The sequence below is a fragment of the Streptomyces sp. NPDC091682 genome, assembly GCF_044756625.1.
Lineage (GTDB): Bacteria > Actinomycetota > Actinomycetes > Streptomycetales > Streptomycetaceae > Streptomyces.
The window spans coordinates 694,649-750,814 of the sequence record NZ_JBIVTH010000001.1 but is presented as its reverse complement, the minus strand read 5'-3'; the positions used below and the strand labels follow the sequence as shown (position 1 = coordinate 750,814).

The following is a 56,166-nucleotide window of genomic DNA, read 5'->3' as shown; positions in this document are numbered from 1 at the left end:
CTCACGCGCGGCTCCGAGGCCCTGGACCGCTACCGGCGGGCCGTGGACGAGCTCGCCTCGGGACGGATCGACGCTGACGCCTTCCGCCGCTCGCTGCGCGGGCTGCGGGCCGGCGTGGTCATCGACGGGGAGTCGGTGTGGCTCTACGACGAGAAGTCGGGCCGGTGGCTGTACGACGACGGGGACCGCATGTCGACCTACGCGGTCGTCGCCGGCCCGGGCGGCCCGTCCGCGCCCGAACCCGGGCCACGGCAACCGCCCGCGGAAACGACTCCGGCCGGCGGGGCACCCGTACGGCGGGAACCGCCCCCCACCGATGCGGTCGGAATCCCACGAGAAGAGCCCGGGGACCGGTCCGAACCGGCGGTGGCCCATGACCCGACCCGGATCGTGGAGACCCGCGACCCCGGGGGCGGCTGACGGTGGACGAGGAACGGGCGAAGCCCGCCGGCGGGTCCCCCACGGACCTGCGCGGGAAGCAGATCGCCGGCTACCTGGTGGAGAGCGAGATCGGGCGCGGCGGCATGGCCGTCGTCTACGAGGCGCGGGACCTGCGCCTCGACCGGCGGGTGGCGTTGAAACTGTTGGCCCCCGAGCTGGCCCGGAACGACACCTTCAGACAGCGGTTCGCCCACGAGTCGAAGGTGGCCGCGGCCATCGAGCACCCGCACATCGTGCCCGTGTTCGAGGCGGGGGAGGCGGACGGACTGCTCTACATCGCCATGCGCCTCGTCGAGGGACCGGACCTGCGGGTGATGCTGGACCGGACGGGCCCGCTGCCGGTGGAGACGGCCGCGCGGATCGCCGGCCAGGTGGCCTCCGCGCTGGACGCCGCACACGCCCACGACCTGGTCCACCGGGACGTGAAGCCGGGCAACATCCTGATCGCCCCGGGCACGGACCGGGACCATCCGGAACACGCCTACCTCACGGACTTCGGGCTGACGAAGAAATCGCTGTCGCTGACCGGGTTCACGACCGACGGGCAGTTCGTCGGCACCCTGACCTACGTGGCGCCGGAACAGATCTCGGGGAAGCCGGTGGACGGCCGCTGCGACGTCTACAGCCTGGGGTGCGTCGTCTACGAGGCCCTCGCCGGGGAACCGCCCTTCCAGCGCGACGACGACATCGCCCTGCTGTGGGCCCACCAGTACGACGCCCCGCCCGCGCTGAGCTCGCGGCGGCCGGGACTGCCGGAGGAGGCGGACGCGGTCCTGGCGAAGGCGCTGGCCAAGTCGCCGGACGACCGGTGGAACAGCTGCCTGGAGTTCACCGGGGCCCTGCGGCGGGCGGGGGAGGGCGGCCGACCACCGGGGGAGGCGGGCGAGGCGGAGGACGGGGCGGGGCGGGCCGCGCACCCGGACCTGCCCGCCCCGCCTCCGGTGCCGCGGTGGGCGCTGCCGGTGTTCAACCGGCCGGCGCCCGGGGGAACGGCCTGAGCCGCTCCCGGCCCGCTCGAGCTGTTCGGCCTGTTCGGCCTGCTCGGCCTACCCGGGTGCCGCGCGGGTCGTGGCGGCCGGTTCGTCGACCCGGCCGCCGCGGTGCAGTGGACGGGCCAGCAGGGCGCCCAGGAACCCCGCCACCGCGCCCCACAGCAGCCCGAGACCGACGTTGCGCCACAGCACGGGCTGCAAGTTGACCTGGCCGCCGAGGCCGTCCACGTCGCCGATGCCCAGCAGGGAGAGGCCGAACTGGGCCTGGATCCGGCCCAGCAGGCAGACCGTCAGGGTCGCCAGGGCGAGGGCCACGCCCAAGTGGAGGGCGTGCTGCCAGGGGCGGACGTGGGCGGGGGAGCGTACGGCCGCCAGTACGCCCGTGCCGAGCAGCAGGACGGCGGCCACCGCCACCAGCCACCACGCCCGGGAGTCCTGCTCCGCGAGCGCGGACACGTCGATCCGGGACGGGTCGGAGCCGCGCAGGACCTGGTCCAGCAGCTGCGGCATCGGTAGTCCGAAGGGCCCCTCGACGTTGCCCTCCCAGGCGCCGCCGAAGCCCAGGGTGAGCGCGAGCCAGACGAGGTTCGGCAGCCCGAGCAGGATCACGGCCAGGGTCCGGTCGGCATGGCCCTGGGTGGCGGCCACGACCACGCCGACCCCGATGCCGAGGACGACGTAGGCGAGGAGCAGCAGCATCGTGGCGAAGGCGGCGGGGCGCAGCGCCGTGTGGAAGCGGACCAGTCGGGCCGGGAGCGGGGCGCGCCGCGAGACCAGTAGGGCGATCACCAACAGGCCGAGGATCCACAGCAGTCCGTACAGGAGCGTGGCCGGCAGGTCGGCCTCGAAGCCCACCGTGGGCGCGGAGTCCAGGAGTTCGGTGATGGTCCCGATGGGGGAGTCGCCGGTGGAGATGCCGAAGGTCTCGCGGGCGAGGAAGGCGGCGCCGGTCAGGGCGAGCAGCCACAGCACGACCAACGGGACTGCACGGCCGATGAGTTCGCGGGGCCGGGCCACGGCCCGGTTGTGCAGGGGGCGCAGGAAGAGGTAACCGGTCACGAGGGCGCCCGCCAGACTCACCGAGAGCGGGACCACCGACAGGTTCACGTCCGCGCCCGCCAGCGAACCGGCACCGGCCGACACGTCCAGCGAACCGCCCGCCGCCATCACCACGACGGCGGCGACCACATGCGGGAACGCGCCGCCCGGGAGGCCGCCCGCGCCCGCGCACATCAGCCCGGCGGCGGCGACCGCGGTCATCACCACGAATCCCGCGACGACGGCTACGAGGGCGTCCCGCCATGCCCTCGCGGAGCCCCCCGACGATGACGATTCCGGCGTCCGACTCACCCTGCCACCGTGACATCCCCGGCTTGCGGGCACCACCCGGACGGCGCACACAATGGTCCCCGGGGAACTCACTCCTCCTGGGAAGAAGAGCCCGTGACCACACAACCGTCCGGCCGACCGCCGTCTTCAGGGCGCCCCACCGGGCCGCCCTCGGGCCCGCTCTCGGGCGGCCAGCAGGGGTCTCCGCCACCGCCGCCGCCGTCGGCGCCGCCGGGTGGCCCTGGTGGGCCGGCGGGGCCGGGCGGGCCCGGAGGCCCGGGGCAGGGTGGGGCCGGTGGGCCCTGGTGGCGCTCCGTGCCACGGCTCGTCACCGCGCTGGTCGCGGTGGCGGCGGTCGTGGCCCTGGCCGTGGTCCTGACCCGGCCCACCGGGAAGGCCGACAACGCCGGCGGCGAGGTGTTCCTCCAGCCGGTCGCCGCCTCCGGTCCCGATCCCTTCACGGAGTCCACGGTGGTGAAGGACGCGCCGCCCCCGCCGGAGAGCCCGCCGCCCTCTCCCCAGGGCACGGCCAGTCCGAGCGCAAGCCCGACCGGGCCGGTGGGTACCAGGAGCGTCAGCGGTTCGGCGCCGGGCGTGTACGGCGGCACCCGGAACGTCGCCAGCTGTGACGTCGAGAAGCTGATCGGATCGCTGGGAGCCGACCCCGCCAAGAACGCGGCCTTCGCCCAGGCGCAGGGCATCCAGCCGGCCGCGGTTCCCGGTTACCTCCGCTCCCTCACCTCGGTGCAGCTGCGGTTCGACACCCGGGTGACGAACCACAGCTACCGGGACGGCAAGCTCGTCCCCTACCAGGCCGTGCTGCAGGCCGGGACGGCCGTGCTGGTGGACGACCGGGGAGTGCCGCGCGTGCGCTGCGCGTGTGGCAACCCGCTCGGTCCGCCGGTGCCGCTCAAGGCCTCCCCGAAGCGTTTCGGGCAGACGTGGCCCTCGTACCAGCCGGCGAAGGTGGTGGCCATCGCACCGGCCCCGACCGTCGTCAACAAGATCGTGATCTACGACCACCGCGACAACCAGTGGTACGAGCGCCCCAAGGGCGGCGACCACCAGGGCAAGCCCAAGCCCGACAGGCCGATCCCGCCGCCGCCCGTCCCGACGCCGCCGCTCACGCCGCCCCCGTCGGCGACGACCCCGAACCCGACCCTGACCTCGCCGAGGCCGACCGTGTCCGGGACGTCCCCGACCCCGAGCACGTCCGTGACGACGCCGCCGTCGAAGTCGCCCACGAAGTCCCCGTCCGAGTCGCCTTCGAAGTCTCCGTCGAAGTCGCCCTCGGAGTCCCCGTCGAAGTCCCCTTCGGAGTCTCCGTCCGAGTCACCGAAGAAGTCTCCGTCAGAATCCCCGTCGGAGTCACCGAAGAAGTCCCCTTCCGAGTCACCGTCGAAGACCCCGGCCGAGTCACCTTCGACGGCGCCGTCGAAGTCGTCCGAGGAGTCGAAGTCACCCTCGAAGCCGGCTTCGGAGACGCCTTCGAAGCCGCCCTCCGAGCCGCCTGCGCAGTCACCGACGCCGAAGTCCGCACCTGCGACCCCCCCGTCCCCCACCGCTCTGACGTCTCCCACGTCGCCTGCGACGTCGAGGTCTTCCGCGCCGCGCCCGCCGACGTCGGCCGCTCCCGAGCGCCCGACCGCTCCGCCGCCGCCCTCCGCGCCGAAGACTTCTGAGCCGAAGCCGTCCGCGCCCCCGCCGCCGTCCGCTCCGCAGCAGGAACCGCCCCGGACGGCCCCCCAGAACGAGCCCGAGGGCCCGGCTCGGGAAAGCTGACCTCGACCGCTCACGTCCGTGACCGCGCCTCCTGCCCCGAGCGGTGAGGAGGCGCGGTCACGGAGCGCCGCCGCAGCGGACCGGTGATCAGGCGGAGCCGCGGCGCGCGAGTGCGTCGCCCGCGACGCCCACCGCGACGCCGAGGGCGATCATGACGACGTAGCTGTAGATCTCGTAGCCGTCGGGGGCGAGGAGCCGGAGGAAGCCCATGAAGCGGATCCAGCCGAGCCACTCGTGCAGCAGGCCGCTCGCGCCACCGACGGTGAGGATGAAGCACAGCGCACCCGTGACAGTGGCCAACGGGGACTTCGGCGAGGTGGAGGTCATGCTCCGACGCTAGGAGCCGGGCGCCGGGCCGGACATCGGCCTTTGGGCTCCTCAGCTCGTACTTAAGTATGCGATGCGGGGCGCGGGCGCCCGCTCCTGCGCCCGCCCGCGTAGATTTCCGGGGCATGCGCCGCATCCACCGCACTCGCCGGGACTGGGCCGCCGACCTGGCCCTCGTCCTCTTCGCCGCCTGTTTCGCCGCCGTCAGCTCGCAGTCCATTCCGGTCTCGGAGAGCCTCGGCCCGGGCTGGCGGGCCGCCGACCAGGTGGCCGGCGGGCTCGGGTGCGCGGCGGTCCTGCTGCGGCGGCGCGCGCCGGTCCAGTTGGCCGTGGCGCTGCTCCTGGCCGGCACCGTGGCGCACTACCTGACCGGACCGGCGATGGTGGCGGTGTTCACGGTGGCCGCGGCACGACCGTGGAAGGCCACGGCATGGGTGGCGGCCCTGGTCTTCGGACCGCTGCCCCTCTTCCTGTGGCAACTGCCGGACATGTCCGAGGAGCGGGCCGGTTCGGCCGTGACGTACTTCGCCCTGATCGCCGGAGCCATCGGCTGGGGGTTGTTCCGGCGGTCCCGGCAGCAGCTCATCGCCTCGCTGCGCGAGCGCGCCGAGTTGGCCGAGGCGGACGCGGAGTCGCGGGCCGAGCGCGCCCGGCTGGAGGCCAGGGAGGAGATCGCCCGCGAGATGCACGACGTGCTCGGCCACCGACTGTCCCTGCTCAGCGTGCACGCGGGCGCCCTGGAGTTCAATCCGGGCGCCCCGCGGGCGGAGATCGAGCGGGCCGCCGGGGTGATCCGCGAGAGCGCCCACCTGGCGCTGCACGACCTGCGCGAAGTGATCGGCGTCCTGCGGGCAGAGTCGGGAACGGGGCCCGCGGAGGGCGGCGAGCGCCCGCAGCCGGAACTGGCGGACCTCCCCCGACTGGTGGCGGAGGCGAGGGCGGCGGGCGGACGGATCGAGCTGGCCGGACCGCCCGAGGGGGCCGCGCCCCCGCCCCTGGTGGGGCGTACGGCGTACCGGATCGTGCAGGAGGCGTTGACCAACGTGCGCAAGCACGCGCCCGGCGCGGCCGCCGACGTGCGGGTCACCGGGAGCCCGGGCGACGGGCTGACGGTGGAGGTCCGCAACGCTCCGCCGCCCGGACCGGATCCCGCCCGGGCCGCGGTTCCCGCGCCGGCCGAAGGCGGCGGTCAGGGGTTGATCGGGCTGGCCGAACGCGCCCGGCTGGCCGGTGGGGAACTGACGGCCCTCCCCGCCGGCGACGGGTTCCGGGTGCGGGCCTGGCTACCCTGGCAGGGCTGACCGGGGGACGAGCACGAGACCGCGCAACACGAGACCGCGCAACACGAGACCACGAGACACGAAAGACGAGGCGCCGGTGATCCGCGTACTGCTGGTCGATGACGACGCGATCGTCCGGGCCGGGCTGCGCCTGATGCTGGGCGGCGCCCCGGACATCGAGCTGGTCGCGGAGGCCGCGGACGGGGCGGAGGTGCCCGATCTGGTCGCCGCGCACGGACCGCACCTGGTGCTGATGGACATCCGGATGCCCGGCGTCGACGGGCTGGCCGCCACCGAGCACCTCCGGGCGCGACCGGGAGCCCCGGAGGTGCTGGTCCTGACCACCTTCCACACCGACGCGCACGTCCTGCGCGCACTGCGGGCCGGAGCGGCCGGGTTCCTCCTCAAGGACACGCCGCCGCAGGAGATCGTGACGGCCATCCGGACGGTGGCCGCCGGGGACCCGGTGCTCTCCCCGGCCGTCACCCGCCGGCTCATCGACCAGGTGGCGGGCGACGTCGGCCAGGACACCCGGGCGACCGCCGCCCGTGCCCGGCTGGAGCTGCTGGCCGAACGCGAGCGGGAGGTGGCCCTGGCGGTCGGGCGGGGCCTGTCCAATGCGGAGATCGGACGGGAACTCCACCTGGCGCTGCCCACGGTGAAGACCCACGTGTCCCGGATCCTGACCCGGTTGGACCTCAACAACCGGGTCCAGATCGCCCTGTTGGTCCATGACGCGACCCTGTCCGACGGCGGACGGCGCTGAATCCCGCGGCCGTCGGCTCCTTGGCTGCCGCGGCGGTTCCTCCGCCGACCGCAGCGCCGGCGGTGCTCCCGCGGGAGTGTCGGGCCGGGCACGGAGGGTGGCCGGGCCTCCCGCAGGGACACCGGCGGGCGGGAGTGAGACCCTGGCTGCATGGCCCGTAGGGCAGAGAACTCCGACGTCGGCTGGCCCGCGCGGCCGGACACGAGCCTCGCGCTCAATCGCATGGGCACCTTCGACTGGGACCTCGACAGCGGTCGGATGCATCTCGATCCCACCGCCCTCGAGGTACTGGACCTGCGCCCGGACGAATACGACGGGACCCCCGGCGGGCTCCGGATCCGCCTCGCCCCCGGTGAAGAGGCCCGGCTCGACACCCGGGTCGCGCAGGCGATCAAGGACGGCCGGAGCCACTACGGCGCCTACGTCCGCAGCCGCCGGCGCGACGGCTCGCCTGCCTGGACCCACATCCAGGGGCACATCCTGCGGGACCCGTCCGGTCGCTCGTACCGCGTCATCGGGATCCTCCGCGACGCCGCCCACGACCCCGGCGAACCCGGTGCCGCCGGTGAGGAGATCGAGGGACGGCGCCGGATGACCGGCGTGGTGGAGCGGACCACCGCCATCCTCGCGCACGCCCGCACCGTCAACGACGTGACCGACGTCCTCAAGGACCCGCAGGCCCTCGGCCACCTCGGCGCCGTCAGCGTGATGCTGGGCGTCGTCGACGGCGGCCGCATCCACCTGGTCGCGGAGGGGCAGCTCGGCTCGTACGTGCCCGAGATCGAGTACACGCGGATCGACGCGCAGCTCCCGATGAGCGAGGCCGTACGCACCATGCAGTCGCTCTTCCTCGTCTCCCGGGAGGAGTTCCAGCAGGGCTACCCGGACCTGTGGCCGTACATCGAGCCGCTGTCCGTCCGCAGCGGCGTCTACCTCCCGCTGATCGCCCAGGGGCGGCCCATCGGGGCGCTCGGTCTGCTGTACGCGCGGGACGGCGATTTCACCGCCGAGGAGCGGAACCTGCTGATGGCGCTCGGCAGCGGCGTCGCGCAGAGCCTCCAGCGGGCCATCCTCTTCGAACAGGAGCACGACCTGGCCGAGGGGCTCCAGCGAGCCATGCTGCCGCGCCGGATCCCGGAGGTGCCGGGCGCGCGGATCGCCGTACGGTACCGGTCCGCGCGGATGGGCCGGGACATCGGCGGCGACTGGTACGACGTGGTCCCGCTCGGCGAGGGCCGGGTCGGGGTGATGATCGGCGACGTCGAGGGACACGACACGGACGCGGCCGCCGTCATGGGGCAGCTGCGCATCGTGATGCGCGCCTACATCGTCGAGGGGCACACGCCGGGCGCGGCGATGGCCCGGGCCTCGGCCTTCCTGCGCGAACTGGAGACGGAACGGTTCGCCACCTGTACGTACGCCGAGGTGGACCTGACCACCGGGATGGCCCGGATGGTCCGTGCCGGGCACATCGACCCCGTCGTGCGGCGCGGCGACGGCAGCGTCCACCGGGTTCAGGTGGCCGGCGGGTTGCCGCTCGGCCTGCCGCCCCGCGAGCAACCGGGGACCGGCTCGGGCTACCCCGTCACCAGCCTCGAACTGCACCCCGGGGACACCCTGCTGCTGTGCACCGACGGCCTGATCGAACGCCCCGGCGCCGAGCAGGACACCGGCATGAGGGAGTTCATGGCGGCGGTCCACAGCGGCCCGATCGACGTGGAGGAACTCGCCGACGTGCTGTGCGACCTGGTCGGCGACTCGGGCGGCGGGGACGACATGGCCATGCTCGTGCTGCGCCGCCGCGGCACCCCCACCGCGCGCGGCGGGGGTCCGCTGCAGCAGCGCCTGGAACCGGGCGATACGAAGGCCCCGGCGCTGGCCCGGCACCTGATCCGGGCGGCGGTGGCCGCCTGGGGAGCACGGCACCGGGCCGACGAGATCGAACTGGCCGCGGACGAGCTGATGACCAATGCCCTGGTCCACACGGACGGTGGCGGCCACGTCAGCATGCGGCTCACGGCCCAGGGACGGATCCGGATCGAGGTCGAGGACGGCAGCAGTGCCCTGCCGAGGCGGCGCGAGGCGGGCGACTGGGCGGTTTCGGGGCGCGGGCTGATGCTGGTGGACAGGCTCGCCGACGAGTGGGGCGTGGAGCCCCGGGGCGGTGGGAAGTGCGTCTGGTGCGAGTTCGCCCTGGCCGCCCCGGAGGACGCCGGCTGAAGACCGTCGGCCGCGGGCCGGGCGGCCCCGAGCCCGGTTCCGGTTCGCGCCGTCAGAGCCGTACCAGCGTGACCTCGGTGGCCTTCACGCTCGTCCACACCGCGGCGCCGTCCACGATGCCCAGTTCGGCCGCCGCGTCGGGGGTGATCTCGGCGACCAGGTCGGGCGCCTTCGCCGAGGCGATCAGCACGCGCAGCCGGCTGCCGACCGCGGTGATCTCCCGTACGGTGCCCGGCCAGACGTTGCGGGGACTGCCGCCCGGGCGGTCCCGGTGCACCGACACCGCCTCCGGAGCGATGATCGCCAGCGCCTTCGCCCCCTCGGGCAGCGTCTCCGCGACCACCAGCCGACCGCCCGCCACGAGGGCGAGCCCGTCGGCCGACGCAGTGCCCGGCCAGGCGTTGCGCCCCAACATGCGGGCGACCCACGGGGAGCGCGGATTGCGCGTGACCTCCGAGGGCGGTGCGTCCTGCAGGGCCCGGCCGTGGGCCAGTACGAGGACCCGGTCGGCCAGGGAGACGGCCTCGACGGGATCGTGGGTGACGATGAGGCAGACGCCGCCGAAGTCGGCCAGGTGGGTGCGCAGGGTGTGCCGGACCCGGGCCCGGGTGGTCTGGTCGAGCGCGGCCAGTGGTTCGTCCAGGAGCAGCAGGCGGGGGCGGGCGGCCAGCGCCCGCGCCAGTGCCACCCGTTGGGCCTGGCCGCCGGAGAGCTGGGCGGGCCTGCGGTCGGCGAGGTGCTGGACGCCCAGCCGGTTCAGCCAGGCCTGGGCCTCGCGGCGGGCCTGCGCGCGCGGCACCCCGCGGGCGCGCAGCCCGTACGCGGTGTTGGCCACGGCGGTCAGGTGCGGGAACAGCGCCCCGTCCTGCGGCACCCAGGCCACCTGGCGCTGGTGCGGGGGCAGGGTCGTCACGTCGTCGTCGCCGAGCCGCAGTTCGGCGTGGGCGCGCGGGGTGAGGCCGAGCAGGGCGCGCAGCAGGGTGGTCTTGCCGGCGCCGTTCTCGCCGACCACGGCGATGGTGGTGCCGGGTTCGGCGTCGAGGGTGAGCTCGTTGAAGCCCGTGACGGTGGCGTGCAGGGGCCAGCGACCGCCGTCGTGGGACGGCGCGGCGTCGCCGCCGTCGGTGACGGTGGTGCGGGCGTCGGAGGTGAGGGGCTCCTCGGGGACCGGCGTCGCAACGGCCTCGCGGGCCACCGGGGTGCCCGTCCAGCGTCCGCGCAGGGCGATCAGTACGGCCATGGCGATCGCGAGGAGCAGCAACGAGACGGAGGTGGCGGCCTCGGGCTTGTCCTGCAGCAGCAGGTACACCTGGAGCGGCAGGGTCTGGGTGGTGCCGGGCAGGTTGCCGGCGAAGGTGATGGTCGCCCCGAACTCGCCCAGCGCGCGGGCCCAGGTCAGCGCCGCACCGGCGATCAGGCCGGGGGCGACCATGGGCAGGGTCACCGTGAAGAACACCCGGACCGGCGAGGCGCCGAGCGAGGCGGCGGTCTCCTCGTAGCTCTGCTTGAGACCGCCGAGGGCGCCCTCGAGGCTGATCACCAGGAACGGCATGGCGACGAACGTGGCCGCGACCACGGCGCCCGACGTGTGGAAGGGCAGGGTGATCCCGAACGTGCCCTCCAGCCAGGGGCCGAGCAGTCCGCGCCGACCGAAGCCGAGGAGCAGGGCCACGCCGCCGACGGTCGGCGGCAGCACCATCGGCAGCAGGACGAGGGAGCGGACCAGGGCCTTGCCCTTGAACTCCACCCGGGCCAGCAGCCAGGCGAGCGGCACGCCGAGGAGCAGCGAGAGGGCCAGCGCCCACAAGGACACCAGGAGCGAGAGTTGCAGGGCCTCGACCACGCCGGGGCTGGTGAGGTGGGCGCCGAGTTCGCCCCACTGGGTGCGGACGAGGATGCCGATGAGCGGCAGCAGCAGGAACGCGACGGCGAGCAGCGCGGGGAGCGTCAGGGCCAGCGGGGGCCGGGTGCGACGGGCACGGGTACGGGCGCGTATGCCGCTGCGGGTGCCGGCTCGGCTGCGGAGTCTGCTCATCAGGGTTCCTGGCTGGGGTGTCGGCTGTGGGGGAAGCAGGGGCGGCCGGCGGGGGTTCGGGGCCCGTCCGCGAGAACGCCGAGAGGGGCTGCCTGTCCCCCCGGTTCAGGCAGCCCCTCAGGGGGTGTGGGTCCGTCCGGCGGTTACGCCTTCTGGAAGCCCGCGTCCTGGAGGATCTTCTGCGCCTCGGGGGTGCTCAGCCAGGCCACGAAGGCGGCCGCTTCCGTGGCGTTCTTGGACTGCTTCAGCGTGGCGGCCGGGTAGGAGGCCACGGCGTTCTGGTCGTCCGGGATCTCCACGGCGACGACCTTGTCGCCGGACTTGGCGGAGTCGGTCTTGTAGACGAGACCGGCGTCGGCCTCACCGAGCTCGACCTTGCTCAGGACGGCACGGACGTTGGGCTCCTGGGAGACCGGCTTCACCTCGATCTTCTGGGCGTCGAGGATCTGCTTGCTGTAGCGGCCGACGGGGACCTCGGGCGCGGCGAGCACGACCTTGATCTTGGTGTCGGCGAGGTCCTTGAGTTCGTCGATCTTGAACGGGTTGGCCTTGCCGGCCGCGATGACCAGGCGGTTCTTGGCGATGACGGTGGCGTCGCCGGTCTCGGCCTTCAGTCCGTCCATGGTCTTGGTGTCGGCGGTGACCAGAGCATCGGCCGGGGCGCCCTGCTTGACTTGGGCCGCGAGTTCCTGCGAACCGGCGAAGGAGAAGGTGATCTTCGTGCCGGGGCGGGTCTTCTGGTACTCCTCACCCGCGGTCTTGAAGACGTCGGTGAGGGAGGAGGCCGCCAGCACCGTGAGGTTCACGGCCTTCGGCTCGGGGATGGTCCCGGCGGCGGCCTTCTTGTCGTCGCTCTTGCCACAGGCGGCCAGCGGCACGAGCAGGGCGGCGGTCAGCACGGCGGCGGCGGTAGGGCGGCGGATCGTGGTCGGGGACATGAGCAGATGCTCCTCGGTCGGGTCGGCGGCCGGCCTTCTGCCGGAACCGCGCGGTGGTGACCCGCGCCGGTGACGGGCGGAGCGGGTGGGGACGTTCGGTGCTGTTGAGCGGGTGGTGCGGGGGGACCGCGGGTGGTCGGCGGGCGGCGCCGTCCGGATCAGGTGCGGTCGATGTGCACGCTGGTGGACTTCACGCGGGCGGTGGCCTGCATGCCGACCTCCAGCCCGAGCTCCTCGACGGCCTCACGGGTGAGTAGGGAGACCAGGCGGTGGGGACCTGCCTGGATCTCGACCTGGGCGGCCACGTCGCCGAGCTTGACGGCGGTGACGATGCCGGGAAAGGCATTGCGCGCCGAGGTGTACGGTTCCCCGTCCTCGAGGTGGGCGCCCTGGCCCACCTCGACGGAGAAGGCGGCCAGGTCGCGTCCGTCGATCAGGCGCCGGCCGCCTTCGTCGCGATGGGTTACGACCCGGCCGGCGTCGGCCCAGCGGCGGGCGGTGTCCGGGCTGACGCCCAGCAGACGCGCCGCCTGTCCGATGGTGTAGGACTGCATGGGCGACAACGTATGGGTACGTGTGGCGCATTTGCAATTCTCTTGGCCTGATCTCCATGGCAGATGCCATACTCCTTGGCGCATCTGCCAAAACTCGTTCCGTTCTGCCGGGCCCGGCTCGCTAGAGTCGGGGCATGGCTGATGAGGGAACGGGAACGGGCACGGTACGGGTCGACGCGTGGATCTGGTCCGTGCGCCTGACCAAGACCCGCTCGATCGCGGCGACCGCTTGCCGGGCGGGCCACGTGAAGGTCAACGGGGAGCGCGCCAAGCCGGCGCAGCCCGTGCGCGCGGGGGACGAGGTGCGCCTCTTCCACGCGGGGCGCGAGCGGATCGTCGTCGTCAAGCGGCCCGTGTCCAAGCGGGTCGGCGCCCCGATCGCCGCCGAATGCCTGATCGACAACAGCCCGCCGCCGCCCACGCCCGTGGAGGCCGCCGTGGTCGGCATCCGCGACCGGGGAGCCGGCCGTCCGACGAAGCGCGAGCGCCGCGAGATCGAAACCCTCCGCGGACGTCCGTAGGGCCGTCCCCGCAGGGGCCCGGTCGGCCTGCCCGCGGTGCCCGCCGGTTGGGCCCACCGGCCGGTCGGGCTCGTCCCACGGACGTGCCTTCGGTCGGTCGGGGCGTCGGCTCGGTCAGACCTTGCGGTACGTGTACGCGTCGGCGGCGGACGCCGCGACCGCCGCCAGCGGCGCTCCGGTGGACGCGGTCACCACCGCCGCCACTGCGCCCTCGACGAACGGTGCGTCCAACAGCAGGGAACCCGGCGGGAGTTCGTCCTCCATCAGGAGGGCCTTCACCGTCAGCACCGAGCTGCCCAGATCGGCCAGCAGGGCCACCCCGGCACCCCGGTCCACCTCGCGGGCGGCCGTGAGGATCCGCTCCGCGCTCGTGCCGAGCCCACCGACCGCCGTGCCGCCCGCCGCGGCCAACGGGGCCACGGGGCCGCCGGCCGCCAGCTCGCGGGCCAGCTCCGCCACCGCCTCCGCGACCCGCGCGCTGTGCGACACCAGCACGATGCCGACCAGGGCCGGGCCGGGTGCGGATCCGGGGCCGGAGCCGGAAGGGGAGTCGGGCGCCGCGTGCCCGCCCGTCACCGTGCGCCCGCCGGTTCCGCCACGTCCGCCAGCGTCCCCAGCAGCAGCGCCGATGAGGTCGCCCCGGGATCCTGGTGGCCGATGCTCCGCTCGCCCAGATAGCTGGCCCGCCCCTTGCGCGCCCGCATCGGAACCGTCGCCAGCGCCCCGTCCTGCGACGCGTTCCCGGCCGCCCGGTACGACGTGCCCAGTGCGGCCACTCCCGGCACCAGCGCGTCCAGCATCGTCTTGTCCCCGGGAGCCGCCCCGCCCAGCTGCGCCACCGCCGCGACCCCCTGCGACAGGGCCTCGCGCAGCTCCGCGTCGGACACCTCGGCCGACTCCCCGAGCGCCTTGCCCGTGCGCCGCAGCAAGGTTCCGTACAGCGGTCCCGACGCCCCGCCGACCGTCCCGATCAGCGTCCTCCCGGACAGTTGGAGCACCGCTCCCGGCGTCGCCGCCGTCGGTTCCGTCTCCAGGGCGGCGATCACGGCCGTGAACCCCCGCAGCAGATTGCTCCCGTGGTCGGCGTCGCCGATGGGGGAGTCGAGCTCGGTCAGCCGGTCCGCCTCCCGCTCCACCGCGGCCGCGGCGGCCACCATCCAGCGCCGGAAGAACTCTGCGTCACGCACCGGATCTCCTCGCCTCGCACCCGTCAGGCCGGTTCCACCGACACCATACGTTCACAGACCCCAGCGCAGCGCCGCGGTCCGGACGGGCGCGTCCCACAGCCGCAGCACCTCCTCGTCCGCCCGGCACAGGGTCACCGAACACCCCGCCATGTCCAGCGACGTGACGTAGTTTCCGACGAGCGCCCGCGCCACCGGCACCCCGCGCTCGGCCAGTACCCGCGCCACCTCCGCGTGGAACCCGTACAGCTCCAGCAGCGGTGTCGCTCCCATCCCGTTGACCAGTGCCAGCACCGGCCCGTCGGCCGGACCGATCTGGGCCAGCTCCTCCAGTACGGCGCCCACCGCGACCTCGGCGATCTCCCGCGCCGACATCATCGGGCGGCGCTCCCGGCCCGGTTCGCCGTGGATGCCGATGCCCAACTCCAGCTCCCCGTCCGGCAGGTCGAAGGTCGGGCTGCCCTTCGCGGGAGTGGTGCACGCGCTCAGCGCCACCCCGAAGCTCCGCGAGCACGCATCGACCTGCCGGGCGAGCGCGGCGACCCGCTCCAGCGGAGCGCCCTCCTCGGCGGCCGCTCCGGCGATCTTCTCGACGAACAGGGTGGCACCGGTGCCGCGGCGCCCGGCGGTGAACAGGCTGTCGGTCACCGCGACGTCGTCGTCGACCAGGACGCGCTCGATCCGCAGGCCGTCCTCCTCGGCGAGTTCGGCGGCCATCTCGAAGTTCAGCACGTCCCCGGTGTAGTTCTTGACGACGAACAGCACCCCCTGGCCGGAGTCCACCGCCGCGGCCGCCCGCACCATCTGTTCGGGCACCGGCGACGTGAACACCTCGCCCAAGCAAGCGGCCGACAGCATCCCGTACCCCACGAACCCGGCGTGCAGCGGTTCGTGCCCGGATCCGCCCCCGGACACCACCCCGACCCGCCCGCCCGACCGGGCGTCCCGCCGTGCGACCACCCGCCGCTCCACGTCGACGTCCAGCTCGGGATGGGCGGCCGCCATCCCGCGCAGGGCGTCGGTGACCACGGTCTGCGGGCTGTTGATCAGCATCGTCATGCCACTCCATCCGGTCCTTCGGCGGGTGTTCGGCTCGGGCCGGACCACCGGCGGACCCTCGCGGGCGGTCCGTCCGTCGCCACGATACGAGGCCGGGCGGCCGACCGGGAGGAAGCCGTGGCGCGAACCCGTGGCGCGAACCCGTGGTGCGAACCCGTGGTGCGAACCCGCGCCGGTCCCGCGCGCGGGGGCGAGGCCGGTGTCAACCGTCGACGCCCTCGAAGGGCCAGGCCTGGATGTCGCGGTAGTGGATGGGGCCGGGGCCGCGGCCGGTGTTGCTCCCGACGAGGTGCAGGCGCCGGGTCTCCCACGGGCGGCCGGTGAACGCGTCGAGTCCGGTGGCCGCCTCCACCGCGCTGGTGGTGTCGTGGCGGCGGGAGCGGGCCAGCGTCAGGTGGGGGCGCAGGGGCCGGCCGTGGAAGGGGATGCCGCAGTCGGTGACCGCGGCGCGCACCTCGGAGGCGAGGAGGTGCAGCCCTTCGAGGTCTCCGTCGATCCCGGTCCACAGGACCCGCTCGTCGAAGTGCCCGCCGCCGCGCAGCGCCAGCCGCAAGGGCCGCCGGGCCCGGGCCAGCTCCGCGAGCGGCGGCCGCAGGAGTTCGAGGGCGGTCACCGGGAGCTCGCCGAGGAAGGCCAGGGTGATGTGCCAGTCCTCGATGCGGTTCCAGCGCATGCGCGGGTACGCGGCGTAGGCCGGCCGCAGCCGTTGTTCCAGCTCTTCCTTCGCGTCGTCGGGCGGGGCCAGCGCTATGAACACGCGGACGGTCGCTGCCTGGGTCTTTTCGTTCACGAGGTCTTCGTATCCTGTCCGGGCACGTTCCGTCACCTTCTGCCGGGTGCGGGTGCGGGTGCGGGTCAGTGGGCGCCGGGGGATCCGATGGTCACCACGCGGGCCCAGGCGGGCGGGGCGTCCGGCACGTAGTCGGGGTCGTCCTCGCGCCAACGGCTCCCCCGGTTCCGGTGGAAGAGGCCCACCACCGTGCGGCACGGTGGTCGAGTGTCCGGCCAGGCGGTCTGTCCGTCCGTCAGGACCACGATCACGTCGGGCCGGGGTCCCGTGCCGAGCGCCTTGGCGAATCCGGTGCGTAGATCCGTCCCTCCGCCGCCCAGCAGCGGGATGCCCTCGCCGCTGCACAGCGGGTGCACGATCCGGGCCGCCGCGTCGCACGGCACCACGCTGACCATGTCGCTCCGGCCGCCCACGGCGCGGGCGATCGCGGCGACCTCCAGCAGCGCACTGCCCAGCTCGGCGTCGCTGACCGAACCGGAGGTGTCGATGACCACGCAGACGCGGGGCGGTCTGCGCCGCAGGCTCGGGAGCACGACGCCGGGCAGCGCGGTCGAGCGCCGGGAGGGCCGGGCGTAGCTGTAGTCCTCGCCCGCCCCCGCACCGGAGGCCGCCGACCGGACCGCAGCGCCCAGCAACTCCCGCCAGGGCTGCGGCGGGTGGAACGCCTCCTCGGCCCACCGCTGCCACCCCGCGGGTGCGCTCCCCGGACGGCCGTTGATCCCCTGCGCCACCCGGAACCGGACCGCGTCCTGCTCCTGCGCGCTGAGGCCGTGCGCGCCGTCCGGCCCCAGGTCCCACTCGCGTTCCAGACCGTCGGCGCCGCTGCCGCAGTCCAGCCAGACCAGCTCTTGCGTCAGCGGTCCGAGCCGGAACTGCCGCAGGTAGTCCTCCATGAGCTCGCCCGGGGACAGCCCCAGGTCCTCCGGCACCAGCGCACCTTCGGGGCGTACCAGCCCCTCGCCGTACGCGTCGTCGTTGATCTCGCAGTCCGCGGCGATGTTCATCCGCAGCCGTTCGCCCGGGCCGGTCAGCCCGCGTTCCCGGGCGACCCGGTCGCCGCGTCCGTGGTGGTCGCGCAGCAGGTGGGACACCTCGTGGACCCAGACCCCGGCGAGCTCCTCCACCGGCGTCCGGTCCACGAACCCCGGTGAGACGTAGCACCGCCAGTGGCGGTCGACGGCCATCGTCGGCACCTGCCGTGACTCCACGGCGTGCAGGGCGAACAGAGCCGTCGCCAGATAGGGCCGGACCCGGGCGGCGTGCAGCCGGGCCGCGAAGAGCTTGTCGAGGTCCAGCGCCCCCGTCGACTCCGCCCCCGTCGGCTGCGCCGTCGTCGTCGGTGCGTTCATCGGTCGGCCCCCACCGGGTCACCGGTCCGTGCCGCCGCGCGCTCCCGCGACAGGTCCGCCCGCCGGGACAGGGTCACCACTCCGGCGAGCCGCTCGATCGACTCCGGCACGTCCCAGTCCTCCTGGCGCAGCGTGGCGAGGGTGGTCGCGGGGACGACCACCAGGTCGGGGGCTCCGGTCTCCAGCGCCCGGACCAGCAGTGCCCACGCCGCGTCCCAGCGGGACTTGTCAGGGCGCCTGCGGACCGCGGCCACCACGCCGTCGAGCGTGGCCTGGCGCCGGTCTCCCCGCTCGGGCAGGTCAGCGCCGGCCGGGTCGGCGAGCAGCTCCTCGGGGTCCGGGAGGTCCATCCGGTCCAAGGAGGCCAGCAGCTCCAGCCCCGGACCGTCCCCCACCGTGCCCCTGACGAGAAGGGAGACCACTTCTCCGGAGGAGCCGGCCGCGTGGGCGAAGGCGAGCAGACGTATCGTCATGTCCCAGCTGCGGGGCGACGGCCAGGCGCCTCCCCGACGGGTCTCGGTGGTGGGCAGCCGGTGCACGAGCGCGGGGCGGGTGGTGAGGAGCCCGCAGACCGCACGGCGGGCGCGGTCCACGGCCGCGGGCAGCCTCTCGGCGTCCAAGCGCGGCAGGGTCGCCCGGGGCCAGGTTCCGCCGAGTCCGCGGAGCACGACGTCGTGGTCGTGGGTCCACTGGAGGTGGACGAACCGGTTGGCCAGGGGCGGACTGAGCTCCCAACCGTCGGCCGCCGAGCCCCGCGGGTTGGCGGCGGCCACGATCCTTACGCCGGGAGGCAGTTGGAGCGAGCCGATCCGGCGTTCGAGCACGAGTCGGAGCAGGGCGGCCTGGACGGCCGGCGGCGCCGTGGACAGTTCGTCGAGGAACAGCAGTCCGCGCCCGGCCCGTACGAGTCGCACGGCCCAGTCCGGCGGGGCCATCGGGACGCCCTGCTCGGCGGGATCGTCTCCGACGACGGGCAGGCCCGAGAAGTCGGACGGCTCGTGCACGCTGGCGATCACCGTGGTCAGGGGCAGTTCCAGGCTCTCGGCGAGCTGTGTCAGCGCCGCGGTCTTGCCGATGCCGGGCTCACCCCACAGGAGCACCGGCAGGTCGGCGGCCACGGCAAGGGTCAGGGCCTCCAGTTGGTCGTCGGGGCGCGGTTCGGTCGTGGTGTCGCTCAGCAGGGCCAGCAGTTGCTCGGCGACGTCCAGCGAGGCGGGGGCGGGGGCGGTGACGTCGGTGGCGGGGAACGGGACGTGCGAGGGCATGGGTGCTCACCTATGTGGGTTCGTGAGGAACGGGGGTGGTCCGGGAGGGAAGACGGAGAGGAGGAGAGGGGCGAGCGCCCCGGGGTCAGCGGGCGTGCGCCCGGCGCGGGTGGAGCCGGTGGTCCCGCGGGCGGCGTGCTGGCGGGGGGATCCGGCCGGGGCCGGGTCCGGTGAGGCCCGCCCGGAACAGCCCGTACGTGATCCGTCGTAGCGCGGCTGCCTCCAGCTCGTCCCGCAGGGCCCCGGCGCGCAGCAGGGCGTCGGGGCCGAGCAGGGCTTCCACCACGGCCAGCGCCCCGGCTACGTCGCCGTGGTCCAGGCGTTCGCGGACCCCGGTGAGGCAGTCCGGCCGACGGTGCGCCGCGTCGATGGCCCGCAGGCAGGGAAGCGGAGTGCCGGTCAGCGCGGCCAGCAGTTCCTCCCGGCGGATCTCGGCCGGGTCGTGGTCCAGCGCGGCCAGTACCCCGTCGACCAGGCCGATGCGGTGCCGGGCGCCCCGGCACTCGACGAGGCGGGGCTGCCCCGCGCGGTCCGCGGTCCCGGCCGGTCCGGTCGGCGCGAGGTCCGGTACGAGTGCCGAGGCGACCAGCGGGTGCAGCCGTTCGGCCTCGATGGATCCGGTACGGATCAGGTCCAGGTCGGGCAGGGTCCAGACCGCCGCGTCGGGCAGGTACGGCAGCGCGGAGGCGCTGCCGTCGGCGGGCGCCGCCCCGATCCGCACCGCGGGCGGTCCCGGGCCGTCCGCGGCCAGGTCCAGCACCAGCGGTTGCCGGGCCCCCAGCCGCACCGCGACGGCGCCGGTGGTCCGGCCCTCGGCGCGGAGCAGGATCGCGGCCTCGGCGGCCCACCGGTCGACGGCGCACCGGTGCCCTTGCGGGAGCGCCGCCAGGAGCTCGGGGTCCGGTGGGGGAAGGCCTTCGGCGGGTGGCCGGTCGGCCCCGGACCGGACCCGCAGCTCGTCGGCCCTGCGGGCGTCCCACAGGTGGCGGTGCAGGTCGAGCCGGAACCGGCGGTCGGGACGGGGCCCGTGGCGCGGGTCTCCCCGACGGCCTTCCTCGGAGCGGGATCCGTCCCACAGCGCGAGGCTGATCCGCTGACCGCCGTCCGCCCAAGCGGGCGCGGTCCTGGCCACGAGGTGCACGGTGCGTACGGGGTGCACGGCATCCGGGTCGTCGCCCGCGGCCGTGTCGTACCGGGCCAGCGTGACGGTGAGCCCGGGGCGCAGCAGCCCGTCGGGAGCGATGCGCGGCAGGTGCCAGCGCAACAGGTCGGGTGCCAGGTGGCGAAGGTCGGCCCGGATCCGGGCCGCGAGTTCGTGGCCGCGCGAGCGAGCCAGGAAACGGAGATCGAGATCGACGTCGACGCCTGCGGCGGCGCAGGCCCCGGCCCAGTCCCCGGCGGAGCGGCGGGCGGTCGCGGTCTCGATCATGGACGCCGGCACGGCGTACTCGCGTACGCGGAGCCAGAGGGAGAGGCGGGATTCCCCGTGCACGTTCTCGGTGGGCATCAGCGCTCACCTTGCGTGGACGGGACCCCCGATCTGTGAAGGGAGTGAGTGGTCATCGCGGTGATCGTAACGCCGGTCAGCCCGATCGGCCAGGTGTTTTTCCGGGCCAGCGGGGGTGGTGCCGGTCGATGACGTAGTGGTGCCCGTGCCGCCAACCGCCCGTGGCCGGGCGGGCGTCGGCGAGGTGCGGGTGCTCGGGCGGGAGGTCGGGGTGTACGTGCTCGAGCCGGTACGGATCCCGAGCCGGCCAGATCACCGCCGCGGCCGTGGTGGCGCTCAGGGCCACGGTGCCCAGGAGCAGGACGGTCAGCGGCAGCCCCGCCCCCGCGGCGAGCCACCCGGCCAGCGGATAGGTGAGCAGCCAGCAGCCGTGGGAGAGGGAGAAGCGGGCGGCGAACGCGGCGGGCAGGTCCGCGTCGGCGGTGGAGCGGCGGATCACCCGGCCGCCCGGGGTCTGGACGGCGGAGCAGGCGGCGCCGATCGCGGCCCAGACGGCCAGGAGCGCGGGCCAGGACCACGTGCGCGGGCCGGTCGCGGCGAGTGCGGCCCCGGCCGCCAGGGCCACGGGGAGGGCGAAGGCGGCACGGAGCATCACCGCGCGGTCGGTGGAGGACCGCAGGAGGCGGGGCAGGAGCAGCGCGGTCACCATGGAGCCGGCGCCGTACGCCCCGAGGGCGAGCGGGACGGCGCCGGCCGGGCGGTCGAGGTGGCCGCGCACCAGGGAGACGGTGTCGACGAGGACGACGGCCCCGGCGGCGGCGACCGCGAGGTCGAGCGCGAGCAGGGCCCGCAGCCGGGGCGTGGCCCGGAAGAGGCGGGTGCCGAGGGCGGCCCTGGTCCGCAAGCCGCCGGTGCGTTCGACCGGGGCGGGCCCGGGCAGCGCCGTGGCGACGACGAGGGCGGCGGAGGCGAGGAAGCCGACGGCCGTGCCGGCGAACAACCAGTCGTAGGTGACCAGGCTCAGCAGCGCCGCGGCCAGGACCGGACTGAAGAGGCTCTCCAGGTCGTAGGCGAGCCGGGTCATCGACAGGGCCCGGGTGTAGTCGCGTTTGGCGGGCAGGATCTCCGGGAGGACGGCCTGGAAGGTCGGGGTGAAGACCGCCGATGCCGCCTGGAGCAGGAAGACCAGGAGGTGGATCTGCCAGATCTCGGTGACGAACGGAAGGGCCAGCGCCGCACCGGCGCGGGTCAGGTCCATGGCCGTCATCAGGACGCGGCGGGGGATGCGGTCGGCGACCGCGCCGATCACCGGTGCGATGGTGACGTAGGCGGTCATCTTGATCGCGAGGGCGGTACCGAGAACCGCCGAGGCGCGCTCGCCCGCGAGCTCGTAGGCGAGCAGGCTCAGTGCGACGGTGGCCAGGCCGGTCCCGACCAGGGCGATGACCTGAGCGGTGAACAGGCGGCGGTAGGTGCCGTTGCGCAGTACGGACAGCACGGTCCCCGTCCCGGTCGGCAGATCGATGACAGCGCGGCGGATCCAGTCGGATCCAGCCTAGTCAACATGTGCGTACCTGTGCACCTGTTGTACGCCGTTCCGGGCGGGCGGGCGGGCGGGCGGGCGGGCGTCGCGGTCGACGGCGCGGCCGCCCGCTACGCGAGGACGTGGTCGTCGAGGGCGGTGAGGAAGGCGGCCGCCGCCGGAGTACGGCCGGTGCGGCTCCAGACGGCGAACTCCACGCGGGCCGGGGCGTCGGTCACCTCGACGGTCGCCACGCCGGCGAGCCGGGGCGCGTAGGCGGAGGGGAGCATGGCCACGGCGAGGCCCGGTTCCACGAGGCGGGCGATGTAGTCGGCGCTGGTGACCTCGTAGGCGACGTCACGGGTGAGACCGGCGGCCGAGAAGGCCAGGTCGGACTGGACCCGTCCGGCCGTCCCGGCCGGCAGGTCCACGAACACCTCGCGGCAGAGCCTGCGCAGGTCGACCGCCGGTTCGGCAGCGAGCGGATGGTCCGGAGCGACCACGGCGACGAGCCGGTCCCGGGCGAGTTCGCGGGCCGCGACGCCCCGGGGCCGGACGGTGGTGGGCAGCCCCAGGAAGGCCACGTCGAGGACCCCTTCCCGGACCCGCTCGACCAGGTCCTCGCTCGCGCCCACCCGCAGGCTGACGCGTACGTGCGGGTACTGCCGGCGGAAGTCGCGCAGCGCCCCCGGGACGTCGACCGCGGCGACGGTCGGGATCAACCCGACGGCGAGCCGCCCGCGTACCTCCCCGACGGCCGCCGCGACCTCGGCGGCCGCCCGTTCGGCGGCGTCCAGACACTGACGGGCGGCCGGGAGGAACGCCTCGCCGGCCGGGGTCAGCCGCACCCGGCGGCTGGTGCGCTCGAAGAGCCGCGCGCCCAGTTCCCGTTCCAGGCGTGCGATCTGGTGACTGAGCGCGGACTGGACGACCAGGCACCGCTCGGCGGCCCGGGTGAAGCTGTTCGTCTCGGCCACGGCGAGGACGTAGCGCATCTGCTGGAGCTCCATCGATCCATCGTGGATCACGATCGATGGGCTGACAAACATGTGTTGGACTCATCGATCGGGCCCCGTGAGACTCCGAAACATGACAAGTCCAGCCGCACGGACGGCCCGTGGGAACCTGCCCCGCACCCTCTTGACCGCGCTCGCCCCCCTGACGTGGGGGACGGTCTACATCGTCACGACCGAGTTGCTGCCGCCGGGACATCCCCTGTTCGCGGGCCTGCTCAGGGCGTTGCCCGCCGGCCTGATCGCCCTGGCGCTCACCCGTACGGCGCCGCGGGGAGCATGGTGGGGGCGCGTCGTGGTGCTCGGCACGCTGAACATCGGACTGCTGTTTCCGCTGCTGTTCGTCGCGGCCGAACGCCTGCCCGGAGGTGTGGCCGCCACACTGACGGCGGCCATGCCCCTCATGGTCGCCGTGCTGGCCGTGACCCTCCTCCACGAGAGCCCCTCCGTCCGGCGCCTGACGTGGGGTGTGATCGGCGTCGGGGGCATCGGTCTGGTGGTGATCGGCCCGGACGCGGCGTTCGACACCGTGGGCATCGCCGCGGGCCTGGCCGCCGCGGCCACGCTGGCCCTCGGGGTGACGCTCACCAAGCGCTGGGGGCGGCCCGCCGGCATGGGCCCCACCGCCTTCGCCGGCTGGCAGCTCACGGTCGGCGGCCTGTTCCTCGTTCCCGTCACCTTCCTCGCCGAAGGGGCGCCGCCCACCATCGGCCCGACGGCCGTCCTCGGCTACCTCTGGCTCTCCCTGGTCTGCGGCCTGGCCACCTTCGTCCTGTGGTTCCAGGGCATCGGTAGCCTCCCCGTCACCTCCGCCGCGGTGCTCGGCCTGCTCTCGCCGCTGGTCGCCGCACTGCTCGGGGCCGTGCTGCTCGGCCAGACACTGGGCGCGGTGCAACTCGTGGGCTTCGGGCTCGCGCTCGCCGCGATCGTGGCGGGACAGCTTCCGGCGCGCGGCGGTCATTCGTTCCGGGGCCGTTCGTTCCGCGGTCAGTCGTGCGGAGGGAGGGAACCGAGTTGGTGGTCGGCGACGTTCAGGGCCTCGTCGACCAGCCGCCGCAAATGCCCGTGACCGAGGGCGTAGACGACCCGGCGGCCGTCCTTGCGGGTGGTGACCAGCCCGGCCAGCCGGAGCTTGGCGAGGTGCTGGCTGACGGAGGGGCGGGCGGCTCCGCAGGCCTCGGTGAGGGTGGTGACATCGGCCTCGCCCCGGCCGAGGCGCGCCATCAGGGCCAGGCGGGTGCGGTCGGCGAGCAGGGCGAGCACGGACGCGGCGGCTTCCAGCCGGTCGCCCCGCTCCGGCGTGTCCGGGGTGTCCGGCGCGCCCGGCGCGATCTGCGCAACGTGTGCACCTGCCAGATGCCTGCCCGCACTCATGCGCACATCGTAGGGCGCTGCTGCGCGCACATGCCCGGGCCCCGCCACCCCAGAGGGGGTCGGCGGGGCCCGGGCACAGGCGTCGCGGCCGGTGTCAGCCGAGCGCGGGTGCCTCCTGCTGAGCCGGAGCCGTCTCGTGCGCGCCGTCGGCGCGCGCGGCCAGGAGCCGCTGGGCGAGGACGCCGAAGACGACGGCGAACACGGCCCACAGGACGAGCTGGACGGCCAGCGAGGCGACCCGGAACTCCCACAGCAGGGCCGCGGGGAAGCCGGGCTGGACGGCGTCGCTGTTGTCCGGCAGGAACACGAACGCCAGGGCGGCGGCGACGATGAAGCCGGCGCTCGCGGTCAGCGTCGCGTTCCAGTTGCCCAGGCGCGGTGCCAGCCGCCGCCCGAGGATGATCGCACCGACGCCGAGCAACACGCTCAGCAGGATCATCAGGAAGAACAGCGTGGTGCGCTGGCCGATCGTGTCCGGGTTGCCGACCGCCGGCGGGGTGGCCGGGTACTTCAGGAACGGCACCAGGTAGACCAGGGTGAACGCGCCCGCCCCGGTGAGCGCCGCCGTGGCCCGCGGGCTGAACCCGCCGACGCGGCCGAGGGCGAACGAGAACGCGAGCGAGGCTATGCCGCCCAGCGCGACCCCGTAGACCAGGACACCGGTGGCCAGGCCGACGGTCGACTGGACCGGCCGGCTGACCAGCTCTTCCTCCTCCTCGGCGGCCTCGCCCGACGCGGCGTCACCGCCGTGCCCGGCGTGCGCGCTCGGGGCGCTCGCGGCGTCCTGGGCGGCCTGGGCCTCTTCCACGGCGATGGAACCCCGTACCGGCGGCTCACCGACCACGTAGGCGACCGCGAAGGCGAACAGCCCCGCGATCAGGCCCGCGAGCATGCCGCGGACCAGCAGTCCTCTGACAGTAGAGGCGTACATGTGCGTGGCCTCTCAGTGGCAGGGGAAGCCGAGCAGGTGGCGACCGTCGTGCACCCACTCGTGCACGCCTTCACCGGCGAACAGGGCCGTGGCGCCCTGTTCGGCACCGACGAAGTACAGGGCGACGAGCATCAGGAGACCGACGAAGAGCGCCCAGGGCAGCACCGCGCGCACGGGCAGCGGGGCCGACAGGGAGCCGGCGGGGGTGGATACGGCAGCGGAAGCGAGAGCCTCGGCCATGATGGAACCTCCTCGGGGAACAACGCGTCCCATACGGTGGTGCAGGACGACGGTCCTCGGGTCTGACTCGCTGTGACGCCATCATGGAGATGCCGTCGCAGCACACAGTGGCGCGACCATGCCGGATTCACACCGGGCTTCCGTCTCGCCGTCGTCGCTATGTCTTTATGTCGCGTTGACGCTACCGCGTGGCGGGCCCGCGGCCAAGACCGTGAGTTCCTGATCACACGCCTACGCTGCGGTAACGCGGGTCCGGTGGGGCCTGCGGGATTCGAAGTGTCCGTCAACTGGACCGGCAGGACTGCTAGGATGACCCCGTCAGCCTTCGGCGTGCGTGCCCCGTGTACACGTCCGGAGGCTTTTTTCATGCCTTCACACCGGACCGCCACCCCTGCCGTACCTCCGACCTCCGCCACCACCGGCTACCGCGCCCTGCTCCGCAACAAGGAGTTCAGCGGCCTGTACTTCAGCTTCGCCCTCACCGTCACTGCGAGCACTTTGTCCGGTTTCGCGCTCGGCACACTGGTCAACCACCGGACCGGTTCCCCGTTCCTGACGGCCGTGAGCATGTACGGCGCCACGTTCGCGGCGGTGCTCGGCGCGCTCACGCTGATGTCCGTCGCGGACGGCGAGCGGCCCCGCCGGACCCTCCTCCTGCTCCAACTCGTCTCGCTGGTGGGCGTCGCCGCCCAGGCGGTCCCGGGGCTGCCGCTCGCGGCCCGGTTCGCCCTACTGCTGACCCTGGGCTTCTTCCAGTCCCTCGGCACCGGCACTCGGCTGGGCCTGCTCGCCGAGGTGGTGCCCGGCTCCGCCTACGCGCCCGCCCGTTCGCTGATGAACGTCACCTCGGGCGCCACGGTGATCGCCGGCTACGCCGTCGGCGCCGTACTGCTGCGGTACCTGGGCCCGTACCGGGTCTTCGTCGTCGCCGCGGCCCTGACCGCCCTCGGGACGGTCGTCGCGGCCGTCACCGTCCGGGAACGCTCGATCCGGTTCACCCGCCGCCCCGGGCTGCGCCGGACCTGGACGACGAACGTCGAGCTGTTCGCCCACCCCGGCCGCCGGAGGCTGCTGGTGAACCTGTGGGTCCCGAACGGTCTGATCGTCGGCTGCGAGGCCCTGTTCCTGTCCTACGACCCCGGCCGGGCGGGGGTCTTCCTCGCCGCCGCGTCGGCGGGCATGCTCCTCGGGGACCTGCTCGGCGACGACGGCGATCGCGGTGCCCGGGGCGACGCACTGGGCCAGGCCCCCGGCGATGGCGGCGCCGATGCCCTGCCAGGTCATCCGACCGGCCGACTCGACCCCCTGGACCTGACCGCGGACGACGTCGGGGGTCAGTTCGAGGAGCTGCTCCTGGAGGGGCAGGGTGGCCGCGAATCCGACGCCGGCGAGGAACACGGCGACGGTCGCCACCGGGGCGGGCGGGTGGACGGCGAACAGCAGGAAGGGAACGGCGAGCAGCAGCCGCAGGGCGAAGGCGAGGCGGCGGCGCCGGTCGGCGGTGAGCACTCGGCCGACGAGGTCTCCGTGGTCCTCACCCTGCTGTGCGGCACGTCGCCCGGCCCGGGGCCGGGCGACGTGCCGCAGGATTGAGTCGCGGCGCGCCATTCGAGCACATGTTTGATTGTCGGGGTTAGGCTGGGTCTATGCACGCAGTCCGGGGCCTTCAGGGTTCCCTCTTCGACCAGGGCGACGAGATCCGGCTCGGCCGCCTCGACGGGATGCGGCGGACCGACCTCGGGGCCGGGGCCTGGGTCGACCACCTGCCCGGCTGGCTGAGCGGCGCCGACGCGCTCTTCGAGCGGCTGGCCGCCGATGTGCCCTGGTGCGCCGAACGGCGCCAGATGTACGAGCGGGAGGTGGAGGTGCCCCGGCTGCTGGCCTTCTACGCCGCGGACGAGCCCCTGCCCCATCCCTCGCTGACGGAGGCCCGCGAGGTGCTGACCGGTCACTACGCCACCGAGCTCGGCGAGCCCTTCACCACCGCGGGTCTGTGTTTGTACCGGGACGGTCGCGACAGCGTCGCCTGGCACGGCGACCGGACCGGCCGATCTCGGGTCGAGGACACCATGGTGGCCATCGTCTCCGTCGGCGACCCGCGCGACCTCGCCTTCCGCCCCCGCGACGGCGGTGCCACCCTGCTGCGACTGCCCCTGGGCCACGGCGACCTCGTGGTCATGGGCGGCTCCTGTCAGCGGACCATGGAGCACGCCGTGCCCAAGTCGGCGCGGGCCGTCGGCCCCCGCATCAGCATCCAGTTCCGTCCCCACGGCGTCCGCTGACCCCTCGGCTCAGACGGCGCCGGGCTCTTTCGGGGAGCGGACGGCCGCGGCTGCCGCGTGCAGCGAGCGCAGGGCCAGCAGCAGGATCCCGATGTCGTCCAAGTACACCGGGTCCGGGATGAGGTCCACCGGCGAGACGGTGTAGATCACCGCGGCCCAGAACAAGGCCTTGTCGTGCAGCGGGATCCCCGCATCGACCAGCAGCCGCCGGGCCGCGAAGACCCGTACGAGCAGAACGGCCGCGGCGATCGCGAGTCCCACCGCGATCACCGTGCCCAGGGCGAGCCAGACCTTTCCGTCCATGGCGGCCCTATACCCCCGATATCGGGCCGCCATGCATGGGCGGTGGCCGCCCCGCCCGGACAGTGGCCGGATCCGTTCAGGCGTCCTGGCCGCGCAGTCGGCGGCCGACCTCGCCCAGCCCGTCGGCGAGCGCCTCGAGCTGCTCGGGGGTGAGGACGTCGACGAGCACCTCCCGGACGGTCGCCACGTGCCCGGGGGCGGCCTCCTCCAGCTTGGCGCGGCCGGCGTCGGTGAGGACGGCGAAGACGCCGCGCACGTCGGAGGGGCAGCTGCGGCGGCGGACCAGGCCGGCCTTCTCCATCTGCGTGACCTGGTAGGTCAGCCCGCTCTTGGAGTTGATCAGGCCGTTGGCGAGCTCGGTCATCCGCAGCTCGCGCCCGGGTGCCGCGGCGAGCCGTACGAGGATCTCGTACTGGGGGTGCGAGAGCCCGGCGTCGTCCTTGAGCTGTTGGTCGAGACGGCGGTTCACCAGGGCCGATGCGGCGAGGAAGCCGCTCCAGGCGCGCATCTCGCGGTCGTCCAGCCATCTCGGTTCAGCCATGGCCCCAGACTACACGGGTTGTTCCAATTTGAATCAATGGTTAGGGTCGGGGCCTAGCGGTTCGAATTTGAACAACTCTTCCCTGCCTCCCACCGGGCCGCCCGACCGGAAGGACCCCCCGATGACCACCCCCTCCGTCACCGCGACGAAGCCGCGGGCCGCCGCGTCGGCCGCACACCCCGAGACCTCCGCCCCCTCCACCCCGGGCCACGACACCGGCCTGCTCCTCCTGCGCCTGGTCCTCGGCCTGACCATGGCGGCGCACGGATCGCAGAAGCTCTTCGGCTGGTTCGGGGGCGGCGGCATCAGTGGTACCGGCCAGTTCTTCACCGCCAGCGGCTACCCCGCGGGTGACGCCATGGCGGTCCTCGCCGGCCTCACCGAGACCCTCGGCGGGCTCGGCCTCGCCCTCGGACTGCTCACCCCGCTTGCCGGGGCCGCCGTCGTCGGCACCCTCATCAACGCGATCGCCGTCCACGGCGCCGGCGCCTTCTTCGCCCCGGAGGGCATCGAGTACGAGCTGCTGCTGACCGTGGGCGCCGCGGCCCTCGCCCTCACCGGCCCGGGACGGTGCGCCGTCGACCGCTTCCTGCCCGTCCTGCGGAGCCACCGCCTCGCGCACGGCGCCCTCGCTCTCGCCCTCGGTGTGGTCCTCGCCGTCGTACTGCTCCTCGTCCGCGACTAACGCGACTGAGCCGTCGAGCGCGACCGTCCACCGATGGCGACCGGCCATGTGGATTTGCGCCAACTCTCTTTGACTCCAAGCGGCTTGCTGCTGTGCTCACCTATGTTCTACGGGGCACATCAGTTCGCCCCAGGAGGTCAGATTGCAGTCCAGGCGCTTCCTCGCCCTTCACCGCGCGATACGCCGCTCCCACCTGCTCATCGCTCTCGGCCTCGGCTCCCTGTTGATTGGCCTGACCCCGTGGTTCGTGGTCACGAGCACGGCAGCAGCCGGCCGCGCACCGGCACCCCGTCCCGCGTCCGTGCCCTTCTACCAGCAGACGGCGAAACAATCGCCGCACCACGGCATCGTCCCCGCGAACGCGATGGAGCCGACGGCTCCGGTCCTCGACCGGACCGGATGGACGGCCACGGCGAGCGACGAGGAGACGGGCGCCGAGAACGGCCGCGCGGCCAACGTCCTCGACGGGAACACCGCCACCATGTGGCACAGCAAGTGGGCTCCCACCCCCACCCCGCTGCCGCACGTCATCACCGTGGACATGCACCGCACCGAGGTCGTCTCCGCCCTCGTCTACCGTCCCCGGACCAACGGTCCCAACGGGCGCGTCGGTGAGTACAGCATCAGCCTCAGCACCGACGGGCTGAACTGGGCGACGCCGGTCGCCACCGGCACGCTCGCGGACGACGCGAGCACCAAGACCCTCGGATTCGCCCCCCAGGGCGCCCGGTTCGTCCGGCTGACCGCGCTCAGCGAGGCGGGCGGCCGCGGACCCTGGTCCTCCGCCGCCGAGATCGACCTGCTGGGCGACCCCGGCACCCCGGCGGCCACCATCGACCTGTCCCGCGCCGGATGGACGGCCACGGCGAGCGACGAGGAGACGGGCAGCGAGAACGGCCGCGCGGCCAACGTGCTGGACGGCAAGGACAACACCATCTGGCACAGCAAGTACGCACCCACTCCCACCCCGCTGCCGCACAGCATCACCATCGACATGCACCGCACCGAGGTCGTCTCCGCCCTCGTCTACCACCCCCGCTCCACCGGGCCCAACGGGCGCGCGGGTGCGTACGCCATCGCCACCAGCGCCGACGGCGTCACCTTCGGCACACCGGTGGCCGTGGGCACCTGGCGGGACGACGACACCGTCAAGACCGCCACCTTCACCCGCGCCGCATCCGCCCGTTTCGTCCGGCTGACCGTGACCAGCGAGGCGGGCGGCCGCGGACCGTGGACCTCCGCGGGCGAGATCCGCCTGAGCGGTCCGGCCAGCCCGGCCGTCCACGGCTCCTGGGGCAAGATCACCGGCTTCCCGCTGGTGCCGGTGGCGACCGCCGCCCTGCCCGGCGACAAGCTCCTGGCCTGGTCCGCGTACGCCGTCGACCGCTTCGGCGGCAGCAACGGCTACACGCAGACCGCGATCTTGGACCTGAAGACCGGCAAGGTCACCCAGCGCCGCATCGACAACACCGGACACGACATGTTCTGTCCCGGCATCGCCATGCTCGCCGACGGCCGGGTGCTGGTCACCGGCGGCAGCAACGCGGAGAAGGCGAGCATCTACGACCCGGCCACCGACAACTGGTCCGCGACCACGAGCATGAACATAGCCCGCGGCTACCAGGCCATGACCCTGCTCTCCACCGGCGAGGCCTTCGTCCTCGGCGGGTCCTGGAGCGGAGCCACGGGCACCGACAAGGCCGGTGAGGTCTGGTCCCCGGACACCCGTACCTGGCGCACCCTGCCCGGCGTCCCCGCCGCCCCGGCGCTCACGGCCGACCCGGCCGGACCCTACCGCGCCGACAACCACATGTGGCTGCACGCCACTTCGGGCGGCAAGGTGCTGCAACTGGGCCCGAGCAAGCAGATGAACTGGATCTCCACGACTGGGCAGGGCTCCACCACCTCCGCCGGCACCCGGGCCGACAGCCCGGACGCCATGACCGGCAACGCCGTCGCCTACGACATCGGCAAACTGCTCACCCTGGGCGGCTCGCCCGCCTACCAGGACACCCCCGCCACCCAGCGCGCCTACACCGTGGGCATCTCGGGCAGCCAGGTCCAGGCCGCCCGCACGGGCGACATGGAGCACGCCCGGGCCTTCAGCAACAGCGTGGTACTGCCCGACGGCAAGGTGGCCGTCTTCGGCGGTCAGGCCTATCCGGTGCCGTTCAGCGACGCCACTTCCGTCCTGACCCCCGAACTGTGGGACCCGGCGACCGGCGCCTTCACCCCGCTCGCCACCATGGCCGTTCCGCGCAACTACCACAGCGTGGCCAACCTGCTGCCCGACGGGCGGATCTTCTCCGGTGGCGGCGGCCTGTGCGGCGACTGCGCGACCAACCACGCCGACGGGGCGATCTTCACCCCGCCGTACCTGCTCAACGCGGACGGATCGCCGAAGCCGCGGCCCGCCATCACCGCGGGCGTGCCCCCCAGGGCGGCCCCCGGTGCTTCGCTCACGGTGAGCACCCAGGGCTCGGTGGCGTCCTTCGTCCTGATGCGGGCCGCAGCCGCGACCCACTCCACCGACAACGACCAGCGCCGGGTTCCCGTGGTGTCCACCGCCGCGGGAGGCGGCAGGTACACGGTGTCCGTACCCGCCGACACCGGTGTGGTCCTGCCGGGGACCTACATGCTCTTCGCCCTCGACGCCCAGGGCGTACCGAGCATCGGTCAGTTCGTCACGATCTCCTGATACCGACCCCGACCCCATGAGCGGTGTCCGGGGCCTGAGCTGATTGGCCCCGGACATTCAGGGGAATAGCGCACAAATGACACAACCCATCGAAGACTACGCACTCATCGGCGACCTGATGACCAGCGCTCTGGTCGGCCGCGACGGGTCCATCGACTGGCTGTGCCTGCCGCGCTTCGACTCGGCGGCCTGCTTCGCCAAGCTCCTCGGCGAGGAGGAGAACGGCCACTGGCGCATCGCGCCCCTGGACGCGGCCATCGGCGAGCCCTGCACCCGCCGCGCCTACGTCGACGGCTCGCTGATCCTGGAATCGTACTGGGAGACCGAAACCGGGACCGTCAAGGTCACCGACTTCATGCCCCAGCGCGAGGTCGCCCCGGACGTCATCCGCATCGTCGAGGGCATCAGCGGAACGGTCAGGATGCGCAGCACCCTGCGCCTGCGCTTCGACTACGGCCACGTCGTGCCCTGGGTGCGCCGCAGCGACGGTGACCGGGTCGCCATCGCCGGGCCCGACTCCGCCTGGTTCCGCAGCGAACCCCCGGTCCGCACCTGGGGCGAGGCGAACAGCACCTGCTCCCAGTTCCCGGTCACGGCCGGCCGACGCGTCGCCTTCGTACTGACCTGGCACCCCTCGCACCGGCCGCGCCCCGAGCCCTGCGACCCCTTCGAAGCGCTGGAGCAGAGCCGCGCCGACTGGCGGGAATGGGCCTCGCAATGCTGCTACGAGGGCCCCTACCAGGAGGCGGTCACCCGCTCCCTGGTCACCCTCAAGGCCCTCACCTACGCCCCGACCGGAGGCATCGCCGCCGCGGCCACCACCTCCCTCCCCGAGGAACTCGGCGGCGTCCGCAACTGGGACTACCGCTACTGCTGGCTCCGGGACTCCACCCTCACCCTCGGCTCGCTCCTGTCCACCGGCTTCCTCGACGAGGCCCGCGCCTGGCGCGAGTGGCTGCTGCGCGCGGTCGCGGGCGACCCCGCCGACCTCCAGATCATGTACGGGATCGGCGGCGAGCGGCGGATCCCCGAGAGCGAACTGCCCTGGCTGCGCGGCTACGCCTCCTCCGCCCCGGTCCGCGTCGGGAACGCGGCCGTCGACCAACTCCAGCTGGACGTGTACGGGGAGGTCATCGACTCCCTGTACCTGGCCCGGTCCGCCGGGCTGCCCTCCGAACGCCACGCCTGGCGGATCCAGCTCGCGCTGCTCGACTTCCTCGAACGCAACTGGCACCGGCCCGACGAGGGCCTGTGGGAGGTCCGCGGCCCCCGCCGCCACTTCGTGCACTCCAAGGTGATGGCGTGGGTAGCCGCCGATCGCGCCGTACGCACGCTGGAGAGCGACCCCTCCCTGGACGGGGACGTGGAACGCTGGCGGGCCATGCGCGACGAGGTGCACCGCGACGTGTGCGACAAGGGCTTCGACCCCGAACGGGGCACCTTCACCCAGTACTACGGCTCCGCCGAGCTGGACGCCGCGACCCTGCTCATCCCCAGGGTCGGGTTCCTGCCCCCCGACGACCCGCGGGTCATCGGCACGGTCGACGCGGTGCGCGCCGAACTCGGCAGCAGCGGGCTGGTCCGCCGCTACAGCACCGCGGGCTCCACCGTCGACGGGCTGCCCGGGGACGAAGGAGCCTTCCTGGCCTGCTCGTTCTGGCTGACCGACGCCCTGCACATGACGGGCCGGCGGGAAGAGGCCCGCGCCCTGTTCGAGCGGCTCCTGTCCGTACGCAACGACGTGGGCCTGCTCGCGGAGGAGTACGACCCCCTCGCCGGCCGCCAACTCGGCAACTTCCCACAGGCGTTCAGCCACGTCGGCCTGGTGAACACCGCGCTCACCCTGGCGAGCCCGGACTGACCCGCACGACGCCCTACGGGTCCCCGCCGGTACGGGAGGCCAGCAGCAGGGCGATGTCGTCCGGCCGGTCGGCGGTGTTGCCCGCCTCGCTGATCAGCCGGTCGGCGGTCTCGGTCAGCGGGGACGGCCGGGCCTCCTCCAGGGCCGTCCGTAGCCGCTCCACCCCGACGTCGATGTCGAGGCCGGGCTTCTCCACCAGTCCGTCCGTGTACAGGGCGAGGACCGAGCCTGTGGTCAGCCGCAGCTCCGTGACCGGGTACGAGGCCTCCGGGTCGATGCCGAGCACCACCCCTCCCGCCAGGTCCAGCACCTCGGTCCGGCCGTCCGGGTGGCGCAGCAACGGCTGGGGGTGCCCGGCCCGGACGGCCGTCACGGAGCCCGACGCCGGGTCCAGCAACATGTAGCAGCAGCTCGCGAACTGGCCCGGATCCAGGTCGATGAGCAACTGGTTGGTGCCGCTCACCACCTGCTCCGGGGTGCTGCCGCTGAGCGCGAAGGCCCGTACCGCGCTGCGCAGCTGGCCCATGGTCGCCGCGGCCGCCACACCGTGGCCCTGGACGTCCCCGATGACCAGGGCGAGCAGGCCGGTGCCCGTCTCGACGACGTCGTACCAGTCGCCGCCGACGTCCATGCCCAGGGTGCCGGGGAGGTAGCGGCCGACGGTGTCCACGTGCTCGCGCACCGGCAGCCGGTGCGGCAGCAGGGCCGACTGCAGACCGCGGGCGAGTTCCACCTCGCTGTCGTAGCGCCGGGCCCGCGCGAGCGCCTGCGCGATCAGACCGGCCAGCGCCGTGAGCACCGTACGGTCCTCCGGGCTGAAGCCGCGGGGAGAGTCGAAGCCGAGGATGCACGAGCCGACCGGCCGGCCGGAGGCGATCAGCGGTAGGAACGCGCGGGCGCCGACGTCGGCGTCCAGCGGAATGCCCGGATAGGCGGCCGCCAGGTGCTGCATCGACTCGAAGAACAGCGGCCGGCCCGTCGTCAGCGTCTCCACGCCCGGCAGTCGGACATCGAGGGAGACCCCGTCGAACCGGTCGAGGAAGCCCTGCGGGAAGCCGGTTTCCCAGGCCAGGTGCAGATGCCGCTCGTCCAGCAGGTAGATCGCCAGCTGGCGGCCGCCGAAGGCCGGCAGCAGCTCCTCGGTGACCACCGCCGACACCTGCCGGGCCGTGACCGCCTCCGTCAGCGCGATGGCGAGGGCCACCGGCCGGTACAGCGCCGATGCCTCGTCGGCGGACGCGTCGAGGTCCGCGCACGCGTCCATGTCGGCGTCCATGTCCATGTCGGCGGCGTCGTAGTCGGCGTCGGTGGCGGCGTCGGCGTCCGTGGCGGCCACGTCCGGCCCGGCCCGCGACTCGGGTGCGTAAGCCGGTCTTGCGGACGTGCCCAGCGTCAGGGTCACACCGTCGGCCGCGGGGTACAGGTCCACCGACAGCCACTGCCCGGGCGCGTGCCGGCCGCTCCGGGCGGGGAAGTGCACCGGCTCGCCGGACATGAAACCGGCCCGGAAGTGGTCCTCGTAGGCCGGATGTCCGAGCCACGGCAGCGCCTCCCACAGCAGCCTTCCCCGCAGCTGGGGCCCGTCCAGGCCGAGCAGGTCCTCCGCCGCGGTGTTCACGTAGCCGATCCGGCCCTCCCGGTCCAGGGAGAGCACCGCTTGCGCGAGCCGGTCCGCAGCCCTGCGGGCGCCCTCGGCCCCGGCCTCGGGCGGTGGCGCCGGCACGCCGACCGGGTCGCCCTCCCACAGCGTCCGCGCCCCGGCCGCCGCGAGCGAGGCGAGGTCGGCGGCCAGCTGCTCCGCGGCCCCTCGCAGCCGCTCGCGGTCCGGGGTCCCGACCGGGATCCCCGGGGTCGCCTCGCGCAGCACCACCAGCACGCCGAACCGTTCCGTCCCGGCGGTCACCGGCTCGTACAGCGAGCCGAAGGGGAACGGCAGCCCGGCCGTCAGCTGCGGAAAGCGGCGCATGGCCGACTCCGCGTCGGGCAGGTGGACGGCCTGCCCCGACCGGTAGGCCTCGGCGACCGGGTACGGGCGGTTCACCTGCATCCGCCACCAGGGCCGGAACAGCTGCAGCGGCAACCCGGTGAACACGGCCATCAGGAGCAGGCCGGTGGTGGGCGAGCGCAGGTAGACGCCGGCCGCGTACCCACCGACGGCCTCCATCGCGTTCACGGCGGCCCGTGCGAGCACCTGGGCCGTCGCATCAGGGGCATCCGTGGTGTCAGGCGCGGCGCCGGCGTCGTCCGCTCTGGCCATCACACAGTCAGGATGCGCCCTCGGCCGTGGCTCGTGCATCCCGGCCGTTCCCGCGCCGTCCCGGGGTCCGGTACCCGGTCACCACCGCGGCCGCGGCGCACAACAGCACCACGGCCACCGTGCGCAGCGCGGTGCCCATCGCGTCGGTGAAGGCGACGATCTGGGCCGGATCGTGCGGGTCCCCGTGGAAGCGCGAGGCCAGTACCGTGCCGACCACCGCGACCCCGAGGGCGGCGCCGATCTCGCGGGCCGCGGTGTTCAGCCCCGAGCCGAGTCCTGCCTGGTGGGCGGGCAGCTCCGTGACCACCGTCAGGGTCAGCGAGGGCGCGGACAGGCCCGTACCGACGGACAGCACGAGCAGGTAGAGCGCGTACAGCGGGTACGGGGTGTCCGCGTCGGCGGTGGAGACCAGCAGCAGCCCCGCGCCGATCAGACCGAGCCCGGCGCCGACCGGCAGCCGCGGTCCGGTGCGCTCCTGGAGCCGGGCGCCGAACTTGGGCACCAGGGCCATGCCGACGGTGAGCGGGACGATCGCGAAGCCGGTCTGGGCGGGGGAGAAGCCCTTCGCGTACTGGAGGTACTGGGCATTGACGAAGAACAGGGCGAAGAGCCCGAAGAAGCCGGTGCCGATGCCGAGCGCCCCGGCGCGCAGCTTGGACGAGCGGAAGATCCGCGGGTCCAGCAGCGGGCGGGCGGCGCGCAGGGCGTGCCGGGTGAAGGCCCCGAGCAGCACGGCACCCGCGCCGAAGGCGCTCAGGACCTGCACCGAGGCCCAGCCGTGGGCCGGTCCCTCGATGATCGCGTAGACCACCGCGAGCAGCGCGCCCGCGAGCAGCGCCGCGCCGAGGGGGTCGACGGCTGCGGCGGGCTGCGACGGAGTACGGGGGACCGCGACGGCCACCGCGACCGCGAGCAGGGCGGCGAGCGGGACGACCGCCCAGAACAGGGCCCGCCAGGTCAGGAACTCCCCGACCAGGCCGCCGCCGACATTGCCCGCCAGGCCCCCGAGGCCCGCGGACAGCGTCCAGGTGGCCAGGGCGCGGCCGCGGCGCTCGGGCGGACTCAGGTGGACCAGGACGGACATCGTGGCGGGCATGATCAGGGCCGCGCCCGCCCCGCACACACCGCGGCCCGCGATCAGCACGGCCGGGGCCTGGGCGAGGGCGCTGGCGGCGCCGCCCACGGCGAACAGGCCGAGCCCGCAGAGCAGGGCGCCCTTGCGGCCGTACCGGTCGCCGAGCGCCCCGGCGGGGATCAGCAGCGCGGCGAAGACGATGACGTAGGCGTCCACCGACCACAGCAGCTCGCCGGGATCCGGATGCAGGTCGGACGCGGCGAGCTGGGGGATCAGCAGGTTGACGGCGGCGACCATCCCCTGGGCGACGAGTACGCAGGCGCACAGGACGAGCAGGGCGGGCCGGGTGAGGGAAGGGGCGGGGACGGGGACGGCGGGACCCTGCGTGACGGCATGGCGGAGCACGGCTCCTCCTCGGAGTCGGGGACGGTACGGCGGAAGGAAGGGGGGTGACGGGGACGGCGGGCCGGTCCGGGCCGGCCGGGGCCATCACCCCTGGTCCACCGTAGAGTTGGCCCGATCTGCTTTCCAGTGCAAGTTGTGCAAGGGATGTATGCGTGTGACGCAATCCGGGTTGGACCTGAATCTCCTCGTCGCCCTGGACGTCCTCCTGGAGGAGGCGAGCGTGTCCCGGGCGGCGGCCCGCATGCACCTGTCCGAGCCGGCCATGAGCCGCACCCTCGGCCGGATCCGCAAGGCCCTCGGCGACCCGGTCCTGGTCCGGGCCGGCCGCGTCATGGTGCCGACCCCGCACGCGCTCGCCGTGCAGGGCGAGGTCCGCGCGGTCGTGGACCGGGCCCGCGCCCTCTTCCTCACCGGCACCGAGGTGGACCTGCCCACGCTCACCCGCACCTTCACCGTGCTGGCCAACGACGCCTTCACCGCCGTGTACGCAGCCACGCTCTTCAACCGGGTGACCCGCGAGGCGCCGGGGGTGAGGCTGCGCTTCCTCTCGGAGAGCCACGTGGACGTCCCCGCCCTGCGCGAAGGCGTCGCCGACCTGGAACTCGGCGTCGTCGACACCCGTTCCCCCGAGGTGCGCGTCGAGCACCTCGCCGACGAGCGCATGCTGGGCGTCGTACGCCAGGGGCACCCACTGCTCCGCGGCCGCATCTCGGCGCGCCGGTTCGCCGCGGCCGAGCACCTGACCGCGTCCCGGCGCGGTCGCCTCGAAGGCCCGGTGGACGTCGCCCTCGCCGAGCAGGGGCTGTCCCGGCGCGTGGTGGGCAGCGTGGGAACCTTCCCCGCTTCGCTGTTCGTCCTGCGCGAGAGCGACCTGGTCGGACTGATGACCAGCCAGGTCGAACCGCTCGCCGCCGCGCTGGGGCTGGCGGCCTTCGAGATCCCGCTCGCCCTGCCGCCCCTGCCCTTCGGCATGGCCTGGCACCCGCGCCACGACGCCGACCCGGCGCACGCCTGGCTGCGCGCCTGCGCCCGCGAGCTGGTCCCGGCCGGCCCGCAACGTTCCGCGGCCGGCCCGGAGCGCTCCGGGCCGGCGCGATAGGCCGACCGCTTCCCTCGTCCGGGGGACGCACGGGTGTGCGGACCACCGCCCGGACGGTGCCGCGGGGCACGATACGCAGGCGTCCCACCCCCCCCGCCCGGCAGGCCCCCGGAAGGCAGAGCATGCGGTTCCAGTACGACACCATCGGCGAGCGCTACGCGGAGTCCACGAGCACGGCGGCCTTCTCCGCGGCCGACACCTACACCCTGCACGGAGCCCTCGACGCCCTCGGCGGGGTGCGCGGGCTCGATGCCCTCGACCTGGCCTGCGGATACGGATACAACACCCGGCTGCTGGCCCGGGGCGGGGCCCGTCGGACCGTCGGCGTCGACGTCTCGGAGGAGATGATCCGGCTCGCCCGCGCGCACGAGGCGACCAAGGACCGGGCGGACGTCGAGTACCACGTCGCCGACGCGGCCGGCCTGCCGCACCTGGGCCCCTTCGACCTGGCGACCGCCGCGTACGTCTTCAGCTACGCGCCCGACCGCAGGTCCCTGCACGCGATGTTCCGGTCCGTCCGCGCCAATCTGCGGGCGGGCGGGCGGCTGCTCGCCATCGTCCCCAACGCGGGGGCGTTCCCCCGCGTGGACTGGTCGCCGTACGGGGTGCGCATCCTCGACCGGGTCCCGGACGGCGACGCGCCGCTGCTCAGGGCGCACTTCCTGACCGAGCCGCCGGTGCCCTTCGAATTCCGCGAGTGGGCCCACGCCGACCTCGCCGAGGCCGCCGTCGAGGCGGGCTTCGTCACCGTCGGCTGGCAGCCGAACCGGACCCCGCCCGCCGACGCCGTCCGGGACGAGGCGTACTGGACGGCGTACCGCGCCTGGCCGATCAGCTCCCTGATGACCTGCACGGCGTAGGCCGTCGGCGAACCGCCGTCACCGCCGTCATCGCCGTTTCCTCAGAGCTCTGCCGTCGACCGGATCAGCTCGACGATCCGCTCGCGCGCCGCCCGCCCCTCCGGCACGGGCAGCAGCGGGTACCCGTGCGGCAGCCCCGCCGCCTCGTGGAACTCCACCTCGGCCCCGTCCGCACGGGCCCGGCGCAGCAGCTCCCGGCTGTCCGTGGTCAGCACGTCCCGGGTCCCGGTGAACACCGTCATCGGCGCCAGGCCGGCGAAACCACCGTGCAGCGGGCTCACCCGGGGATCTTCGGCGGCCAGGGTTCCGGCGTACAGCCGGCCGGCCTCCAGCAGCCCCGGGCGGGCCAGCAGCGGATCGGCCGCCTCGAGGGCCGCCTGGTCCGGATGGCTCATGGTCACGTCCAGCCAGGGCGAGATCAGCACGATCCGGGACGGCTGGTCCCCGGTGCGGTCGCGCAGCCGCTGCGCGGCCGCCAGTGCCAACCCGGCCCCGGCCGAGTCACCGATCAGCACCGTCCCGCCGGAGCCGCCGCTCGCGATCAGACCGCTCAGCAGGTCGGCGGCGACCGGGACGGTCCGGTCGGCGGTACCGCGCGGAGCGAGGATGTACGCGGGCACGACGACCCGCGCCCGCGCCTGCGTGACCAGGGTCCGGATCAGTGCCCAGTGCGGGCGCTCCAGCTCGTGGACGTAGCCGCCCCCGTGCACGTACAGCACGTGGGCCGCGGGCTCCGCCCCGAGCGGGGAGACGTCGTACACCGGCCAGGCCCCGACGAACGTCCGCGAGATGTCGGCGACCCGCCCCAGCGACCGCGGCGGCAGATGGGAGGCCGGTCGGCGGGCGGCTTCCGCCACCGTGGCCCGGACGGCCTCCGCGCTCGCGTACCGTCTTCGCCGTCCCGCCGCGATCAGCGCCACCGACAGCGCCCTGCTGCGCAGACTCGGCACGCCCCTCACCTCCCCTTTTTCCCTCGCGCCGTCCCCAGCGCGAGCCCCTTCCCCGTCACGGGAGGAGCATAGGCGTGAAGCTGCGCTGTCGACCCGTTTAAGAAAGTCTCGATGGACTGATCACCGCACCGATCGGCAGATTGGTGCACGTCACCGCCGCCGTTCGGGCCCATCCGCCCGCGGCGTACCCTTCCGCATGCCTGGAGCCACCCCATGAAGGCACTCGTCAAGCACAAGGCAGAACCCGGCCTGTGGCTCATGGACGTCCCCGAGCCCGAATACGGCCCCGGCGACGTGCTGATCAAGGTGCTGCGCACCGGCATCTGCGGAACCGACCTGCACATCCGCTCCTGGGACGGCTGGGCGCAGGGCGCGGTCAAGACCCCCCTCGTCCTCGGTCACGAGTTCGTCGGCGAGGTCGCCGCGCTCGGCGCGGACGTGCAGGACATTGAGGTCGGCGCGCTGGTCAGCGGCGAGGGCCACCTGGTGTGCGGCAAGTGCCGCAACTGCCTGGCCGGCCGCCGCCACCTGTGCCGCAGCACGATCGGGCTCGGGGTCGGCCGCGACGGCGCCTTCGCCGAGTACGTCGTCCTGCCCGCCCAGAACGTGTGGGTGCACCGCACCCCCGTGGACCTGGACGTAGCCGCGATCTTCGACCCCTTCGGCAACGCCGTGCACACGGCGCTGTCCTTCCCGCTGGTCGGCGAGGACGTGCTGATCACCGGCGCCGGCCCGATCGGGATCATGGCGGCGGCCGTGGCCAAGCACGCCGGCGCGCGCAACGTGGTCATTACCGACGTCAGCCCCGAGCGCCTGGAGATCGCCCGCAAGGCGGGCGCCACCCTCGCCGTCAACGTGGCCGAGTCCTCGATCGCCGAGGCGCAGGCCAAGCTCGGCCTGCGCGAGGGCTTCGACATCGGCCTGGAGATGTCCGGCCGGGGCGAGGCCATGCGCGACATGATCGACAACATGACGCACGGCGGCCGGATCGCCATGCTGGGCCTGCCCGCGCAGGAGTTCCCGGTCGACTGGGCGAAGGTAGTCACCTCGATGATCACGATCAAGGGCATCTACGGCCGTGAGATGTTCGAGACCTGGTACGCGATGACCGTGCTGCTCGAGGGCGGGCTCGACCTGAGCCCGGTCATCACCGGCCGCTACTCGCACCGCGACTTCGAGGCCGCCTTCGACGAGGCCTCGACCGCCCGCAGTGGCAAGATCATCCTGGACTGGACGGCGTAACCACCCGCCGGCCACAACTCCCGAACCACCTCCCTCCGGGCCGGGCCCCGCCACCCTCCCCCCTCCGCGGGGCCCGGCCCCCTCCCTCGTCGCCCTCCGCCGCACAAGGAGAACCGCACCATGTTCGAGACCGTCCGCGAGGACCTGCGCTCCACCCTCGACGAGATCCGCGCCGCCGGCCTGCACAAGCCCGAGCGCGTCATCGGCACCCCGCAGAACGCGGCCGTCGCCGTCACCTCGGGCGGCGCCGCCGGCGAGGTGCTCAACTTCTGCGCCAACAACTACCTGGGGCTGGCCGACCACCCCGAGGTCGTCGCCGCGGCGAAGGACGCGCTGGACCGCTGGGGCTACGGAATGGCCTCCGTCCGCTTCATCTGCGGCACCCAGGAGGTGCACAAGGAGCTGGAAGCGCGGCTCTCGGCCTTCCTCGGCCAGGAGGACACGATCCTCTACTCCTCCTGCTTCGACGCCAACGGCGGCGTCTTCGAGACCCTGCTCGGCGCCGAGGACGCGGTCATCTCCGACGCCCTCAACCACGCCTCGATCATCGACGGCATCCGCCTCTCCAAGGCCCGCCGCTTCCGCTACGCCAACCGCGACCTGGCCGAGCTCGAAGCCCGCCTGAAGGAAGCCACCGAGGGCGGCGCCCGCCGCAAGCTGATCGTCACCGACGGCGTCTTCTCCATGGACGGCTACGTCGCCCCGCTCGCGGAGATCTGCGACCTGGCCGAACGCTACGACGCCATGGTCATGGTCGACGACTCGCACGCCGTCGGCTTCGTCGGCCCCGGCGGACGCGGCACCCCCGAGCTGCACGGCGTCATGGACCGCGTCGACATCATCACCGGCACCCTCGGCAAGGCCCTCGGCGGCGCCTCCGGCGGCTACGTCGCGGCCCGCGCCGAGATCGTGGAGCTGCTGCGCCAGCGCTCGCGCCCGTACCTCTTCTCCAACTCCCTCGCCCCGGTCATCGCGGCGGCCTCCCTCAAGGTCCTCGACCTGCTGGAGTCGGCCGGTGACCTGCGCGAACACCTCGCCGCCAACACCGCGCTCTTCCGTACGAAGATGACCGAGGCCGGCTTCGAGATCCTGCCCGGCGACCACGCCATCGCCCCGGTCATGATCGGCGACGCGGCCGAGGCGGCCAGGATGGCGGAGCTGCTCCTGGAGCGCGGCGTGTACGTGATCGGCTTCTCCTACCCGGTGGTGCCGATGGGCGCGGCGCGCATCCGCGTCCAGCTCTCCGCGGCCCACTCGACGGCCGACGTCGAGCGCGCGGTGGCCGCCTTCATCGACGCCCGCGCCGCCCTCGGCACCGCCGGGGCCTGAGGGGCTCGAGAGGTCTGTGCACCCTGAGACAATGGTGGGGTGATCGACCCCCGCCGGCTGCGCATCCTGCGGGCCGTGGCGGACCACCGTACGGTGACCGCCGCGGCCGCAGCCCTGTACCTCACCCCCTCCGCCGTCTCCCAGCAGCTCGCTGCGCTGGAGCAGGAGACGGGCCACGCGCTGCTCACCCGCAGCGGTCGTGGCGTACGGCTCACGGCGGCCGGTGAGATCCTGCTCGGCCACGCGCACGAGGTGCTCGCGCAGCTGGAGCGGGCGGAGGCGGAACTCGCGGCGTACGCGGGCGGTTCGGCGGGCGAGGTCACCGTCGCCGCCTTCGCCACGGGCATCGCGGAAGTACTGGCCCCGGCCATCGCCCGGCTCGCGCTGGAACGGCCGGGCATCCGGCTGCGGGTCCGCGACGCGGAAGGTGACCAGAGCCTGCCGCAGCTGCTGGACGGCGAGGCGGACCTCGCGCTGGCCGTCGAGTACCGGGGCGGCCCGGGCGCCGACGACGCGCGGCTGTCCGTCCTCCCGCTGTACGCGGAACCCTTCGACGCCGTCCTGCCCTCGGGGCACCCGCTGGCCGACCTGCCCGCGGTGTCGCTGGCCGACCTCTCCGACTCGGACTGGGTGGGCCAGTACCCCGGCAACCCGTGCCACGACGTGACGCTGCTCGCCTGCGAACTGGCGGGCTTCCAGCCCCGGCTCGTGCACTCCTCGGACGACTTCCGCGCCGTGACGGCGCTGGTGGGCGCGGGGGCCGGAGTGGCGCTCGTCCCGCGCTCGGCCCTGCGCGGCATGGACCTCAAGGAGGTCCAGGTCCGCCCGGTCACGGGCCCGGCGGCCACCCGCCGCGTCTTCGCGGCCACTCGCCGCGGCGGCGAGACCCACCCCCTGATCGCGCCCGTCCTGGCCGCCCTGGTCCGGGAGTCGGAGCGGCTCCCGGCGCACTGAGCACCGCCCGGGTCCGGCGGCCGGATCCGCGAGCGGACGGTCCCGGGCGCCATGGCGTGCGAGCTGCGTTCCGACCGTGCCGCAGCCCGATCTCCCGGGCGGGCGGGGGACTTTGCGGCGCGCGCTCGCGTCGCAGGACCCGGCGGACGACGTTACGATTTTGCTGAGAGTGCCAATAGTCCACGGCGGTTCCCGTAAGAGGAACGGTCACGCGACGGGCGCCCGGGGGCATCCACCCGCTCTGATGATGCGTTTCCTTACCCTCCGCATGTGCGTTGAGGAGGACATCATGGCTCGGGATCACGGTAACCAGCAGAGGAACATGCCGGGCCCGGAGGCCGACCGGCCGCTGAGAATGGTCCCCGACGTCGGTGAGCACGCGGATGCAGGTGGTGTACTGCGCAAATACCTCGATCCGGGAGCGACCTTGGTCCGTGCGTCGACGGCGCGCAAGGCCATCGACTCGTTCATGGCGGCGCGCTCGGGAGACCTGAAGACCGGCTCGATCGATCTGCGCGAGGTGGAATCGACCGAAGGCGCGGCGACGCTGCGCGTGCGCTTCCAGCAGTTCCACAACGATCTCCCGGTGGTGGGCGCCACCGTCCAGGCCGTTGCCGACGTCAAGCAGGCCAGTGTGATCCAGGTCGACCACACCGGGGAGATGGACGTCGCGGATGCTCCCGACCCCGGTGACGCGCGTACGGTCGCCGACGTCTTGAAGGTCGCCCTCGCGCCCTTCAAGAAGGACTTCGAAGCCGCCGACGTGATCAAGGACGAACTCGTCTACGTGCGGGACAGGGACCGGCCCGCCCTGCCCGAGGGCGACTACCCCTCCGCTTCCGTCGCGCTGCTGAAGAAGGGGAGGAAGCCGGACGGCGCACTGCACCTCGTGCACGACCTGGTGGTCGAGACCACCGGCCCCTTCGAACAGTTCCGCGTCGTCGTGGACGCCATTGCGGGCACCCTGCTCTGGGTCGAGCTCATGGGGAAGTACGTGACGGCCACCCTCAAGGTCTTCTCACCCGACCCCGTCACCGAGTCGAACGACAGCACGCTCCACGCCGGGTCCGGCGCGGCGAAGCTGAACGGCTTCCGGCACGACGTCCAGGCCGAGGTCGCACCCGCCAGCGGTGGAAAGTTCCGGCTCGACGGGGAGTGGTTCCGGTGCAACGACTGGGACACCCCGAGCTTCGCCCAACCCGCGGAGACGTCAGCGTCTTTCTCGTACGACACCTACCCCAAGAACCGTGCCTTCCTGAGTGCGAACGCCTACTACTGGCTCGACTCCACCGCGCGCTACCTCCGGACCCTGGGAAACACGACCCTCAACGCCAACATGGTCAAGGTCGACGTCGACGCCCAGGGGGCCAACGGCGAGGACAACAGCGAGTGGATCGGTACGACGACACCCCCGCGGATCCGCTTCGGCGAGGGCGGCGCACCCGATGCCGCCGACTTCGGCGTCATCGTCCACGAGTACACCCACGGCGTGTTCGACTGGCTCGGTGCCAGCCACGGCGGGTCCGGGTCGTACGAGCACAGCATCTGCGACGTGCTTCCCGCCATCTACCGGGACCGGTTCAACCCCGGTCAGCACCGGCGCACCGAGACGTTCCCCTTCGACAACAACGTGAACGACCAGTGGAGCACGGAGCGCACGCTCGACCGCTCCGAGCGGTTCGACGACGCGGCGTTCAACAGTTACCCCTTCAACCTCCGCAACTCGATGCTGGGCACGGCGCTCTGGCGGTGCTACCTGGGCATGGGCGGCGACTCGATCGATCCCGCCGTACGGATCGCGGCCGCCGACGAGATGATCAAGACGATGCTGGAGATGTTGCTCATCGTGCCGGACTCCTCCTCCACGAGCCGTGCGCACGCCGTCAGCATGGCCCAGGGCTGCATCACCGCGGACTCGGCCCTCACCGGCGGTCTCTACAGCAAGGTGATGGACGAGGCCTTCGTGAACCAGGGGCTGTGGGCGCGGCGGCCGGTGGACGTCTACATCGCGGACAACCCCGCCGACCTCGGCGCGCAGCCGAGCGGTCCGCTGCACTGGACCTCCCCCGACATCTGGGTCCGCAACCGTCACATCAGCACCGGGGACAACCCCGCGCTCGGTCACGAGCCGCCCATCAACGGCCAGCCGAACTTCCTCTACGTGCGGGTGCACAACCGGGGGATCCAGGCGGCGTCGAGCGGCGGGTTCCAGGTCGAGGCCTTCCGATGTGACCCGGGCACGGGGATGATCTGGCCCACGCACTTCGAGTCGTTGGGCACGCTGGTGATCGACGAGCCGATCCCGCCCGGTGGGTCCGTGCGGGTCGGGCCCTTCAGTTGGACCCCGCAGATCGTGGAGCAGGAGGGCCTGGTGGCCGTGGTGCACGGCGCTGCGGATCCCGCCATCACCGCCACGCTCAACGGACCGGTGCCGCACGACCGGGTCATCCGGTTCGACAACAACGTGGGGCAGCGCAACGTGGTGCCGCAGATGGCCGCGCCCGGCGGCAAGACCAGCACGACGATCGCCCTCCGCGGCGGCCTGACCTCCACCTCCGGCTCCTGGCACCTCGACGCGACGGCACTGCCCGAGGACACCAGGATCTCGATCCGCACGCTGAGCCGCATCGTCGGGTCCGCCGAGCTGACCAACCTCAAGGTGGCCGAGAAGGGCTCCGTGCGCACGACGCTCGAAATGAAGGGCGGCAGCACCGCGGTCGTCGACGGCTTCCGCCTCGAGGCGGACGACCGGGCGGCAGCCGACATCACCATCGACTTCTCCCACCACGCCGACCACCTCCGCCTCTATCCCTTCATCGCCACCCAGTACCAGGACAGCCTGATCGCCGGCCGCATGACCATCCAGATCACCGCCGTCAAGGAACTCGAAGGCTTCTTCTTCGGCAACCCGCGCAGCGGCGAGCTCCACGTCTCCACCTGCCCGTACTGGTCGAAACTGGGTGCCGGCAGCAAGGTCCCCTTCCGCTGTGCCGAAGACGCGGTCGCACGCGGGTACAACGGTTGCGCCTACTGCCAACCCGCCCTCAACACCGGCTGAAAGGCGGCCCGTGATGCAACACGACACACGTGCGGCGCTGCCGCTGGCACCCCCCGAGAAGCGCTACCCGCCCAGCGCCGCCGAGCCCCTGGCGCCGGCCGAACGCAAGCGGGCGGACACGCAGAAGAACGAATTCGTCACCACGCTGGTCGAGTCGGTCTCGGCGGACGAGCTGATGAACTCCGTCGAGGCACTCGCGGCCTTTCACACGCGGCACACCTTCTCGCCCCTCATCGGCCAGGCCGCCGAGGAGATCGTGAGCCGGTTCGAAGCGGCCGGGTACACGGACGTGGTCCGGCGCACGTGGACCAATGCCGGGCACAGTGCCGACAACGTGATCTGCACCAAACCCGGGACGGTTGCCGGTCGGCCCGTCATCATCGTGTGCGCCCACTACGACAGCCGCATGGCGGACCTGAACAACACCACGGCACGCGCTCCGGGAGCCGACGACAACGGCAGCGGCGTGGCCGCGGTGCTCGAGATCGCGCGCCTGCTCGCCCCCGTCGCGCTGTCCTCCACCCTCCAGTTCGTGGCGTTCTCCGGCGAGGAACAGGGGCTGTGGGGTGCCACGGAGTATGCCGCGGAGCTCCACGCCACCGACGGCGAGGCCTATCGGGTCGTGAACCTGGACATGGTGGGGAGGCCGCCGGCGGACGGCTCCGTGACGGTGGAGCACGACCAGGGGAACGCCGTGCCGGACAATGACGCCGCGTCGAAGGCCTTCGCCGTGGTCATGGCGCGGGCCGCCGCGGACCACACGGCACTGCCGGTCATGCTCGGCCCCATCTTCGCCAGTGACTACATGCCGTTCGAAGCGCACGGCGACGTGACGATCGGTGCCTACGAGGGAGAGGGGAACCCGCACTACCACGAGACGTCGGACATGCCGGACACGCTCGACTACGGCTACCTCGCCGACGTCACCAGGATGACCCTGGCGACCTTGCTCGCCGATGCGCGGCAGGTCGTGGGGTAGCGCGCGGCGCCCCCGTGGGCGGTGGCCGTGCCGGCGCCGCCCACGGAGGCACCCCGCTCACACCTCTGCTCACACTCCCGCTACACCTCTACTCACACTCCCGCTCACACCTCGCTCATACCCGGACCACCTCCACGCCCACCGTCTCGAACTCCCGGGCGACCGCGTCCGCCAGGCCCGTGTCCGTCACCAGGACGTCCACCGACGAGGTCGCGCAGATACGGGCGAACGCGCGGACGCCCAGTTTGCTGGAGTCCGCCGCGACGACCACCCGGCGGGCGCGTTCGCACAACAGGCGGTTGATCGAGGCCTCGTCCTCGTGGCGGGTCGCCGCGCCGTTCTGCGGGTCGAAGCCGTCCACGCCGAGCACCGCCGTGTCCACCGCGAGCTGCCCGAGGACCTGCTCGGCGAGCGGGCCCGTCAGCTCGTATGACTGGGGGCGGGCCACCCCGCCCGACAGTACGATCTTGAACTGCGGTCGGATCACCAACTCGCCTGCGATGTTGAGGGCGTTGGTCACCACGGTGAGCGCCGGCGAGCCCTGGGCCAGGTCCGGTCGCCCGGCCAGGGCGCGCGCCACCTCCGTGGTCGTGGTGCCTCCCGTCAGGCCGATCACCTCGCCCGGGGCGATCAATGCCGCCACCGCCTCGCTGATTCGGCGCTTCTCGGCGGCGCGGCGCGAGGTGCGGTAGCGCAGCGGGAGTTCGTACGAGACCCCGTGCAGCACCGCCCCGCCGCGCGTACGGACCAGCAGTTGCTGTTCGGCGAGCTGGTCGAGGTCGCGGCGGATGGTCGCGGCGGACACCCCGAGGGTCTCGGCCGCCGGTTCGACTTCCAGCTCGCCCCGTTCCACCAACAGGTCCAGCAGCGCCTGCCAGCGCTCCTTGCGGGTCATCGGCCGCCCCTCCCGTGCTCGTCCCGTGGCCCCGGTCGGGCTACCCGGCGACACTAACTCAGCAGATCACCTCGTGTTTGCTTGAAGTTGCGCGAAAGTGCGAGCTACCGTGCAGGAAAACGCAGAACGTTCCACGCACAACACATTCAGACCCGCCTGTCGCACGAGGGAGCCTGTATGAGTCACGTCGCGTACGAGTTGGGCACGCAGCCCGCATGCTGGGAGCGGGCCGCCGAACTGGCCCCGGCCCGGCGGGCGGTGCTCCCGCAGCCGGGGGAGCGCACCGCGATCGTCGGCTGCGGGACCTCGTACTACATGGCCCGGGCGGCCGCCGTGCTGCGCGAGGGGGCCGGACACGGCGAGACCGACGCCTTCCCCGCCTCCGAGTTCCCGCGCCACCGCCGCTACGACCGGGTCGTCGCCCTGACCCGGTCCGGCACCACCACCGAGGTGCTGGACCTGCTGGCCGGGCTGCGGGACGCGGGCGTGCCCACGACCGCGGTCATCGGCGATCCGGCCACCCCGGTGATGACCGCCGCGGACGAGTTGGTCGTCCTCGACTTCGCCGACGAACAGTCCGTCGTGCAGACCCGGTTCGCGACCACCGCCCTCACCTTGTTGCGCGCCCACGTCGGACTGCACACCCCCTCCGTGGTCGCCGACGCCCGCACCGCCCTCGTCGAGCCGCTGCCCGCCGACATCGCCGGCCGGGGCCAGTTCACCTTCCTCGGCCGCGGCTGGAGCGTCGGACTCGCCCACGAGGCCGCGCTGAAGATGCGCGAGGCCTCGCTGTCCTGGGCCGAGTCCTACCCGGCGATGGAGTACCGGCACGGGCCCATCAGCGTCTCCGGGCCCGGCACCGTGACCTGGTCGCTCGACGAGGCCCCCGACGGGCTCGCCGAACAGGTGCGCGCCACCGGCTCCCAATGGGTGCCCGGGCGCCTCGACCCGCTCGCCGAACTGGTCCGCGTACACCGCCTCGCCCTCGCCGTCGCCGCCCACCAGCAGCTCGATCCGGACGCGCCGCGCAACCTCACGCGCTCGGTGATCCTCACCACCGGTGAGGAGGCGGTCCGATGAGCCTGGTCCGCGCCGGTGACCTGGTCCTGGAGGCGGCCGCGGCCGGCCGGGCCGTCGCCGCCTTCAACGTCATCACCCTGGAGCACGCCGAAGCCGTCGTGGCCGGGGCCGAGGCCGCCGGCCTGCCCGTCATCCTCCAACTGAGCGAGAACGCCGTGAAGTTCCGCGGCGGGCAGTTGCTGCCCATCTCCCGGGCCGCCGGCGCGTGCGCGGAGGCCGCCGGTGTCCCCGTCGGCCTGCACCTCGACCACGTCAAGAGCCCCGAGCTGCTCCGGCAGGCCTGCGACGCCGGATACAGCTCGGTGATGTACGACGCCGCGCAACTCCCGTACGCCGAGAACCTGGAAGCCACCCGGTCCGCGGCCGACTGGGCCCACGCCAACGGGCTGTGGATCGAGGCCGAGCTGGGCGAGGTGGGCGGCAAGAACGGCGCCGCGCCGCCCGATCCGCACGCGCCCGGCGCCCGTACCGACCCCGACGAGGCCCGGCGGTTCGTCGCCGACTCGGGGGTCGACGCCCTCGCCGTCGCCATCGGCAGCAGCCACGCGATGACCAGCCGGACCGCGGCCCTGGACCACGTGCTGCTGGCCCGGCTGGCCAAGACCGTGGACGTCCCGCTCGTCCTGCACGGCTCCTCCGGGCTGCCGGACGCCGAGCTCGCGGCAGCCGTCGCGGGCGGCATCCGCAAGGTCAACATCGGCACCGCCCTGAACGTGGCGATGACCGAAGCCATCCGCACCCACCTGACCCCGGCGGACCCCCGGCCGTACCTGACGGCGGCCCGTACGGCGATGACGGCGACGGCGACGGCCATGATCGGCGCCCTGAACTGACGGGCGGCTGGGGCGGCGATCACGGACACCCAGCGGGGACGCACGACCTCGCCCACCCGCCCGAGGAATTCGGCGCCGCCCTCGCACGGCTCGTCGACGGGCGCAGCGACCCGGCCGCCCCGGTCACCGGCGAGCCCGGCCCATCGTGCGGCGGCGGCGACCCCACTGCACCCACGTCTCGGGCGAGTTGGAACCCCGTTGCCCTCAGATGCCGATGGCCCCGTCGATCCGCTCGCGCAGGAGGTCGGCGTGCCCGTTATGCCGCGCGTACTCCTCGACCATGTGGATCAGTACCCAGCGCAGCGACACCTTCCCGCGCCACGCGTCGACGGCCTCGACGTCCAGATCGGGTGCCCCGGCCACGAAGGTTTCGGCGAAGGCCACTTCGGTGCGCCACGCTTCCCAGGCCGCTTCGACCGCTGCGGGATCGGACCGGGCTCCGTCGAAGTCCCCGTCGGGATCCTCCGCCGAGGAGAAGCGGGGTGGTGCGTCCTGCCCCGCCAGGACCTGCCGGAACCAGCGGCGCTCCACATCGGCCAGGTGCCGGACCAGGCCGAGCAGGGAGAGCGTGGACGGTTTCACCGACCGGTGCGCCAACTCGAGCTCCAGGCCCGCGCCCTTGAGTTCCAGGGTGGCGCGGTGGTCCGCCAGGAAGGCGACCAGCATCCGCCGCTCGTCACCGGTCGCGGGGCCGCTGAAGCGGCCGTCCCGCCCGGGTTCGACGAAGAATTCCGCTCTGCTGCGTGGGCTCGTCATGGTCGCGAGTATGAACGCCGGTTCTGATCGGCCGGTACCCAGGTCCTTCCGAATTCTTGTAACGGGTTCTAGTCTGACCGCCGCCACCACAGCGACCGGCTGGACCGCGAGACCCCCGGAGGGGCCCGTGCACCTCGAATACACGCCTGAGCAGCAGCAGTTGCGCACCGAACTGCGCGCCTACTTCGCCGAGCTCGTGCCGCAGGACGTCTACGCCCGCTACGAGGACCCGGTCGCCCAGAAGCGCTTCTACCGGGACACCATCCGCCGGCTCGGGGCCGACGGCTGGCTGGGGGTCGGCTGGCCCGAGGAGTACGGCGGCCGCGGGATGACCCCGATGGACCAGTTCATCTTCTTCGACGAGGCCGCGCAGGCCGTCGTACCGCTGCCCCTGATGGCGCTCAACACGGTCGGGCCGACCATCATGCAGTTCGGCACCGACGAGCAGAAGGCGTACTTCCTGCCGAAGATCCTCGCCGGGGAGATCGACTTCGCCATCGGCTACAGCGAACCCGACGCCGGCACCGACCTCGCCGCCCTCAAGTGCAAGGCCGTGCGCGAGGGCGACGAGGAGACCGGCACGTACGTCGTCGACGGACAGAAGATCTGGACCACCAACGGAGACACCGCCGACTGGGTCTGGCTCGCCGTGCGCACCGACCCGGACGCCCCCGCCCACAAGGGCATCACGATGCTCCTGGTCCCGACCTCGGACCCCGGCTACTCCTGCACCCTCATCAACACCCTCGCCTCGCACGACACCACCGCCAGCTACTACGAGAACATCCGGGTCCCGGCGAGCCGTCGCGTAGGCCGGGAGAACAAGGGCTGGCGCCTGATCACCAATCAGCTCAACCACGAACGCGTCACCCTCGCCGCACACGGCACGATGGCCATCCGGGCCCTCCACGACGTCCAACGCTGGGCCGCCGCGACGAAACTCGCCGACGGCCGCCGGGTCATCGACCTCTCCTGGGTCCGCGGCCGCCTCGCGCGCACCCACGCCCGGCTCGACGCGATGAAGCTGCTCAACTGGCAGATGGTGGGCGCGGTCCAGGCCGGCACCCTCACCCCGCAGGACGCTTCCGCGGTCAAGGTGTACGGCTCGGAAGCCCGCCGGGACGCGTACGCCTGGCTGATGGAGATCGTCGGCGCGGCCGGCTCCCTCAAGGACGGCTCGGCGGGCGCCGTCCTGCACGGCGAGCTCGAACGCGGCTACCGCAGCGCCGTGATCTTCACCTTCGGCGGGGGCAACAACGAGATCCAGCGCGAGATCATCTCCTGGATAGGCCTCGGCATGCCGCGCGTGCGCCGCTAGCCGCGCGTGGTCGGGTAGCCGGTAGTGGGCCGCACAATCGCGAACGATCGGGATCAGCCTGCGCAACACAGCCTCGGCATTCGCCCCAACGGCGTTCACGCCGTCGAGATCCCCGGAAACCGGGCGCTCCTGGTCGTCGAAAGCCCCAAGAACGGTTCAGTGTCGGCGGGCTCGGCGGGCCGCTCGATCGCGCCAGTGGCAGTACGCCGCCGCCGGGTCGGTCCAGTACTTCCACGGGAGGGCGTCCACGTAGCCGTCTACCAGGCGGAACTGGGTCAGTGCCGCGTCGTAGCGCTTCTGGCGGGTCAAGAAGTAGGCCAGCAGGTGGCGCAGCTCGGCGGTGTTCGGGTGGTCGGCGGGGGCCGCGGCGAGGTCGGCCAGGGCGGCGTCGACCAGGGAGGTCACGTGGGGTGAGAGGAAGTCGGCGTCGCTCGCGTCCGTGTCGCGGTGTTCGTACCAGGCGATGAGGGGGAGCGCGGTGAGCAGGCTGCCGGCCGGCGCGTCCGTTGCTGCCCGCTGGGCGAAGGACATGGCGCGATCTTCCGAGCCGCGCCACTTCGCGCACCAGTACTGGAGCGCGGCGTAGTGCGCGTTGTAGTGGTGCGGGTCGCGGGCGGTGATCTCCTTCCAGATCCGGTCCATGTGCTCTTGGGAGTAGCCGAGGCCGAGCGCCGCCCATATCTCGTTGACATGGGGTGTGGGGTCGTCCGGGTTCAGTTCGGCCGCGCGGGCGTTCTCCTGCGGTACGCGGGCCAGGGTGGCGTGGAACCCGGCGAACTGCTCGGGGCTGGTGTGCTTGGCCCAGCCACCACCACGCTGGTGCCAGGCCAGGTTGACCATCGCCTTGGCTCGTACCAGTGCGAGGTCGGGGTCGTCCGGCCCGACGGCGGTCTCCCAGGTGTGCAGCCAGCTGCCGGGGCGGGCGGCCCGGTGGGATCCGAGGGTGGCGGCGTAGGAGGAGCGGCGTGCCCAGTCGCGGCGCTGTCTGGTCTCGGCCATCAACCGTGCGGCCGGCTCCCAACTGCCCCGGGCGGCTGCGGCGGCCGCCGATTCCAGCTCGGGGTCGGGCGCCGCGCGGCCGGTGTTCTGCCGGGACTGCGGGAGGAGTCCCGATTTTCGGGCGGCGCGGGACGAGTCCCGGCCGGGGAGGTCGCCGGTGGTGCGGCGGTAGAAGATGACAGCCACGGTGATGGCGAGCCCAATGACGACGATGCGAGCGACTTCCACGGTGTGAGCCCCCTGGTGAGGAGTGATCTGAACGGGTGGGGGGACACGGGAGTATGACCGGGGAGCGTGACCTCTCGCAAATGCTTTTGTACTGGTGAGGGAGTGCGGGAACGTCACTGTCGGATGGCCCGGCAAGACCGGCCTTGTCGGTCGGCAGCGCCTCGATGTGGCGGGCGATCGACCCGGCCTCCGGGACGGCTCGCGCTGATCCGTTCCATCGCGCCGCCGTGCGGTGGCGCCTGCTCACCCGACATCGCCAGTTCGCAAGTGGGCGGGGTCCGGGGAATCGGCGGGGTGATCAGCGCTGGCTGTTCAGGAAGCCGATCGCGACTGCACCCCACCAGGCGGCTTGTGAAACAGAGGCCGTCACGGCGCCGCGGATCATCAGCCGGCGGCTGACCGGGCCGCCGTCGACGGCGGCCAGCCGGTGGTGAAGGGCGGAGGCATGGACGCCGTTGAGGGAGAGCAGGAGCACGAGGCCGAGCTTGACGCACGTCAGAGGTGAGCTGAGATCGGGGTGGAGGAACGCACCGCTGAACAGCAGACCGCCGAGGCCGGCCCATACGGGGATGTGCAGCGGGGCCGTGAAGTCGAGCACTTCACGGAGGGTCTTGCGGCCCGTGAGCCACAGCGCGCCGTAGTAGTCGATGGCGAGCACCGCGCCGAAGCCCAGCACCAGGGAGGCGAGGTGCACGAAGAGTGCCACGGTGTGGAGGGTGACATCGGCGCGCAGGTGCAGGGCGATCCACGTCGTGGTCGCCCACCCGAGGCATACGGCGAGGGACGCCGCCGCAGGCCCGCACCAGGCGGGGAGCTGGAGAAGTTCTGCTTCCCGTCCTGGTCTTCGTGGGGTCGCGGTGGCGTCGGCGGTGGACATTGCTGCTCCAGGGATCTTCTGCGGGATGTGCTCACCCCGGCGGGGAGCGAACAAAGGTATGGCTGACCTAAGTGTCCATGGGCGTCAAGGTGGCCGTCCGCACTGTTGGCACGGCCCGGTGGGGACACGGTTCGAGCCGAGGGAGGGTGGCGAAACGTCGCGGCGTCGACGGCCTTCCTTCCATTTGCGCCCCCGGATATCCGGGGGTTTTGCCCCGGTGTTGGACTTTCTCGGACCGCCTGGTGATCAGGCGTGCAGTACGCCGGTGCCCAGCAGTCCGAAGAGGAGTACGCCGATGGCGATCCGGTAGACGACGAAGGCGTTGAACGAGTGCTTGGCGACGTACTTCAGGAGCCAGGCGATCGAGGCGTAGGCGACGGCGAAGGACACGGCGGTGCCGGTGACCAGGGGGAGGGCGTCGACGCCGGCGCCGAGGGCGTCCCGCAGCTCGTAGAGGCCCGCGCCGGTCAGGGCGGGGATGCCGAGGAAGAAGGACAGGCGGGTGGCTGCGACCCGCTCCAGGTCGAGGATGAGACCGGTGGACATGGTGGCGCCGGAGCGGGAGAAGCCGGGGAAGAGCAGGGCGAGGATCTGGGAGGAGCCGACCAGCATGGCGTCCCTGAGGTCGGTGTCGTCCTCGCCGCGCTTGTGGCGGCCCGTTCGGTCGGCCGCCCACATCAGGCCGCTGCCGACGATCAGCGATCCGGCCACCACCCACAGGGAGGCGAGCGGTCCTTCGATCAGCGGCTTCGCCGCGAGCCCCACGACCACGATGGGGATGGTGGCGTAGATGACCCACCAGGCGAACTTGTAGTCGTGGTGGTAGCGCTCCTCGCGGTCGGCGAGTCCGCGTCCCCAGGCGGAGACGATGCGCACGATGTCGTGGAAGAAGTAGACGAGGACTGCCGCGATCGCGCCCGTCTGGATGACGGCGGTGAAGGCCACGACGGACTTGTCGTCTACGGGGATGCCCATCAGCCCTTCGGTGATCTTGAGGTGGCCGGTGGACGAGACCGGCAGGAACTCCGTCACCCCTTCCACGATGCCCAGGACCACGGCCTGCCCCACACTGATCGCGCTCACGTGCCTTCACCTTCGTTCGACGGGACGGCGCCGGACTTCCGGCGCCGCAGGAGAGTCAGGAACATCCCGAGCACCCCGGCCCACTGAGCGGTCAGCAGCCATCCCGCCAGGACATCGGTGGGCCAGTGCATGCCGAGGTATACACGGCTGGCGCCCACGG

50 protein-coding genes, 1 pseudogene and 1 riboswitch (2 of these 52 only partly in view) are annotated in these 56,166 nt (G+C 73.1%); of the genes and pseudogenes, 23 read left to right on the top strand and 28 right to left on the bottom strand.

Annotation, left to right across the window (positions count from 1 at the left end; translation table 11 throughout):
- On the top strand, window positions 1–420 hold the 3' portion of the coding sequence (locus ACIQK6_RS03645; RefSeq protein ID WP_329105329.1) for a hypothetical protein. It extends 294 nt beyond the left edge of the window; 420 of the gene's 714 nt are visible here — the last part of the coding sequence; the start codon falls outside the window, past its left edge; the stop codon is at window positions 418–420.
- 2 nt (window positions 421–422) lie between these two features.
- The gene (locus ACIQK6_RS03640; protein ID WP_402694217.1) at window positions 423–1,439 is read left to right on the top strand and encodes a serine/threonine-protein kinase; all 1,017 of its coding nucleotides are present in this window, start codon (window positions 423–425) and stop codon (window positions 1,437–1,439) included.
- Between the two features lie 48 nt (window positions 1,440–1,487).
- Here ACIQK6_RS03640 and ACIQK6_RS03635 read toward each other — a convergent pair whose 3' ends face one another.
- A complete protein-coding gene (locus ACIQK6_RS03635) occupies window positions 1,488–2,783 on the bottom strand; it encodes a streptophobe family protein (RefSeq protein ID WP_329105333.1) in 1,296 nt (431 codons plus the stop codon).
- A 93-nt stretch (window positions 2,784–2,876) separates the two neighbouring features.
- Here ACIQK6_RS03635 and ACIQK6_RS03630 point away from each other — a divergent pair.
- Window positions 2,877–4,109 (top strand): annotated as a pseudogene (locus tag ACIQK6_RS03630) (DUF6777 domain-containing protein); the annotation flags it as partial.
- Window positions 4,110–4,631: 522 nt separating this feature from the next.
- Here the strand turns inward: ACIQK6_RS03630 and ACIQK6_RS03625 are convergent.
- Window positions 4,632–4,871 (bottom strand): hypothetical protein, encoded by a 240-nt coding sequence (locus tag ACIQK6_RS03625; protein WP_402694216.1) that lies wholly within the window; start codon window positions 4,869–4,871, stop codon window positions 4,632–4,634.
- Between the two features lie 125 nt (window positions 4,872–4,996).
- Here ACIQK6_RS03625 and ACIQK6_RS03620 point away from each other — a divergent pair, with 125 nt between their 5' ends.
- The 3 genes from ACIQK6_RS03620 (at window position 4,997) to ACIQK6_RS03610 (ending at window position 9,137) form a co-directional block, all read left to right on the top strand.
- Window positions 4,997–6,172 (top strand): histidine kinase, encoded by a 1,176-nt coding sequence (locus ACIQK6_RS03620; protein WP_329105338.1) that lies wholly within the window; start codon window positions 4,997–4,999, stop codon window positions 6,170–6,172.
- A gap of 133 nt (window positions 6,173–6,305) precedes the next feature.
- The gene (locus ACIQK6_RS03615) at window positions 6,306–6,917 is read left to right on the top strand and encodes a response regulator (protein WP_402694288.1); all 612 of its coding nucleotides are present in this window, start codon (window positions 6,306–6,308) and stop codon (window positions 6,915–6,917) included.
- A gap of 150 nt (window positions 6,918–7,067) precedes the next feature.
- Window positions 7,068–9,137 (top strand): SpoIIE family protein phosphatase, encoded by a 2,070-nt coding sequence (locus ACIQK6_RS03610; protein ID WP_329105343.1) that lies wholly within the window; start codon window positions 7,068–7,070, stop codon window positions 9,135–9,137.
- A gap of 52 nt (window positions 9,138–9,189) precedes the next feature.
- Here the strand turns inward: ACIQK6_RS03610 and ACIQK6_RS03605 are convergent, their stop codons facing one another.
- The 3 genes from ACIQK6_RS03605 to ACIQK6_RS03595 form a co-directional block, all read right to left on the bottom strand.
- The gene (locus tag ACIQK6_RS03605) at window positions 9,190–11,172 is read right to left on the bottom strand and encodes an ABC transporter permease (RefSeq protein ID WP_329105345.1); all 1,983 of its coding nucleotides are present in this window, start codon (window positions 11,170–11,172) and stop codon (window positions 9,190–9,192) included.
- 143 nt (window positions 11,173–11,315) lie between these two features.
- On the bottom strand, window positions 11,316–12,110 hold the full coding sequence (gene modA / locus ACIQK6_RS03600) for a molybdate ABC transporter substrate-binding protein (RefSeq protein WP_329105347.1): 795 nt from the start codon (window positions 12,108–12,110) through the stop codon (window positions 11,316–11,318).
- Window positions 12,111–12,268: 158 nt separating this feature from the next.
- Window positions 12,269–12,664, bottom strand: coding sequence for a molybdopterin-binding protein (locus tag ACIQK6_RS03595; RefSeq protein ID WP_030730138.1), 396 nt, complete (start codon window positions 12,662–12,664; stop codon window positions 12,269–12,271).
- 134 nt (window positions 12,665–12,798) lie between these two features.
- Between ACIQK6_RS03595 and ACIQK6_RS03590 the strand changes: the two genes are divergently transcribed.
- Complete coding sequence (locus tag ACIQK6_RS03590; protein ID WP_327387022.1) at window positions 12,799–13,185, top strand: RNA-binding S4 domain-containing protein; 387 nt, start codon at window positions 12,799–12,801, stop codon at window positions 13,183–13,185.
- A gap of 114 nt (window positions 13,186–13,299) precedes the next feature.
- Here ACIQK6_RS03590 and ACIQK6_RS03585 read toward each other — a convergent pair whose 3' ends face one another.
- From ACIQK6_RS03585 to ACIQK6_RS03545, 9 genes are all read right to left on the bottom strand, one after another.
- Window positions 13,300–13,692, bottom strand: a complete 393-nt coding sequence (locus ACIQK6_RS03585; RefSeq protein ID WP_329108176.1) for a PTS fructose transporter subunit IIA — start codon at window positions 13,690–13,692, stop codon at window positions 13,300–13,302.
- Between the two features lie 65 nt (window positions 13,693–13,757).
- On the bottom strand, window positions 13,758–14,372 hold the full coding sequence (gene dhaL / locus ACIQK6_RS03580; protein ID WP_329105349.1) for a dihydroxyacetone kinase subunit DhaL: 615 nt from the start codon (window positions 14,370–14,372) through the stop codon (window positions 13,758–13,760).
- A gap of 51 nt (window positions 14,373–14,423) precedes the next feature.
- A complete protein-coding gene (gene dhaK, locus ACIQK6_RS03575; protein WP_329105351.1) occupies window positions 14,424–15,428 on the bottom strand; it encodes a dihydroxyacetone kinase subunit DhaK in 1,005 nt (334 codons plus the stop codon).
- 202 nt (window positions 15,429–15,630) lie between these two features.
- Window positions 15,631–16,218, bottom strand: a complete 588-nt coding sequence (gene thpR, locus ACIQK6_RS03570) for an RNA 2',3'-cyclic phosphodiesterase (protein WP_329105353.1) — start codon at window positions 16,216–16,218, stop codon at window positions 15,631–15,633.
- A 65-nt stretch (window positions 16,219–16,283) separates the two neighbouring features.
- Window positions 16,284–17,567 (bottom strand): VWA-like domain-containing protein, encoded by a 1,284-nt coding sequence (locus tag ACIQK6_RS03565; RefSeq protein WP_402694215.1) that lies wholly within the window; start codon window positions 17,565–17,567, stop codon window positions 16,284–16,286.
- Window positions 17,564–18,832 (bottom strand): MoxR family ATPase, encoded by a 1,269-nt coding sequence (locus tag ACIQK6_RS03560; RefSeq protein ID WP_329105357.1) that lies wholly within the window; start codon window positions 18,830–18,832, stop codon window positions 17,564–17,566. Before ACIQK6_RS03560 ends, ACIQK6_RS03565 begins: the two co-directional genes overlap by 4 nt.
- Window positions 18,833–18,917: 85 nt before the next feature.
- Window positions 18,918–20,339, bottom strand: a complete 1,422-nt coding sequence (locus tag ACIQK6_RS03555) for a hypothetical protein (RefSeq protein WP_329105359.1) — start codon at window positions 20,337–20,339, stop codon at window positions 18,918–18,920.
- Between the two features lie 76 nt (window positions 20,340–20,415).
- On the bottom strand, window positions 20,416–21,777 hold the full coding sequence (locus tag ACIQK6_RS03550) for an MFS transporter (protein ID WP_402694214.1): 1,362 nt from the start codon (window positions 21,775–21,777) through the stop codon (window positions 20,416–20,418).
- Window positions 21,778–21,932: 155 nt separating this feature from the next.
- Window positions 21,933–22,811 carry a LysR family transcriptional regulator gene (locus ACIQK6_RS03545; protein WP_402694213.1) on the bottom strand — a complete coding sequence of 293 codons (879 nt, stop codon included), beginning with the start codon at window positions 22,809–22,811 and terminating at the stop codon, window positions 21,933–21,935.
- Between the two features lie 79 nt (window positions 22,812–22,890).
- Here ACIQK6_RS03545 and ACIQK6_RS03540 point away from each other — a divergent pair, with 79 nt between their 5' ends.
- Complete coding sequence (locus tag ACIQK6_RS03540) at window positions 22,891–23,883, top strand: EamA family transporter (protein WP_329105366.1); 993 nt, start codon at window positions 22,891–22,893, stop codon at window positions 23,881–23,883.
- Here the strand turns inward: ACIQK6_RS03540 and ACIQK6_RS03535 are convergent.
- From ACIQK6_RS03535 to ACIQK6_RS03525, 3 genes are all read right to left on the bottom strand, one after another.
- Window positions 23,802–24,188 (bottom strand): metalloregulator ArsR/SmtB family transcription factor, encoded by a 387-nt coding sequence (locus tag ACIQK6_RS03535; RefSeq protein ID WP_329105368.1) that lies wholly within the window; start codon window positions 24,186–24,188, stop codon window positions 23,802–23,804. The two genes, ACIQK6_RS03540 and ACIQK6_RS03535, sit on opposite strands and share 82 nt — an antisense overlap.
- A gap of 94 nt (window positions 24,189–24,282) precedes the next feature.
- On the bottom strand, window positions 24,283–25,119 hold the full coding sequence (locus ACIQK6_RS03530) for a CbtA family protein (RefSeq protein WP_329105370.1): 837 nt from the start codon (window positions 25,117–25,119) through the stop codon (window positions 24,283–24,285).
- A gap of 12 nt (window positions 25,120–25,131) precedes the next feature.
- Window positions 25,132–25,359, bottom strand: a complete 228-nt coding sequence (locus ACIQK6_RS03525) for a CbtB-domain containing protein (RefSeq protein WP_402694212.1) — start codon at window positions 25,357–25,359, stop codon at window positions 25,132–25,134.
- Window positions 25,360–25,419: 60 nt separating this feature from the next.
- A riboswitch (cobalamin riboswitch) is annotated at window positions 25,420–25,501 on the bottom strand.
- A gap of 224 nt (window positions 25,502–25,725) precedes the next feature.
- Here ACIQK6_RS03525 and ACIQK6_RS03520 point away from each other — a divergent pair.
- Window positions 25,726–26,952: a hypothetical protein gene (locus ACIQK6_RS03520; protein WP_402694211.1), complete on the top strand. Its 1,227-nt coding sequence runs from the start codon at window positions 25,726–25,728 to the stop codon at window positions 26,950–26,952.
- A 53-nt stretch (window positions 26,953–27,005) separates the two neighbouring features.
- Window positions 27,006–27,641 carry an alpha-ketoglutarate-dependent dioxygenase AlkB gene (locus ACIQK6_RS03515; RefSeq protein ID WP_329105373.1) on the top strand — a complete coding sequence of 212 codons (636 nt, stop codon included), beginning with the start codon at window positions 27,006–27,008 and terminating at the stop codon, window positions 27,639–27,641.
- A 9-nt stretch (window positions 27,642–27,650) separates the two neighbouring features.
- Here ACIQK6_RS03515 and ACIQK6_RS03510 read toward each other — a convergent pair whose 3' ends face one another.
- Window positions 27,651–27,944: a YkvA family protein gene (locus ACIQK6_RS03510; protein ID WP_329105376.1), complete on the bottom strand. Its 294-nt coding sequence runs from the start codon at window positions 27,942–27,944 to the stop codon at window positions 27,651–27,653.
- A 76-nt stretch (window positions 27,945–28,020) separates the two neighbouring features.
- Window positions 28,021–28,485, bottom strand: coding sequence for a MarR family winged helix-turn-helix transcriptional regulator (locus ACIQK6_RS03505; protein ID WP_402694210.1), 465 nt, complete (start codon window positions 28,483–28,485; stop codon window positions 28,021–28,023).
- 121 nt (window positions 28,486–28,606) lie between these two features.
- Between ACIQK6_RS03505 and ACIQK6_RS03500 the strand changes: the two genes are divergently transcribed.
- The 3 genes from ACIQK6_RS03500 (at window position 28,607) to ACIQK6_RS03490 (ending at window position 33,729) form a co-directional block, all read left to right on the top strand.
- A complete protein-coding gene (locus ACIQK6_RS03500) occupies window positions 28,607–29,170 on the top strand; it encodes a DoxX family protein (RefSeq protein ID WP_402694209.1) in 564 nt (187 codons plus the stop codon).
- Window positions 29,171–29,312: 142 nt separating this feature from the next.
- Window positions 29,313–31,868, top strand: a complete 2,556-nt coding sequence (locus ACIQK6_RS03495) for a discoidin domain-containing protein (protein WP_402694208.1) — start codon at window positions 29,313–29,315, stop codon at window positions 31,866–31,868.
- A gap of 76 nt (window positions 31,869–31,944) precedes the next feature.
- Window positions 31,945–33,729, top strand: coding sequence for a glycoside hydrolase family 15 protein (locus tag ACIQK6_RS03490; RefSeq protein WP_402694207.1), 1,785 nt, complete (start codon window positions 31,945–31,947; stop codon window positions 33,727–33,729).
- Window positions 33,730–33,742: 13 nt separating this feature from the next.
- Here ACIQK6_RS03490 and ACIQK6_RS03485 read toward each other — a convergent pair whose 3' ends face one another.
- Both ACIQK6_RS03485 and ACIQK6_RS03480 read right to left on the bottom strand, forming a co-directional pair.
- Window positions 33,743–35,986, bottom strand: a complete 2,244-nt coding sequence (locus ACIQK6_RS03485) for a SpoIIE family protein phosphatase (protein WP_402694287.1) — start codon at window positions 35,984–35,986, stop codon at window positions 33,743–33,745.
- Between the two features lie 7 nt (window positions 35,987–35,993).
- Entirely contained in the window at window positions 35,994–37,466 is a 1,473-nt protein-coding gene (locus ACIQK6_RS03480) for an MFS transporter (RefSeq protein ID WP_402694206.1), read from the bottom strand.
- A gap of 148 nt (window positions 37,467–37,614) precedes the next feature.
- On the opposite strand from ACIQK6_RS03480, the gene ACIQK6_RS03475 reads away from it, so the two are divergent.
- On the top strand, window positions 37,615–38,565 hold the full coding sequence (locus ACIQK6_RS03475) for a LysR family transcriptional regulator (protein ID WP_402694205.1): 951 nt from the start codon (window positions 37,615–37,617) through the stop codon (window positions 38,563–38,565).
- A gap of 122 nt (window positions 38,566–38,687) precedes the next feature.
- Window positions 38,688–39,425, top strand: a complete 738-nt coding sequence (locus tag ACIQK6_RS03470; protein WP_329105390.1) for a class I SAM-dependent methyltransferase — start codon at window positions 38,688–38,690, stop codon at window positions 39,423–39,425.
- Between the two features lie 41 nt (window positions 39,426–39,466).
- Here ACIQK6_RS03470 and ACIQK6_RS03465 read toward each other — a convergent pair whose 3' ends face one another.
- Window positions 39,467–40,375 (bottom strand): alpha/beta hydrolase, encoded by a 909-nt coding sequence (locus ACIQK6_RS03465; protein WP_329105392.1) that lies wholly within the window; start codon window positions 40,373–40,375, stop codon window positions 39,467–39,469.
- 213 nt (window positions 40,376–40,588) lie between these two features.
- Between ACIQK6_RS03465 and tdh the strand changes: the two genes are divergently transcribed.
- The 5 genes from tdh (at window position 40,589) to ACIQK6_RS03440 (ending at window position 47,937) form a co-directional block, all read left to right on the top strand.
- Entirely contained in the window at window positions 40,589–41,617 is a 1,029-nt protein-coding gene (tdh, locus tag ACIQK6_RS03460) for an L-threonine 3-dehydrogenase (RefSeq protein ID WP_329105394.1), read from the top strand.
- 120 nt (window positions 41,618–41,737) lie between these two features.
- On the top strand, window positions 41,738–42,946 hold the full coding sequence (locus tag ACIQK6_RS03455) for a glycine C-acetyltransferase (RefSeq protein WP_329105396.1): 1,209 nt from the start codon (window positions 41,738–41,740) through the stop codon (window positions 42,944–42,946).
- A 39-nt stretch (window positions 42,947–42,985) separates the two neighbouring features.
- A complete protein-coding gene (locus ACIQK6_RS03450; RefSeq protein WP_327387049.1) occupies window positions 42,986–43,900 on the top strand; it encodes a LysR substrate-binding domain-containing protein in 915 nt (304 codons plus the stop codon).
- A 289-nt stretch (window positions 43,901–44,189) separates the two neighbouring features.
- Window positions 44,190–46,958: a hypothetical protein gene (locus ACIQK6_RS03445; protein ID WP_402694204.1), complete on the top strand. Its 2,769-nt coding sequence runs from the start codon at window positions 44,190–44,192 to the stop codon at window positions 46,956–46,958.
- 13 nt (window positions 46,959–46,971) lie between these two features.
- On the top strand, window positions 46,972–47,937 hold the full coding sequence (locus tag ACIQK6_RS03440; RefSeq protein WP_402694203.1) for a M28 family metallopeptidase: 966 nt from the start codon (window positions 46,972–46,974) through the stop codon (window positions 47,935–47,937).
- A gap of 115 nt (window positions 47,938–48,052) precedes the next feature.
- On the opposite strand, the gene ACIQK6_RS03435 is transcribed toward ACIQK6_RS03440, so the two are convergent.
- Entirely contained in the window at window positions 48,053–48,832 is a 780-nt protein-coding gene (locus ACIQK6_RS03435; RefSeq protein WP_402694202.1) for a DeoR/GlpR family DNA-binding transcription regulator, read from the bottom strand.
- A gap of 177 nt (window positions 48,833–49,009) precedes the next feature.
- Here ACIQK6_RS03435 and ACIQK6_RS03430 point away from each other — a divergent pair, with 177 nt between their 5' ends.
- Both ACIQK6_RS03430 and ACIQK6_RS03425 read left to right on the top strand, forming a co-directional pair.
- Window positions 49,010–49,912 carry a sugar isomerase gene (locus ACIQK6_RS03430; RefSeq protein WP_329105404.1) on the top strand — a complete coding sequence of 301 codons (903 nt, stop codon included), beginning with the start codon at window positions 49,010–49,012 and terminating at the stop codon, window positions 49,910–49,912.
- Window positions 49,909–50,745, top strand: coding sequence for a class II fructose-bisphosphate aldolase (locus ACIQK6_RS03425; RefSeq protein WP_329105406.1), 837 nt, complete (start codon window positions 49,909–49,911; stop codon window positions 50,743–50,745). The genes ACIQK6_RS03430 and ACIQK6_RS03425 overlap by 4 nt, the downstream gene beginning before the upstream one ends.
- Before the next feature lie 204 nt (window positions 50,746–50,949).
- On the opposite strand, the gene ACIQK6_RS03420 is transcribed toward ACIQK6_RS03425, so the two are convergent.
- Window positions 50,950–51,501 (bottom strand): DinB family protein, encoded by a 552-nt coding sequence (locus ACIQK6_RS03420; RefSeq protein WP_329105407.1) that lies wholly within the window; start codon window positions 51,499–51,501, stop codon window positions 50,950–50,952.
- 127 nt (window positions 51,502–51,628) lie between these two features.
- On the opposite strand from ACIQK6_RS03420, the gene ACIQK6_RS03415 reads away from it, so the two are divergent.
- The gene (locus ACIQK6_RS03415; RefSeq protein WP_329105408.1) at window positions 51,629–52,819 is read left to right on the top strand and encodes an acyl-CoA dehydrogenase family protein; all 1,191 of its coding nucleotides are present in this window, start codon (window positions 51,629–51,631) and stop codon (window positions 52,817–52,819) included.
- Window positions 52,820–52,975: 156 nt separating this feature from the next.
- Here ACIQK6_RS03415 and ACIQK6_RS03410 read toward each other — a convergent pair whose 3' ends face one another.
- The 4 genes from ACIQK6_RS03410 to ACIQK6_RS03395 all read right to left on the bottom strand — a co-directional run.
- On the bottom strand, window positions 52,976–54,046 hold the full coding sequence (locus ACIQK6_RS03410) for a hypothetical protein (protein WP_402694201.1): 1,071 nt from the start codon (window positions 54,044–54,046) through the stop codon (window positions 52,976–52,978).
- 298 nt (window positions 54,047–54,344) lie between these two features.
- Complete coding sequence (locus ACIQK6_RS03405) at window positions 54,345–54,923, bottom strand: hypothetical protein (RefSeq protein ID WP_329105413.1); 579 nt, start codon at window positions 54,921–54,923, stop codon at window positions 54,345–54,347.
- A 246-nt stretch (window positions 54,924–55,169) separates the two neighbouring features.
- A complete protein-coding gene (locus ACIQK6_RS03400; RefSeq protein WP_329105415.1) occupies window positions 55,170–56,006 on the bottom strand; it encodes an undecaprenyl-diphosphate phosphatase in 837 nt (278 codons plus the stop codon).
- Window positions 56,003–56,166, bottom strand: the 3' portion of a protein-coding gene (locus ACIQK6_RS03395) for a phosphatase PAP2 family protein (protein ID WP_329105417.1). The gene runs 538 nt beyond the window's last position; the window shows 164 of its 702 coding nt (coding positions 539–702); its start codon lies off the right edge, out of view — the gene reads right to left on this strand; it ends in the stop codon at window positions 56,003–56,005. The genes ACIQK6_RS03400 and ACIQK6_RS03395 overlap by 4 nt, the downstream gene beginning before the upstream one ends.

What these genes read in the sequence shown, in the direction of transcription:
- ACIQK6_RS03595 (WP_030730138.1), bottom strand. Translation starts at nt 12,664, where the DNA reads ATGCAGTCCTACACCATCGGACAGGCGGCGCGTCTGCTGGGCGTCAGC.
- ACIQK6_RS03500 (WP_402694209.1), top strand. Translation starts at nt 28,607, where the DNA reads ATGACCACCCCCTCCGTCACCGCGACGAAGCCGCGGGCCGCCGCGTCG.
- dhaK (WP_329105351.1), bottom strand. Translation starts at nt 15,428, where the DNA reads ATGACGATGCTGATCAACAGCCCGCAGACCGTGGTCACCGACGCCCTG.
- ACIQK6_RS03405 (WP_329105413.1), bottom strand. Translation starts at nt 54,923, where the DNA reads ATGTCCACCGCCGACGCCACCGCGACCCCACGAAGACCAGGACGGGAA.
- ACIQK6_RS03430 (WP_329105404.1), top strand. Translation starts at nt 49,010, where the DNA reads ATGAGTCACGTCGCGTACGAGTTGGGCACGCAGCCCGCATGCTGGGAG.
- ACIQK6_RS03470 (WP_329105390.1), top strand. Translation starts at nt 38,688, where the DNA reads ATGCGGTTCCAGTACGACACCATCGGCGAGCGCTACGCGGAGTCCACG.
- ACIQK6_RS03530 (WP_329105370.1), bottom strand. Translation starts at nt 25,119, where the DNA reads ATGTACGCCTCTACTGTCAGAGGACTGCTGGTCCGCGGCATGCTCGCG.
- ACIQK6_RS03420 (WP_329105407.1), bottom strand. Translation starts at nt 51,501, where the DNA reads ATGACGAGCCCACGCAGCAGAGCGGAATTCTTCGTCGAACCCGGGCGG.
- ACIQK6_RS03625 (WP_402694216.1), bottom strand. Translation starts at nt 4,871, where the DNA reads ATGACCTCCACCTCGCCGAAGTCCCCGTTGGCCACTGTCACGGGTGCG.
- ACIQK6_RS03590 (WP_327387022.1), top strand. Translation starts at nt 12,799, where the DNA reads ATGGCTGATGAGGGAACGGGAACGGGCACGGTACGGGTCGACGCGTGG.
- ACIQK6_RS03490 (WP_402694207.1), top strand. Translation starts at nt 31,945, where the DNA reads ATGACACAACCCATCGAAGACTACGCACTCATCGGCGACCTGATGACC.
- ACIQK6_RS03425 (WP_329105406.1), top strand. Translation starts at nt 49,909, where the DNA reads ATGAGCCTGGTCCGCGCCGGTGACCTGGTCCTGGAGGCGGCCGCGGCC.
- ACIQK6_RS03440 (WP_402694203.1), top strand. Translation starts at nt 46,972, where the DNA reads ATGCAACACGACACACGTGCGGCGCTGCCGCTGGCACCCCCCGAGAAG.
- modA (WP_329105347.1), bottom strand. Translation starts at nt 12,110, where the DNA reads ATGTCCCCGACCACGATCCGCCGCCCTACCGCCGCCGCCGTGCTGACC.
- ACIQK6_RS03620 (WP_329105338.1), top strand. Translation starts at nt 4,997, where the DNA reads ATGCGCCGCATCCACCGCACTCGCCGGGACTGGGCCGCCGACCTGGCC.
- ACIQK6_RS03445 (WP_402694204.1), top strand. Translation starts at nt 44,190, where the DNA reads ATGGCTCGGGATCACGGTAACCAGCAGAGGAACATGCCGGGCCCGGAG.
- ACIQK6_RS03540 (WP_329105366.1), top strand. Translation starts at nt 22,891, where the DNA reads ATGACAAGTCCAGCCGCACGGACGGCCCGTGGGAACCTGCCCCGCACC.
- ACIQK6_RS03485 (WP_402694287.1), bottom strand. Translation starts at nt 35,986, where the DNA reads ATGGCCAGAGCGGACGACGCCGGCGCCGCGCCTGACACCACGGATGCC.
- ACIQK6_RS03555 (WP_329105359.1), bottom strand. Translation starts at nt 20,339, where the DNA reads ATGCCCACCGAGAACGTGCACGGGGAATCCCGCCTCTCCCTCTGGCTC.
- ACIQK6_RS03610 (WP_329105343.1), top strand. Translation starts at nt 7,068, where the DNA reads ATGGCCCGTAGGGCAGAGAACTCCGACGTCGGCTGGCCCGCGCGGCCG.
- ACIQK6_RS03535 (WP_329105368.1), bottom strand. Translation starts at nt 24,188, where the DNA reads ATGAGTGCGGGCAGGCATCTGGCAGGTGCACACGTTGCGCAGATCGCG.
- ACIQK6_RS03520 (WP_402694211.1), top strand. Translation starts at nt 25,726, where the DNA reads ATGCCTTCACACCGGACCGCCACCCCTGCCGTACCTCCGACCTCCGCC.
- ACIQK6_RS03455 (WP_329105396.1), top strand. Translation starts at nt 41,738, where the DNA reads ATGTTCGAGACCGTCCGCGAGGACCTGCGCTCCACCCTCGACGAGATC.
- ACIQK6_RS03475 (WP_402694205.1), top strand. Translation starts at nt 37,615, where the DNA reads ATGCGTGTGACGCAATCCGGGTTGGACCTGAATCTCCTCGTCGCCCTG.
- ACIQK6_RS03525 (WP_402694212.1), bottom strand. Translation starts at nt 25,359, where the DNA reads ATGGCCGAGGCTCTCGCTTCCGCTGCCGTATCCACCCCCGCCGGCTCC.
- ACIQK6_RS03435 (WP_402694202.1), bottom strand. Translation starts at nt 48,832, where the DNA reads ATGACCCGCAAGGAGCGCTGGCAGGCGCTGCTGGACCTGTTGGTGGAA.
- tdh (WP_329105394.1), top strand. Translation starts at nt 40,589, where the DNA reads ATGAAGGCACTCGTCAAGCACAAGGCAGAACCCGGCCTGTGGCTCATG.
- ACIQK6_RS03565 (WP_402694215.1), bottom strand. Translation starts at nt 17,567, where the DNA reads ATGAACGCACCGACGACGACGGCGCAGCCGACGGGGGCGGAGTCGACG.
- ACIQK6_RS03505 (WP_402694210.1), bottom strand. Translation starts at nt 28,485, where the DNA reads ATGGCTGAACCGAGATGGCTGGACGACCGCGAGATGCGCGCCTGGAGC.
- ACIQK6_RS03615 (WP_402694288.1), top strand. Translation starts at nt 6,306, where the DNA reads ATGCTGGGCGGCGCCCCGGACATCGAGCTGGTCGCGGAGGCCGCGGAC.
- ACIQK6_RS03545 (WP_402694213.1), bottom strand. Translation starts at nt 22,811, where the DNA reads ATGGAGCTCCAGCAGATGCGCTACGTCCTCGCCGTGGCCGAGACGAAC.
- ACIQK6_RS03515 (WP_329105373.1), top strand. Translation starts at nt 27,006, where the DNA reads ATGCACGCAGTCCGGGGCCTTCAGGGTTCCCTCTTCGACCAGGGCGAC.
- ACIQK6_RS03605 (WP_329105345.1), bottom strand. Translation starts at nt 11,172, where the DNA reads ATGAGCAGACTCCGCAGCCGAGCCGGCACCCGCAGCGGCATACGCGCC.
- ACIQK6_RS03510 (WP_329105376.1), bottom strand. Translation starts at nt 27,944, where the DNA reads ATGGACGGAAAGGTCTGGCTCGCCCTGGGCACGGTGATCGCGGTGGGA.
- ACIQK6_RS03560 (WP_329105357.1), bottom strand. Translation starts at nt 18,832, where the DNA reads ATGCCCTCGCACGTCCCGTTCCCCGCCACCGACGTCACCGCCCCCGCC.